Source organism: Tardiphaga sp. 839_C3_N1_4, assembly GCF_051811045.1.
GTDB lineage: Bacteria > Pseudomonadota > Alphaproteobacteria > Rhizobiales > Xanthobacteraceae > Tardiphaga.
Window position 1 is genome coordinate 3,286,515 of the sequence record NZ_JBPWQD010000001.1, and the last position, 55,311, is coordinate 3,341,825.

At 60.6% G+C, this 55,311-nt stretch carries 59 protein-coding genes (2 of these 59 running past the window's edge); 24 read left to right on the forward strand and 35 right to left on the reverse strand.

Annotation, left to right across the window (positions count from 1 at the left end; genetic code table 11):
* Positions 1-202: the final stretch of a flavodoxin-dependent (E)-4-hydroxy-3-methylbut-2-enyl-diphosphate synthase gene (ispG, locus tag AB8A38_RS15775; RefSeq protein WP_315840487.1), read on the forward strand. Its footprint begins 1,082 nt before the window's first position; only the last 202 of its 1,284 coding nucleotides appear in the window; its start codon lies off the left edge, out of view; it ends in the stop codon at positions 200-202.
* Between the two features lie 20 nt (positions 203-222).
* On the opposite strand, the gene AB8A38_RS15780 is transcribed toward ispG, so the two are convergent.
* Complete coding sequence (locus tag AB8A38_RS15780; RefSeq protein ID WP_439086591.1) at positions 223-528, reverse strand: type II toxin-antitoxin system RelE/ParE family toxin; 306 nt, start codon at positions 526-528, stop codon at positions 223-225.
* Positions 528-755, reverse strand: coding sequence for a hypothetical protein (locus tag AB8A38_RS15785; RefSeq protein WP_315840485.1), 228 nt, complete (start codon positions 753-755; stop codon positions 528-530). The genes AB8A38_RS15780 and AB8A38_RS15785 overlap by 1 nt, the downstream gene beginning before the upstream one ends.
* 188 nt (positions 756-943) lie before the next feature.
* On the opposite strand from AB8A38_RS15785, the gene AB8A38_RS15790 reads away from it, so the two are divergent.
* Positions 944-1,333, forward strand: coding sequence for a hypothetical protein (locus AB8A38_RS15790; protein ID WP_439086592.1), 390 nt, complete (start codon positions 944-946; stop codon positions 1,331-1,333).
* A 6-nt stretch (positions 1,334-1,339) separates the two neighbouring features.
* On the opposite strand, the gene AB8A38_RS15795 is transcribed toward AB8A38_RS15790, so the two are convergent.
* The 3 genes from AB8A38_RS15795 to AB8A38_RS15805 all read right to left on the reverse strand — a co-directional run bounded on the left by AB8A38_RS15795 (position 1,340) and on the right by AB8A38_RS15805 (position 4,655).
* Entirely contained in the window at positions 1,340-2,944 is a 1,605-nt protein-coding gene (locus AB8A38_RS15795; protein WP_439086593.1) for a Na+/H+ antiporter, read from the reverse strand.
* A gap of 72 nt (positions 2,945-3,016) precedes the next feature.
* Positions 3,017-3,715, reverse strand: coding sequence for a DUF1345 domain-containing protein (locus AB8A38_RS15800; protein WP_315840482.1), 699 nt, complete (start codon positions 3,713-3,715; stop codon positions 3,017-3,019).
* A gap of 13 nt (positions 3,716-3,728) precedes the next feature.
* Positions 3,729-4,655, reverse strand: coding sequence for a polyprenyl synthetase family protein (locus AB8A38_RS15805; RefSeq protein ID WP_089262697.1), 927 nt, complete (start codon positions 4,653-4,655; stop codon positions 3,729-3,731).
* 168 nt (positions 4,656-4,823) lie between these two features.
* Between AB8A38_RS15805 and mtgA the strand changes: the two genes are divergently transcribed.
* From mtgA to AB8A38_RS15820, 3 genes are all read left to right on the forward strand, one after another.
* Positions 4,824-5,489 carry a monofunctional biosynthetic peptidoglycan transglycosylase gene (mtgA, locus tag AB8A38_RS15810; protein WP_439086594.1) on the forward strand — a complete coding sequence of 222 codons (666 nt, stop codon included), beginning with the start codon at positions 4,824-4,826 and terminating at the stop codon, positions 5,487-5,489.
* A 233-nt stretch (positions 5,490-5,722) separates the two neighbouring features.
* Entirely contained in the window at positions 5,723-5,908 is a 186-nt protein-coding gene (rpmF, locus tag AB8A38_RS15815) for a 50S ribosomal protein L32 (RefSeq protein ID WP_068732923.1), read from the forward strand.
* Positions 5,909-6,165: 257 nt separating this feature from the next.
* A complete protein-coding gene (locus AB8A38_RS15820; protein ID WP_439086595.1) occupies positions 6,166-6,840 on the forward strand; it encodes a hypothetical protein in 675 nt (224 codons plus the stop codon).
* A 3-nt stretch (positions 6,841-6,843) separates the two neighbouring features.
* Here AB8A38_RS15820 and AB8A38_RS15825 read toward each other — a convergent pair whose 3' ends face one another.
* Complete coding sequence (locus AB8A38_RS15825; protein WP_439086596.1) at positions 6,844-7,170, reverse strand: hypothetical protein; 327 nt, start codon at positions 7,168-7,170, stop codon at positions 6,844-6,846.
* A gap of 231 nt (positions 7,171-7,401) precedes the next feature.
* On the opposite strand from AB8A38_RS15825, the gene AB8A38_RS15830 reads away from it, so the two are divergent.
* From AB8A38_RS15830 to AB8A38_RS15845, 4 genes are all read left to right on the forward strand, one after another.
* Entirely contained in the window at positions 7,402-9,132 is a 1,731-nt protein-coding gene (locus tag AB8A38_RS15830; RefSeq protein WP_439086597.1) for an EAL domain-containing protein, read from the forward strand.
* A gap of 238 nt (positions 9,133-9,370) precedes the next feature.
* On the forward strand, positions 9,371-9,736 hold the full coding sequence (locus AB8A38_RS15835) for a DUF1304 domain-containing protein (RefSeq protein ID WP_439086598.1): 366 nt from the start codon (positions 9,371-9,373) through the stop codon (positions 9,734-9,736).
* Between the two features lie 324 nt (positions 9,737-10,060).
* Complete coding sequence (locus AB8A38_RS15840) at positions 10,061-12,055, forward strand: methyl-accepting chemotaxis protein (protein WP_439086600.1); 1,995 nt, start codon at positions 10,061-10,063, stop codon at positions 12,053-12,055.
* Positions 12,056-12,495: 440 nt separating this feature from the next.
* Positions 12,496-13,698 carry an ABC transporter substrate-binding protein gene (locus AB8A38_RS15845; RefSeq protein WP_439088532.1) on the forward strand — a complete coding sequence of 401 codons (1,203 nt, stop codon included), beginning with the start codon at positions 12,496-12,498 and terminating at the stop codon, positions 13,696-13,698.
* 180 nt (positions 13,699-13,878) lie between these two features.
* On the opposite strand, the gene AB8A38_RS15850 is transcribed toward AB8A38_RS15845, so the two are convergent.
* Positions 13,879-14,241, reverse strand: a complete 363-nt coding sequence (locus AB8A38_RS15850; RefSeq protein ID WP_439086601.1) for a hypothetical protein — start codon at positions 14,239-14,241, stop codon at positions 13,879-13,881.
* Between the two features lie 215 nt (positions 14,242-14,456).
* On the opposite strand from AB8A38_RS15850, the gene AB8A38_RS15855 reads away from it, so the two are divergent.
* Positions 14,457-15,206, forward strand: a complete 750-nt coding sequence (locus tag AB8A38_RS15855; RefSeq protein WP_439086602.1) for a DUF5131 family protein — start codon at positions 14,457-14,459, stop codon at positions 15,204-15,206.
* On the opposite strand, the gene tcmP is transcribed toward AB8A38_RS15855, so the two are convergent.
* Together tcmP and AB8A38_RS15865 are read right to left on the reverse strand one after the other, a co-directional pair.
* The gene (gene tcmP / locus AB8A38_RS15860) at positions 15,162-16,058 is read right to left on the reverse strand and encodes a three-Cys-motif partner protein TcmP (protein WP_439086603.1); all 897 of its coding nucleotides are present in this window, start codon (positions 16,056-16,058) and stop codon (positions 15,162-15,164) included. The genes AB8A38_RS15855 and tcmP overlap by 45 nt on opposite strands.
* A 613-nt stretch (positions 16,059-16,671) precedes the next feature.
* Entirely contained in the window at positions 16,672-17,799 is a 1,128-nt protein-coding gene (locus tag AB8A38_RS15865; protein WP_439086604.1) for a sensor histidine kinase, read from the reverse strand.
* A 173-nt stretch (positions 17,800-17,972) separates the two neighbouring features.
* On the opposite strand from AB8A38_RS15865, the gene AB8A38_RS15870 reads away from it, so the two are divergent.
* Positions 17,973-20,246 (forward strand): transglycosylase domain-containing protein, encoded by a 2,274-nt coding sequence (locus AB8A38_RS15870; RefSeq protein WP_439086605.1) that lies wholly within the window; start codon positions 17,973-17,975, stop codon positions 20,244-20,246.
* Between the two features lie 125 nt (positions 20,247-20,371).
* Here the strand turns inward: AB8A38_RS15870 and AB8A38_RS15875 are convergent, their stop codons facing one another.
* From AB8A38_RS15875 to AB8A38_RS15890, 4 genes are all read right to left on the reverse strand, one after another.
* Positions 20,372-21,208: a M48 family metallopeptidase gene (locus AB8A38_RS15875; protein ID WP_439086606.1), complete on the reverse strand. Its 837-nt coding sequence runs from the start codon at positions 21,206-21,208 to the stop codon at positions 20,372-20,374.
* 290 nt (positions 21,209-21,498) lie between these two features.
* On the reverse strand, positions 21,499-22,824 hold the full coding sequence (locus AB8A38_RS15880; RefSeq protein ID WP_439086607.1) for a polyhydroxyalkanoate depolymerase: 1,326 nt from the start codon (positions 22,822-22,824) through the stop codon (positions 21,499-21,501).
* A gap of 136 nt (positions 22,825-22,960) precedes the next feature.
* Entirely contained in the window at positions 22,961-23,776 is an 816-nt protein-coding gene (locus AB8A38_RS15885; RefSeq protein ID WP_089262723.1) for an ABC transporter permease, read from the reverse strand.
* On the reverse strand, positions 23,773-24,567 hold the full coding sequence (locus AB8A38_RS15890) for an ABC transporter ATP-binding protein (protein ID WP_439086608.1): 795 nt from the start codon (positions 24,565-24,567) through the stop codon (positions 23,773-23,775). The genes AB8A38_RS15885 and AB8A38_RS15890 overlap by 4 nt, the downstream gene beginning before the upstream one ends.
* A 109-nt stretch (positions 24,568-24,676) precedes the next feature.
* On the opposite strand from AB8A38_RS15890, the gene AB8A38_RS15895 reads away from it, so the two are divergent.
* The gene (locus tag AB8A38_RS15895) at positions 24,677-25,993 is read left to right on the forward strand and encodes an ActS/PrrB/RegB family redox-sensitive histidine kinase (RefSeq protein ID WP_089262725.1); all 1,317 of its coding nucleotides are present in this window, start codon (positions 24,677-24,679) and stop codon (positions 25,991-25,993) included.
* Positions 25,994-26,213: 220 nt separating this feature from the next.
* Positions 26,214-27,437: an LON peptidase substrate-binding domain-containing protein gene (locus tag AB8A38_RS15900; RefSeq protein ID WP_439086609.1), complete on the forward strand. Its 1,224-nt coding sequence runs from the start codon at positions 26,214-26,216 to the stop codon at positions 27,435-27,437.
* A gap of 88 nt (positions 27,438-27,525) precedes the next feature.
* On the opposite strand, the gene AB8A38_RS15905 is transcribed toward AB8A38_RS15900, so the two are convergent.
* Both AB8A38_RS15905 and AB8A38_RS15910 read right to left on the reverse strand, forming a co-directional pair.
* Entirely contained in the window at positions 27,526-28,764 is a 1,239-nt protein-coding gene (locus tag AB8A38_RS15905; RefSeq protein ID WP_439086611.1) for an MFS transporter, read from the reverse strand.
* A 114-nt stretch (positions 28,765-28,878) separates the two neighbouring features.
* Positions 28,879-29,559, reverse strand: a complete 681-nt coding sequence (locus tag AB8A38_RS15910) for a DUF938 domain-containing protein (RefSeq protein WP_439086612.1) — start codon at positions 29,557-29,559, stop codon at positions 28,879-28,881.
* A gap of 145 nt (positions 29,560-29,704) precedes the next feature.
* Between AB8A38_RS15910 and AB8A38_RS15915 the strand changes: the two genes are divergently transcribed.
* Both AB8A38_RS15915 and AB8A38_RS15920 read left to right on the forward strand, forming a co-directional pair.
* The gene (locus AB8A38_RS15915) at positions 29,705-30,745 is read left to right on the forward strand and encodes an MBL fold metallo-hydrolase (RefSeq protein ID WP_439086613.1); all 1,041 of its coding nucleotides are present in this window, start codon (positions 29,705-29,707) and stop codon (positions 30,743-30,745) included.
* A gap of 48 nt (positions 30,746-30,793) precedes the next feature.
* Positions 30,794-31,624, forward strand: a complete 831-nt coding sequence (locus tag AB8A38_RS15920) for a class II aldolase/adducin family protein (RefSeq protein WP_439086614.1) — start codon at positions 30,794-30,796, stop codon at positions 31,622-31,624.
* Positions 31,625-31,634: 10 nt separating this feature from the next.
* Here the strand turns inward: AB8A38_RS15920 and AB8A38_RS15925 are convergent, their stop codons facing one another.
* A complete protein-coding gene (locus tag AB8A38_RS15925) occupies positions 31,635-32,690 on the reverse strand; it encodes a HoxN/HupN/NixA family nickel/cobalt transporter (protein ID WP_439086615.1) in 1,056 nt (351 codons plus the stop codon).
* 219 nt (positions 32,691-32,909) lie between these two features.
* On the opposite strand from AB8A38_RS15925, the gene AB8A38_RS15930 reads away from it, so the two are divergent.
* Complete coding sequence (locus AB8A38_RS15930) at positions 32,910-33,146, forward strand: hypothetical protein (protein ID WP_068732887.1); 237 nt, start codon at positions 32,910-32,912, stop codon at positions 33,144-33,146.
* On the forward strand, positions 33,146-33,400 hold the full coding sequence (locus AB8A38_RS15935; RefSeq protein ID WP_315840460.1) for a hypothetical protein: 255 nt from the start codon (positions 33,146-33,148) through the stop codon (positions 33,398-33,400). The genes AB8A38_RS15930 and AB8A38_RS15935 overlap by 1 nt, the downstream gene beginning before the upstream one ends.
* Before the next feature lie 37 nt (positions 33,401-33,437).
* On the opposite strand, the gene AB8A38_RS15940 is transcribed toward AB8A38_RS15935, so the two are convergent.
* The gene (locus AB8A38_RS15940) at positions 33,438-33,686 is read right to left on the reverse strand and encodes a hypothetical protein (protein ID WP_439086616.1); all 249 of its coding nucleotides are present in this window, start codon (positions 33,684-33,686) and stop codon (positions 33,438-33,440) included.
* A 161-nt stretch (positions 33,687-33,847) separates the two neighbouring features.
* Between AB8A38_RS15940 and AB8A38_RS15945 the strand changes: the two genes are divergently transcribed.
* On the forward strand, positions 33,848-33,997 hold the full coding sequence (locus AB8A38_RS15945; RefSeq protein ID WP_176454452.1) for a hypothetical protein: 150 nt from the start codon (positions 33,848-33,850) through the stop codon (positions 33,995-33,997).
* A gap of 76 nt (positions 33,998-34,073) precedes the next feature.
* Here AB8A38_RS15945 and AB8A38_RS15950 read toward each other — a convergent pair whose 3' ends face one another.
* The 4 genes from AB8A38_RS15950 to AB8A38_RS15965 form a co-directional block, all read right to left on the reverse strand.
* The gene (locus AB8A38_RS15950) at positions 34,074-35,000 is read right to left on the reverse strand and encodes a dihydrodipicolinate synthase family protein (RefSeq protein WP_068733701.1); all 927 of its coding nucleotides are present in this window, start codon (positions 34,998-35,000) and stop codon (positions 34,074-34,076) included.
* Between the two features lie 70 nt (positions 35,001-35,070).
* Positions 35,071-36,054, reverse strand: coding sequence for a TRAP transporter substrate-binding protein (locus AB8A38_RS15955; RefSeq protein ID WP_089262741.1), 984 nt, complete (start codon positions 36,052-36,054; stop codon positions 35,071-35,073).
* A 28-nt stretch (positions 36,055-36,082) separates the two neighbouring features.
* Positions 36,083-37,348: a TRAP transporter large permease gene (locus AB8A38_RS15960; RefSeq protein WP_093759765.1), complete on the reverse strand. Its 1,266-nt coding sequence runs from the start codon at positions 37,346-37,348 to the stop codon at positions 36,083-36,085.
* A 1-nt stretch (position 37,349) separates the two neighbouring features.
* The gene (locus AB8A38_RS15965) at positions 37,350-37,973 is read right to left on the reverse strand and encodes a TRAP transporter small permease (RefSeq protein ID WP_439086617.1); all 624 of its coding nucleotides are present in this window, start codon (positions 37,971-37,973) and stop codon (positions 37,350-37,352) included.
* A 170-nt stretch (positions 37,974-38,143) separates the two neighbouring features.
* Between AB8A38_RS15965 and AB8A38_RS15970 the strand changes: the two genes are divergently transcribed.
* A complete protein-coding gene (locus AB8A38_RS15970; RefSeq protein WP_089262746.1) occupies positions 38,144-38,821 on the forward strand; it encodes a GntR family transcriptional regulator in 678 nt (225 codons plus the stop codon).
* 30 nt (positions 38,822-38,851) lie between these two features.
* Here AB8A38_RS15970 and AB8A38_RS15975 read toward each other — a convergent pair whose 3' ends face one another.
* Positions 38,852-40,030 carry a M20 aminoacylase family protein gene (locus tag AB8A38_RS15975; RefSeq protein WP_439086618.1) on the reverse strand — a complete coding sequence of 393 codons (1,179 nt, stop codon included), beginning with the start codon at positions 40,028-40,030 and terminating at the stop codon, positions 38,852-38,854.
* A gap of 525 nt (positions 40,031-40,555) precedes the next feature.
* Here AB8A38_RS15975 and AB8A38_RS15980 point away from each other — a divergent pair.
* Positions 40,556-41,026, forward strand: a complete 471-nt coding sequence (locus tag AB8A38_RS15980; protein WP_089262750.1) for an aminoacyl-tRNA deacylase — start codon at positions 40,556-40,558, stop codon at positions 41,024-41,026.
* A gap of 92 nt (positions 41,027-41,118) precedes the next feature.
* Here AB8A38_RS15980 and AB8A38_RS15985 read toward each other — a convergent pair whose 3' ends face one another.
* Positions 41,119-41,919: an AMP nucleosidase gene (locus AB8A38_RS15985; protein WP_089262752.1), complete on the reverse strand. Its 801-nt coding sequence runs from the start codon at positions 41,917-41,919 to the stop codon at positions 41,119-41,121.
* 324 nt (positions 41,920-42,243) lie between these two features.
* On the opposite strand from AB8A38_RS15985, the gene AB8A38_RS15990 reads away from it, so the two are divergent.
* From AB8A38_RS15990 to AB8A38_RS16000, 3 genes are all read left to right on the forward strand, one after another.
* A complete protein-coding gene (locus AB8A38_RS15990; protein WP_315840456.1) occupies positions 42,244-42,663 on the forward strand; it encodes a CBS domain-containing protein in 420 nt (139 codons plus the stop codon).
* 332 nt (positions 42,664-42,995) lie between these two features.
* Positions 42,996-44,399: an NfeD family protein gene (locus tag AB8A38_RS15995; protein ID WP_439088533.1), complete on the forward strand. Its 1,404-nt coding sequence runs from the start codon at positions 42,996-42,998 to the stop codon at positions 44,397-44,399.
* Positions 44,396-45,160, forward strand: coding sequence for a slipin family protein (locus tag AB8A38_RS16000; protein WP_315840455.1), 765 nt, complete (start codon positions 44,396-44,398; stop codon positions 45,158-45,160). The genes AB8A38_RS15995 and AB8A38_RS16000 overlap by 4 nt, the downstream gene beginning before the upstream one ends.
* Positions 45,161-45,264: 104 nt before the next feature.
* Here the strand turns inward: AB8A38_RS16000 and AB8A38_RS16005 are convergent, their stop codons facing one another.
* The 7 genes from AB8A38_RS16005 to AB8A38_RS16035 all read right to left on the reverse strand — a co-directional run bounded on the left by AB8A38_RS16005 (position 45,265) and on the right by AB8A38_RS16035 (position 50,438).
* Positions 45,265-45,468, reverse strand: a complete 204-nt coding sequence (locus tag AB8A38_RS16005; protein WP_089262760.1) for a hypothetical protein — start codon at positions 45,466-45,468, stop codon at positions 45,265-45,267.
* A 135-nt stretch (positions 45,469-45,603) separates the two neighbouring features.
* Complete coding sequence (locus AB8A38_RS16010; RefSeq protein WP_439086619.1) at positions 45,604-45,897, reverse strand: GYD domain-containing protein; 294 nt, start codon at positions 45,895-45,897, stop codon at positions 45,604-45,606.
* Positions 45,898-45,933: 36 nt separating this feature from the next.
* Positions 45,934-46,299 (reverse strand): cytochrome C oxidase subunit IV family protein, encoded by a 366-nt coding sequence (locus AB8A38_RS16015; protein ID WP_315840454.1) that lies wholly within the window; start codon positions 46,297-46,299, stop codon positions 45,934-45,936.
* Positions 46,300-46,308: 9 nt separating this feature from the next.
* Complete coding sequence (locus AB8A38_RS16020) at positions 46,309-47,031, reverse strand: heme-copper oxidase subunit III family protein (protein WP_439086620.1); 723 nt, start codon at positions 47,029-47,031, stop codon at positions 46,309-46,311.
* 16 nt (positions 47,032-47,047) lie between these two features.
* The gene (locus tag AB8A38_RS16025) at positions 47,048-47,752 is read right to left on the reverse strand and encodes a cytochrome c oxidase subunit 3 (protein WP_439086621.1); all 705 of its coding nucleotides are present in this window, start codon (positions 47,750-47,752) and stop codon (positions 47,048-47,050) included.
* Positions 47,749-49,524, reverse strand: a complete 1,776-nt coding sequence (locus AB8A38_RS16030; protein WP_439086622.1) for a cbb3-type cytochrome c oxidase subunit I — start codon at positions 49,522-49,524, stop codon at positions 47,749-47,751. The genes AB8A38_RS16025 and AB8A38_RS16030 overlap by 4 nt, the downstream gene beginning before the upstream one ends.
* A gap of 80 nt (positions 49,525-49,604) precedes the next feature.
* Positions 49,605-50,438: a cytochrome c oxidase subunit II gene (locus AB8A38_RS16035; RefSeq protein WP_439086623.1), complete on the reverse strand. Its 834-nt coding sequence runs from the start codon at positions 50,436-50,438 to the stop codon at positions 49,605-49,607.
* Between the two features lie 600 nt (positions 50,439-51,038).
* Here AB8A38_RS16035 and AB8A38_RS16040 point away from each other — a divergent pair.
* Positions 51,039-51,950 (forward strand): DUF2189 domain-containing protein, encoded by a 912-nt coding sequence (locus AB8A38_RS16040; RefSeq protein ID WP_439088534.1) that lies wholly within the window; start codon positions 51,039-51,041, stop codon positions 51,948-51,950.
* Between the two features lie 146 nt (positions 51,951-52,096).
* Here the strand turns inward: AB8A38_RS16040 and AB8A38_RS16045 are convergent, their stop codons facing one another.
* The 5 genes from AB8A38_RS16045 to AB8A38_RS16065 form a co-directional block, all read right to left on the reverse strand.
* Complete coding sequence (locus tag AB8A38_RS16045; RefSeq protein ID WP_439086624.1) at positions 52,097-52,969, reverse strand: amidohydrolase family protein; 873 nt, start codon at positions 52,967-52,969, stop codon at positions 52,097-52,099.
* A gap of 11 nt (positions 52,970-52,980) precedes the next feature.
* Complete coding sequence (locus AB8A38_RS16050; protein WP_068732845.1) at positions 52,981-53,373, reverse strand: RidA family protein; 393 nt, start codon at positions 53,371-53,373, stop codon at positions 52,981-52,983.
* A 22-nt stretch (positions 53,374-53,395) separates the two neighbouring features.
* A complete protein-coding gene (gene hpaH / locus AB8A38_RS16055) occupies positions 53,396-54,205 on the reverse strand; it encodes a 2-oxo-hept-4-ene-1,7-dioate hydratase (RefSeq protein ID WP_439088535.1) in 810 nt (269 codons plus the stop codon).
* Entirely contained in the window at positions 54,202-55,062 is an 861-nt protein-coding gene (locus AB8A38_RS16060; RefSeq protein WP_439086625.1) for a fumarylacetoacetate hydrolase family protein, read from the reverse strand. Before AB8A38_RS16060 ends, hpaH begins: the two co-directional genes overlap by 4 nt.
* Before the next feature lie 89 nt (positions 55,063-55,151).
* Positions 55,152-55,311, reverse strand: the 3' end of a protein-coding gene (locus AB8A38_RS16065) for a flavin reductase family protein (protein WP_439086626.1). Its footprint extends 449 nt past the window's final position; only the last 160 of its 609 coding nucleotides appear in the window; the start codon falls outside the window, past its right edge; the stop codon is at positions 55,152-55,154.

A 55,311-nucleotide genomic window follows, 5' to 3' on the forward strand; every position in this document is an offset into this window, starting at 1 on the left:
ATCCAAGCACGCCAATATCGGCATCTCGCTGCCCGGCACAGGCGAAAGCCCGGCCGCACCAGTGTTTGTCGACGGCGAGAAATTCCGCACCCTGCGCGGCCCGAGCATCGCTGCCGACTTCAAGGCCCTGGTGATCGACTATATCGACCAGCGCTACGGCGCCAACGCCAAGGCGCCGGAAGTCGTGAGCGCGGCGGAGTAATTCAAGCAGCTACTCCAAAATCAGCCGGCGACCGGGTCATCCGTCGCCGGCTTTTTTCGTGCCGTATGACGGACATGAAGGATCACGACTTCATCCAAGCCTTCGTCAACTGCATAGAAGATCGAAAACGGATAGCGCACGATCGGCAGCATACGGGTCTCGTCTTCGCTCGTAGCCACACCTGTGAACGGGAATTGTTCGAGTTGTGTGCAAACTCGCTCGATACGAGCCACAATTGCGCGTGCAGCCGCCTCATTGCGCTCGGATATATAAAGGAAAATCTCTTCGAGTTCGATCACGGCGGTCTTAGACCACCTGACTTTCATCAGCGAAAGCGATTGAAGAGAGCAGCAACTTCTTCTTCGCTAGCCAACTGGCCAGCTCGCATTTCAGCAAGACCGCGGAGCACGGCAGCCCGCTCTTCGTCATCCAATTGGTAGACACCGACGTGCTTTGCCTCGATCTCATTGAACGACGTCAAAAACTCTTCCTGCGCCTCTTCCGGCCAGGTGGCGACTTGTTCAAGGATGAGTTCGATATCCTGACGGGTCATCGATTATGTTTAGCACATTTTTGCTGCCATGGCGATAATTTCAATCTATAGTTTTATTTTAGGATACAGCACGCGAAGAGGCAGTCTTGCGTCTCGGCAATCGCTTATTCGGATTGGCACCCGGGCCGAACGCTACGGTCGCCGGCGCCTTTTTCATTCTTGTCTCCTCAGCCTCTTGCAACGCTCAGATGGTTGGCCTGCCCGGCCGCTTCACGCGGCCTGACATCGCGCCATCACAGCAGACGCCGCCGGCAGCGCCCCCTCAGGTGCCGAAGCGGACCGGTAACGCTGCAGCTCACTGGAGACCACTCTTCAAAGCCCAGGTGGAGCGATGCTGGAAAAAGCCCGGTGGCGGCGGCAAGGAGCCGATCGAGGCGATCTTTGTGATCAAGCTGAATCGCGATGGCATGATCGATGAGGCGCGCCCGATATCGATCACCTCGACCACACCCTATAGCAAGGCGTATCAGATGAGTTGCATGCGTGCGCTCGAGAACTGCCAGCCCTACAGGCTTCCCGATGCCTATTACGACGGGTGGCGCTTCTTCGAGCCGGTCTTCACCGAGCGCATCCGCTGAGCGACGCTACAGCGGAATCCGCCGAAACTCGCGATTGGTCAGCCCCGCTTCTTCCAGATCCAGATCGCGCTCGATTCTCCTTCGGCTTTCGTCGGTGATCTTGCCGTCGCGGAGTTGCGCATGAATGAATTTGCGCTCGGCCTTGATGAGTTCGCGCACAAGATCGATACCGACCGCCGAGACGTCGACGTCGGGATCGAGCTCGCCCGGCAGCTGGTTCGAGCGGTTCTCATGGCGCGCGCGCAGCAGCTTCACGACTTCGTCGGACAGCTCACGATCGTCGGTCATGGCATCGAGCCGCGCCAGGGCTGCCGCCAGCGCCTCGCGGCGCGTCGCGAGTTCAGCCTCGTGCTCGGCGATATATTCCTCGCGGCCGATTTTGGTCACGCCGAGCCACTTCACCACGATGGGCAGGCACAGGCCGAATCCCACCAGCGTGATGAGAATGATGTTGAACGAGACGAACAGGATCAGGTCGCGCGACGGAAAAACGTCGTTTGAGACCAACGTGAACGGCAGCGCCAGCGCCGCGGCGAGCGACACCGCGCCGCGCACACCGGTGAAGGCGACGACAAAGGTCCATTGCCAGTTCGGCGCCGGATCGCGTTTGCGCAGGTCCGCGCTGAGCCAACGTGGCACATAAATCGCCGCATAGACCCAGACGAACCGCGCCACGATGATCACGACGGTGACCAACGCCGTGGCCAGCATGATGTCAGCAAACGGGAAGGCTTTCGATTTCTCGATCAGCGCCCGCATCTGAAAGCCGGTCAGCAGGAACAGCAGGCCTTCGACCAGATAGATGACCAAATCCCAGAAGAAGATGCCCTGCAGACGCGTCGCCGCCGAGATCAGCAGCGGGCCGTTCCATGAGATGTAGAGACCGCAGGCTACGGTGGCGATGATGCCGGAGCCGCCGAAATGTTCGGGGATCAGATAGGCAACATAGGGCGTCAGCAGCGACAGCGTGATTTCGACCTGCGGATCGCGCGCGCGGTGACGCATGCGCAGGCTGAGCCAGCCGATGGCGAGGCCGAAGACGAGCTCGCAGGCGAGGATGGCGACGAAGGTACCGGCCGCCTTTGGCAGCGAGAATGCCCCGGTGGTGATCGCCACCACCGCGAAGCGATACAGGATCAGCGTCGTCGCATCATTAGCGAGACCCTCGCCTTCCAGAACGACCAGAATTCTGCGCGGCAGACCGATCTTTCGCGCAATCGCCAGCGGCGCGACCACGTCCGGCGGCGCGACGATGGCGCCGAGCAGGAAGCCGACCGACCACGGCAGGCCTATCAGATAATGCGTGGCGGTGGCGACGAGGCACGCGGTAAAGATCACGCAGCCGACCGCAAGCAGCGTGATGATGCGCAGATTGGCGCGGAATTCGCGCCAGCTCATGGCGACGCTGGCCGAATAGATCAGCGGCGGCAGCACGCCGAGCAGCACCACTTCGGGCGGCAGTTCGAGCGCGGGCATGCCCGGCACGAAGGCCAGCGCGATGCCGGCCAGCAGCAGCAGGATCGCCGGGGCGATGCTGATGCGCTTGGCCAGCCATGCCGTGCCTGCGAGCGCAGCGATCAGAACCAGAAAGATCGGAAATTTGGTTTCCACGCGGGCGATATCCTCTACACGCCTAATTTGCCCGGCACGGCGACAAGGTCAATGCGGGCGCGTGCTGAAGTATCAGATCGCGCTTGCCGCGATATTGACCATCAGCGCGACCAGCGCCGTGTTGAAGATGAAGGAGACGATGCCGTGGGCCGTAGCGGTACGGCGGATGGACTTCACGGTGATGCCGACATCAGACACCTGCGCGGTCATGCCGATGACGAAGGAGAAATACACGAAGTCCCAATAGTCGGGCTGTTCCTTCGTGTCGTCATCGCCAGACGGAAATGCCAACCCGCCGGGTTTAGCGCCGCGATAGAACTGATGGGCATAATGCAGCGAGAAGGTCGTGTGTACGGCGGCCCAGGACGAGGCGATGGTGACGATCGCCAGCGTCAATTCCCACGCCGTGCGATGGCCCTCGCCAAGTTCGAACACGATGGCCGCGATGCTGGCGAAGGCGCCTAAGGCTGCCACCAGCAGGATGATGAAACTGCCATCGTCCTGCAGGGCGGCGTTGCGGCGGATGTGTTTCTGGCCGCCACTGCGCAACATCATGCCGTAGACCAGCATGAGATAGAACGCGATGAACACGTCCCAGCCGATCAGGAGACGGGTCACCAGCCGCATCGACGATGGCAGCACGAAGAACGCGACAATGCCGATCAGGAGCGCAAGGAATGTGCGCGGGCGACCGTAAACGACGCGGATCGGCGCCGGCATCTTGCGAAAACGGACAAGGAGCTCGTCGAGATCCTTGCCCGCCTCCGACATGATCAGATCTTCCTTAGTTCTTGCGCTCGGCCACGAAGCGCGCGGCGGCGCGGAGCACGTCGCCCTTGGCGCCGAAGATCGACAGCGATGCGTCGGCGGTGGCGATCAGATCGGCGACACGCTTCTTGGCACCCTCGACGCCGAGCTGGGTGACGAACGTCGTCTTGTTGAGCGCAGCATCGGCACCGGCGGGCTTGCCGAGCGCCGCGGCGTCGCCTTCGACATCCAGCAGATCGTCGGCAATCTGGAAGGCTTCGCCGAGCGCGCGGCCGTAATCGTCGAGCGCCTTGTATTCCTTCTGCGTGGCCTGGCCGAGCAGCGCGCCGGCGATGACGCCGTAACGCAGCAGCGCACCGGTCTTCATCTGCTGAACACGCGCAACGTCCACCGGACCTTTGTCCCCGAAGCGACCTTCGCCGGCGAGATCGAGCATCTGGCCGCCGACCATGCCACCGAGACCGGCGCAGCGCGCGAGGGCTCGGGTCAGCAGCAGGCGCACCGTCGCATCCGAATGGATTTCATCGCGGGTGACAATGTCGAAGGCCAGCGTCAGCAGCGCATCACCGGCGAGGATTGCGGTGGCGTCGTCGGTGGCCTTGTGCAGGGTCGGACGTCCGCGGCGCAGGTCACTATTGTCCATCGCCGGCAGGTCGTCATGGATCAGCGAATAGCAGTGGATGCATTCGAGGGCGGCGCCAACCAGCAGCGCCTGCTCGCGATGCACGCCGAATACCGCCGCGCTCTCGACCACCAGGAACGGACGCAGCCGCTTGCCGCCGCCGAGCGAGGAGTAACGCATCGCATCCATCAGCCGCTTCGGCCGGGCGATTTCATCGGGTAGCACGCCATCGGCGAGCACTTTGGTCAGTACGGCTTCGGTATCGTCCGCGGTCTGGTCCAGGCGCGAGGCAAAATCTTTGGTGGAAGCACCGGTCGACATTAAGAATAGCTCCAGAACAATTTGGCCGGACAATCCTCTATGGCAAAGGCCACGTCAATTGCGCCTGCGGCGTCCCGCCGCGATTGGTCGCGGCAAGCTTAACCGGCTTGAAAAGAGCGGGGAAAGCCCGCTTTATCAGCGGCATAGCTCCGACCAGGAACGCTCCTCTTGCGCCTCATCCGCCGCCTCATCCTGATCGGAATCCTGCTCCTTGCGCTGCCCTATCTGCTGACGCCGCTTTATGCCGTCGGCCGGCCGATTTCGGCGCTGATGGCCTGGCGCTGGATCACCGGTTCCCCCGTGCAGCGGACCTGGGTCGATCTCAAGACCATGTCGCCGGCCCTGCCGCGCAGCGTGGTCGCGTCCGAAGACGCCAGATTCTGCAGCCATCGCGGCATCGACTGGGATTCCCTGCAAAACGCCATCGAGGACGCCCAGGACGGCGAAGTTTCCGGCGGCGGTTCCACCATCACTCAGCAGGTGGCGAAAAACCTGTTCCTGTGGTCGGGCCGCAGCGTGATCCGCAAGGGCCTCGAAATCCCGCTGGCCATGTGGGTCGATCTGGTCCTGTCCAAGCAGCGGATCCTGGAAATCTACCTGAATATCGCCGAAATGGGCCCATCCGGGCAGTTTGGCGCCCAGGCCAGCGCCGAATATGCCTTCAATCGCCCGGCCTCGAGCCTGTCGGCCCGGGAAGCCGCGCTTCTGGCGGCGATCCTGCCCAATCCGGTCACCCGCAGCGCCCGGACACCTGGACCGGGGGTGCGGCGGCTTGCGGCAACCTATATGGCCCGGGCGCAGGCCGCGGAGTTGCAGCGGTGCTGGGGCAGCTAGGCTCGTCATTCCGGGGCGGGCGCGGCGCCAGCCGCGAACGAACCCGGAATGACGAAATGGGGCAGGTTTCCCGCGTATTCGCCCTAAAATTCTCGGACGCCCGCCCTAGCCATGTCGTCGTCATTCCGTTATAAGCCGGCCCTTATCAGCGATTTTGCCCGCGCGATCCGTGCTGGCCGCCTGTCACCGGGCGCCGATCGAAACCATCTGCCAAAGAATCAAGGATCTTTCCTATGGCCGTTCCGAGAAGAAAAACATCGCCGTCGCGGCGTGGCATGCGTCGTTCGGCTGACGCGCTCAAGACCCCGACCTATGTCGAGGACAAGGACTCCGGCGAACTGCGCCGTCCGCACCACCTCGACCTGAAGACCGGCATGTACAAGGGTCGTCAGGTTCTGAAGGTGAAGAAAGAATCCTGACCACTGGATGGAGGGCAGCGCCACATCAGGTGGCGCCGCCTTCGCTCGTCCACGTAAGGTCTGGGTCAGGCGGGTCGAAGCGCCAGCGGGCAAGTCGAGAAAGCTGTTCAGACAACAATTCTGAACTGGTCTTCCGCCCGAATTCGCTCCAACTCTGGAGCTAATGCGTTGTCCCGGTGATGCGCGCGCGTCACCTTGGTGATGTCCTGCATCGCCCACATACGTTCTGGTTCTCTCGCTCGCAAAGAAGGCCTTCGATGGCGTCGATCGGTTTCCCGCTGCTGCTGATTCCGGTGGCGATCTGCAACATCATCGCCTTCCTGATGCCCGACCTCGCGCTGTCGGGCCCAATCCCCCTCTTCCCGATCACGCTGATGTCCAAGGACATCTGGATGGTGACGCTCAACGACCTGCTCGTTGCGCTCAGCATTCTCTTGCTGTGGCTCGAAGTGATGCGCGCCGCGCGCCCGGCGCCGAAATATTTCACCGACCATTTCCTGTCGCTGCTGGTGTTCGGCGCTGCTGCTGCCGAATTCGTGATGCTGCCGAAATTCGGCAATGCGACCTTCTTCCTGATCACCCTGACGGCGATGGTGGATTTCCTCGCCGGCATCTCGCTCCGCGCCCGGCGTCCGCGCCGCGTCGCCGCGCCGGTCTATGCACCGGAGCCAGTGCGCGCCGAGCCAGCCCCGCGCTACGAGCCGGCACCGGTCGCGCCGACTCCTGCTCCCGTTCCGGCCGCGACGTCGGTCGCCGAAGCGGTGCTAACCGATCGTCCGGAGCCCAAGATCGAGAAGCTCGAACGGATCGAGCCGAAGCTTGAAGCGACCCCGGTCCCGCCGGAAGTCGTCGCGCATACGTCGCCGCAGATCACGTCACCGGATTTGCAGCCGGGTGGCGTGGCATCGCCTGACAACAAGCCGAAGAGCTGAGTTTCAGATCACTCGCTGCGTCCGATCGCTCGCCGATCCCGCAACATACATATTTGCCATCGCCCGATAAGCCGCCTCGACATCGGCGACAGCTGCACGACGTAGTTCGCGGGTTTGCGGCGCCTGCTCGGCTGTCGCAATCAGATGCGCAATGAAGGATGCATCGGGCCGTGCTACGCGCGACGACACCGGCGCGCTGGGTTGAACCGGCTCAAGCCGCGTCAGCGCGACAGCCTCCACGATGACCGACTCTTTTTCGACCACGAAATCGCCCGCGCGCCGCATCGGATGCGGCGTCGTGGCGTAAGCTCGGGTCGCGGAAATCGACATCGTTAACAGTGCTCGCGTCTCAATTCGGGACGAGGGTTGCCCCTCCACCCTCTGCGTCGCAAGGGTCGTGCCGCGGCTCTCCACAACGTAAATCCGGGCCTGATCAGGTCTGCGAAGGCCTGCCCGGCTACACTTTCTTAAGTCTTTAGGAACTTTGACTAACGATTGTGGCGATCTGAGCCGTATTGTCGGGGGGCGAATCACCCGACGGCGTCCCAAAACGAGGCGACTTTGACATCCGCTGTTTCCCAGAGCGCCGATTCTTCCTCGCAGGCAGGTCGCGTTTCCGAGCCGCAGGCAGCAGAGATTCTGGCCGCGCTCGGCCAGGCCGCCTTCATCTGGGACATCGCCAGCGACCGGATCACCTGGACCGACCAGGCCGCCGCCATCTTCACCGACATTTCCACCGCGACCATCGCCAGCGGCGCCGAGCTGGCGACTCTCATTGAGCCGCAGCGCGGCATTCGCACCGAGGCACTGGCCAAGGCACTCGCTTCCGGCGGCGGCACCTACCGGATCGAATACGGACTACGCGCCTCGACCGCTGCCGCCGTGCTGTGGATCGAGGAGAGCGGCAATTGCCGCGCCGACGCCGCGGGTAAGGCCGTACGCGTCGAGGGCGTCGTCCGCATCAACAGCGAACGCCATGCCCGCGACGAGCAACTGCTGAAACTGGCGCAGCACGATCCCGTCACCGGCGAACTCAATCGTGCGCATCTTCTGGCGTCACTCGCCGAAGCCATCGAGGAAGCCACCCGCTTCCGCTCGTCCTTTGCCTTCATGCTGATCGGCATCGATCATCTGGCCCGGATCAACGACGCCTTCGGCTTCGATATCGCGGATGAAGTGATCATCGAGATCGCCAGGCGGATTCGCGCGCGGCTACGCGGCGGCGACGTGATGGGCCGCTTCTCCGGCAACAAGTTCGGCCTGATCCTGAAGAACTGCACTGTTGACGATGCCACGATCGCCGCCGAGCGCTTTCTGGTCGGCATCCGCGACGACGTCATCCCGACGCAGTCCGGCCCGGTCTCGGTGACCGCCACCATCGGCGCCGTCAGCGTTCCCCGCTATGCGCAGAACGTCAACGAAGCCGTCAACCGCGCGCAGGAAACCCTGAACGGCGCCAAGCGCCGCCGCCACGGCAGCTTTGCCCTGTGGCGACCGAATGTGGAGCGCGATGCGCAGCGCCGCGTCAATATCCGCGTCACCGACGAGATCGTGACTGCGCTGAACGAGCGCCGCATCGTCACAGCCTTCGAACCCGTGATGCATGCCGACAGCCGTACCCCCGCTTTCTATGAGGCGCTGGTGCGCATGAAGCAGGATGACGGGCAGTTGCTGCTGGCGCCGGACATCGTCCCGGTCGCCGAGAAGCTCGGGCTGATCCGGCTTGTCGATCACCGCGTGCTCGAACTTGTCGTCGCCGAGCTGGCCGCCGCGCCGGATGTGCAGCTCTCGCTGAACATCTCGCCGGACACGACGATGGATCCGGACTGGTGGACCTCCATCGAGTCGATGATGCGTGCGCATCCCGGCGTCGCGCAGCGGCTGATCGTCGAGATCACCGAGACCGTGGCCATCCAGGACATCGACGACGTCCGCGGCTTCGTCACGCGGCTGAAGAATTTCGGCAGCCGCATCGCCATCGACGATTTCGGCGCCGGCTACACCTCGTTCCGCAATTTGCGCAAGCTCGGCGTGGACATCGTCAAGATCGACGGCGCCTTCGTGCAGAACATCGCGCATTCCGCCGACGACCGCGCATTCGTGCAGACCCTGATCGATCTGTGCCACCGGCTCGGCATCAAGACCGTCGCCGAATGGGTGCAGGACGAGGAGTCCGGCCTGCTGCTGCGCGACTGGGGCTGCGACTACATTCAGGGTCGCCTCACCGGCCTCGCGTCATCCGCGCGTCCGTGGCTGGACCCGGCATCGCTGCCGAAGCCGGCGGTGGGGTGACGCACGCGGCGGCGCGCAAAGCGCATGCGCGCCCGGCCCCACACTGTCATTCCGGGGCGCTTTCTCAGCGAAGCTGAGAATGCAAACCTCAGCCACTCCAATGGGAGTGGCGGGGAATCTCGGTATAGTATGAACACATCGGGTTTCCCCGCCATTCCAATCGGAATGGCTGAGGTTCGCGACCGCCAAGAGGCGTTCGCGCCCCGGAATGACAGTTGGGTACTAACGGGGGGCTCTCATGAACTTCATCGGCAATCTTCTCACCGCGCTGGTCGCGGCGCTGCACATCTATTTTCTCGTGCTGGAAATGTTTCTCTGGCAGAAGCCGCAGGGCCTGAAGACCTTCAAAAACACGCCGGAGAAGGCCGAGATCACCGCGATGCTCGCGGCCAATCAGGGCCTCTATAACGGTTTCCTTGCCGCGGGGCTCATCTGGGGCCTGCTGCATTCCGCGCCCGCCTTCGCGTTTCAGATCAAGGCATTCTTCCTGCTCTGCGTCATCGTCGCCGGTGCCTATGGCGCAGCAACGGTGAGCAAGCGCATCCTTTATGTACAGGCCGCGCCGGCGGCGCTGGCGCTGATCGTGTTGTGGCTGGCGACGTAATCCACCCATTCATTGTCGTCCCGATGAAAGCCGGGACGACAATGAGAGTTACGCCTCGCGATGCTTTTGCTGATTTAGCCAACTAAATTCGGCGACATCTTTTCATAAAAAACATCGGCAGTTGCTGCATCATCGCGCTGACATCTCGTGCGCGCGTTGCGTTGCGCATGCTGCATTTCATTGTGACATGCGAATGTCAGAGTCGGCGCGACTCTCGTAACCATCCTGCGCGCGTTTTGTAAAAGCGATGCAGAGCTGAGCTATCTAGATCGTCGTTAGGTGCACCGCGCGATGCGGTCACGGCATCAACGAGGATGAGTTCTCTTGTTCAAATTCTCTCTGCGCGCTCCAGCGATCCGACACTATTTTCCGCGCATCAGATTTGGCCTGCGTATCCAGATCGCATTGATCGGCATCATGGCTGTCGTGCTCACCGGCACGATCTGCCTCATCGGCCTCGCCTATGAGGCAGACGCGCAGCGCCAGTCGGATGAAGCCGTCAAGCTGCGCCAGCATGTCGTGGGTCTGTCGGCGAACTATCTGGAAGCCGGACAGGTCGCCAATGAATTTCTGCGCAAGCATGATGAGAAGCTGATCGCTGTCCATGGCGAGATCGTCACCACAGCACTGGCGAATCTGTCGGCGATAGACACCATCGTCGACAAGCGCCCCGAGGGCGATGCGCTGAAACAGGGCTCGGCCCTACGCGCGGGTCTCAATGTCTATCAGACCCGCTTCAACAACATCGCCTCGATCCAGAAATCGCTGGGGCTCAACGAGACGCTGGGCCTGCAGGGCCGGCTGCGCGCTGCGGTTCACGACGCCGAAACGCGGCTGGCACAGTTCGACCAGATCCGCCTGGCCAATCTGATGCTGATGATGCGGCGGCATGAGAAGGACTTCATGCTGCGCGGCGAGGAAAAATATGGCGACCAGTTCGACAAAAGGCGCGACGAATTTTCCGACGCGCTGAAGGCGGCCACGCTGCCCGACGCAGCGCGCGATGAACTCGCCGCGCTGATCAAGGCCTATGGCGAGAGTTTTCTCGCCTATTCGGTGACGCAGACCACGTTGAATGACGAAGTCGCCGACTTCGCGATGGTGTTTCAGCGCAACCGGCCGGCGCTGGATGGCCTCGTAGCCGCGGCCCAGGCCGAATACAACGCCGCCGAAGTGCGTGCCGCACAAACGCGCCAGATCCTGACCTGGACCATCGCGCTGGCGACGATCCTGATCGGCCTCGCCGCCGTGTATTTCGGCCAGCGCATCGCGCGTGCGATCGCAGATATGACGCAGGCGATGCAGACGCTGGCCTCGGGCGATTTCGCCGTGGTGCTGCCCGGCCTCGGCCGCGCCGACGAGATCGGCGACATGGCGCAGGCGGTCGAGACCTTCAAGCTGCGCGCGCAGCAGAAGGCGGCGGATGAGCTCGACGCCAAGCTGCGCGAGGAGCACAGCACCGCCGAAGCGCGCAAGGCCGACATGAACCGGCTCGCCGGCGACTTCGAAAGCGCGGTCGGCCGCATCGTCGAGACGGTGTCGTCGGCCTCGGCCGATCTGGAAACCGCGGCGGGCACGCTGACCTCGACCGCAGCGCGCTCGCAGCAACTGACCGAGGTGGTCGCGGCAGCTTCCGATGAAGCCTCCGCCAATGTGCAGTCGGTGGCCTCCGCCACTGAGCAGATGTCGTCATCGGTCAACGAGATCGGCCGTCAGGTGCAGGCCTCGGCTGTGATTGCTGGCGAAGCGGTCGCGCAGGCCGAAACCACCAACCGCCAGATCGGCGACTTGCTGAGCGCGGCCGACAAGATCGGCGAGGTGGTCCAGCTCATCAGCGCCATCGCGCGCCAGACCAACCTCCTCGCGCTCAACGCCACCATCGAGGCGGCGCGCGCCGGCACCGCCGGCCGCGGCTTCTCGGTGGTCGCCGCCGAGGTCAAGGCACTGGCCGAACAGACCGCGAGCGCCACCGGCGAGATCGGCCAGCAGGTGTCAGGCATTCAGCAGGCGACGAAGAACTCGGTGGCGGCCATCAAGGGCATTGGCAGCACCATCGGCCGGATGTCCGAGATCGCCTCGACCATCGCCGCAGCCGTGGAGCAACAGGGCGCCGCCACCGCGGAGATCGCCCGCAAGGTGCAGCGCGCTGCGCAAGGCACCTCCGATGTCAGTGCCAATATCGCCGACGTCAAACGCGGCGCCAGCGACACGGGTCTGGCCTCCTCCCATGTGTTCTCGGCCGCCCGCTCGCTGTCCGGCGACAGCGCCCGGCTGAAAGCGGATGTGGCGAGCTTCCTGGCGTCGGTGCGGAGTGCGTGAGGGGCGGCGTTGTCTACATAACATTGGCAAATGGAGTTAGCCGCCGGGAGCGCCGGGGCGCTCCTTCTCCCCGCATGCGGGGAGAATGGTGGGATGAGGGGCATGGCACGCGGCCGGCGACAAACGCTCGCCCTCGGATCGCACTGATCGTCCGAACCGCGCCTACCCAATTTGCATCAAGATCGACGCTCCGCCCCTCACCCGCCGCGAAGACGCGGCGACCTCTCCCCGCAAAGCGAAGCTTCGCTTCGCCGGGAGCGGAAAGAGGTCAAGGAAAGTGCCTATCTCCTCGCCTTGCCAACCTCAAATCCTTGCCTCACACTCCCGGATAACGACGGCGCCCGCACGGGAACGACTGTCGAGTGACATATCATCAGGGAGGCAACGACATGAGAACTACGCTTCTTCATCGCTTCGCCACATCGGCCAAATTCGTCGGGATGGCGGCGATTGCGCTCACGGCCACATCCGCCGCGATCAATCCGGCATCCGCGCAGAAGAGATACGATCCCGGCGCCACCGATACCGAGATCAAGATCGGCCAGACCGTGCCGTTCTCAGGCCCCGCCTCGGCCTATTCGTCGATCGCGAAAACCCAGCTCGCTTATTTCAAGATGGTCAACGACCAGGGCGGCGTCAACGGCCGCAAGATCAACCTGATCCAGTATGACGACGCTTATTCGCCGCCGAAGGCCGTCGAGCAGGTACGCAAGCTCGTCGAATCCGATGAGGTCCTGCTGACCTTCCAGATCATCGGCACGCCGTCCAATGCGGGCGTGCAGAAATATCTGAACCAGAAGCAGGTGCCGCAATTGTTCGCCGCCACCGGCGCCACGCGCTTCACCGATCCGAAGAACTTCCCCTGGACCATGGGCTACAATCCCAACTACCAGACCGAAGGCCGGATCTACGCCAAATACATCCTGAAGAACCATCCGACCGCCAAGATCGCCATCCTCTGGCAGAACGACGATCTCGGCCGCGACTATCTCACCGGCATGAAGGCCGGGCTCGGCGACAAGGCCGCATCGATGATCGTGTCGGAAGCGTCCTATGAACTGGCCGACCCGACCATCGACTCGCAGATCGTCAAGCTGAAGTCATCCGGCGCCGACCTGCTGTTCAACGCCTCGACGCCGAAATTTGCCGCGCAGGCGATCAAGAAGGTCGCGGATCTCGGCTGGAAGCCGATCCACATCGTCGACATCAATGCCACATCGGTGGGCGCGGTGCTGGTGCCTGCGGGGCTCGACAATTCCAAGGGTCTCATCTCGACCAATTACGGCAAGGACCCGCTGGACCCGCAGTGGAAGGACGACGAGGGCATGAAGCGCTACATGGCCTTCATGGACAAATATTATCCCGACGGCGACAAGAACTCGAACTTCAACACCTATGGCTACGGCAATGCCCAGCTCATGGTGGAAGTGCTGAAGCGCTGCGGCGACGACCTCACCCGCGCCAATGTGATGAAGCAGGCCAGCAGCATTTCGGGCTTCAAGACCGATCTCGGCCTGCCCGGCATGAGCCTCTCCACCTCGCCCACCGACTATCGCGTCAACAAACAGCTGCAGATGCAGCGCTTCAACGGCGAGCGCTGGGAACTGTTCGGCCCGATCATCGAGGATGACTCGGCGGGTTAGGCTGCACGCGACAAAGCCACGCGCGGAATCATCGGCGCGTGGCTTTGAACTTAATTGCCATCAACCAAAACTCCGTCATGCCCGGGCTTGTCCCGGGCATCCACGTCTTGCTTGAAGTGACAACGAAGGAAGGCGTGGATGGCCGGAACAAGCCCGGCCATGACGAGAGCCTGGTCGTGATTAAGCCGTCTTCGCAAACATCGTCAGCACGCCGTCGGCGATATTGATCGCCACCACCTGCGCCGAACTCATGCCCTTTTCCTTGAGCGCATTGGCGGCCGCCGGCGAGGCGTCGATCGAGGCGCGCAGCGCCTGCATATCCTCGGCGCTGGATTTCGACACGACCTCCTCGACCTGCGCCTTCACCGCCTCCGGCAATTGCTTGATGTCCACCACCTGGATGCTGGAAATCTTGGCGCTGGTCCGCTCGCCGGATTTGGCCGGTGCACTTTCAGCCTGGGTCGCCGCTCCCTGTGCGAGCACGAAACCCGGCGTGCCGAGCGAGAGAAGGGCCGCGATGGCCGTCGCTGTGATGATGCGCATGGTCGTTCCTTTCCGGTTGGGAAGGAGCGAAGTAGTAGCGGGGAAGTGTGCGGAAGGTCTGGAGCAGGTGTGGTAGTTTGGTGAGATCAATGCGGCGATGGTGTGAGAGACATCGCGAGCGTAGATTTTCACCGAGTCTATTGAGTAGGCTTGGAAGACTGAGTAACTAAATCTAACCACTTTCTTGAGATTCTATAGGAACTTGAGAGGCTCCTATGGCTGACACATCGATCGAGTGGACCGACGCAACGTGGAATCCGGTCGCCGGATGTACCGTGCTGACAGCTGGATGTACAAACTGCTACGCAATGCGGATGGCCGCCAGACTCGATGCGATGGGCGCAGAAAAATACAAAGGGCTCACTCGCAAGAGTGGAGGCAGAGCGGTTTGGACCGGGAAAATTCGTCTCGATGAAAAATCACTCGATGCGCCGCGATCATGGTCGAAGCCGCGCAAGGTCTTTGTGAATTCTATGTCCGACCTGTTTCACGACGATGTGCCGGTCGAGTTTATCCGTCGTGTCTGGAATGTGATGCAAGACACACCGCGCCACACCTATCAGATTTTGACAAAGCGCCCGGAGCGGATGGCGAAGATTCTCAACCATCCTGGCTTTTCCGAACTTCCGAATGTGTGGCTTGGCACAAGCGTCGAAGATGGCCGCGTTCTCAATCGCCTGGATGCGATTAGAGCCGTGCCGGCTGCAGTCCGGTTTGTATCTCTAGAACCACTCATTGGATCTGTTGCCGCGGGCGACCTACGAGGAATTCATTGGGTGATCGTTGGCGGGGAGAGCGGCCCGCGCTCACGCGAGATGAAGCTCGAATGGGTAGATGAGATCGAAGCTATGTGCCGACGATCAGGAGCAGCATTCTTCTTTAAGCAGTGGGGCGGAAAGAACAAGAAAGCGGCTGGCCGCCTACTTCGTGGTCGAACTTTTGATGAGATGCCGCTTCGGGTCTAAAAGATGACTCCCGATATTCGTTGCTAAGCCAATTGCTTTTGGCGTCTTGTTTGAGATGCAGAGAAAAAGTGAGAACATCTGTGGCCCTTTACGAACGGGCAATGCCAGCGGCTTGAGAACTTTGCTAAATATGGTGCTGAGCCTCTTCTGAACATAAGCTTCAAGTCCGCGAGGGTCCAAGTCCCTTCGCCGTTCGGGAATGGCACCCAGCAGGTCGGCCGCCTCAACAGGATATAGCTCTGACTCCCACGCTGCAGAGCCGAACATACGCGTAAGCGCAGCACGCTTAGATTCATCGATATCCGGTAGGCGACGCGTTGCCTGTCTAAATAGGCCTGCTAGTGGGAACAAGAACCAAACGTCTATTGCTTCTGTTGAGGCAAGTGCTTCTAGCGTGGACCATTCGACCTCCATTCCGTATGGATCAAGGAAGACCACAGCTCGCTTGTCATCCCATCTGTTGTTGTCGACTAGTTGTCGCAGTGCTGTATTGGCATCTTCTTCCGCGACCACAATCTTCCGCTGAAGATTGTGCGCAGCTAGATCGTTTAGTGCAGCCACGTAATTTTTATTTTTTTCGATAAACACGAGAAAATCGAAAAGTGGGCGCGTATCGATGGCAATTTGAGCCGAGCCGCGCCGGCGCTCAACCACCTCGTCGGCTGGTGCCTCAACGAGAGAGGCTCCCTTTCGCTCCGTTCGCACTGTTCGACTGCCTGTCCCAGCGAAGGCGTCGATGTACCAAAGGTTCTTAAAGTGAGGCCTTAGAGCGGTCGTGAATGCACGTAGATATCCTTCAATGATGGATAGCTTGAGTTCGGTGTGCTGACCTCCAAACTCGTGATCGACCATCTACAAGCCCCACTCGGAGGCCTCCCCAGACCCTCAAATTAGAATGCCTCAACCACTACGCGAGAACAAGATTGAACTAACTTTTTAGCTGTCATCAGTTGACACCTTTATAAGCCAGACTATATTCCTTTCCGTCCTACTCACGAGGGGCGCTTCTCGAGGGCGCTTTCGAAGTGGAGTTTGGATGCGGCGCCTGCGGACGTGCCTCGCAAGCACGGACTCGGGAGGTCGGGGGTCACCGTCCGGGCCCACTACGGGGCTCTGCCGGAAACGGCTGGACGCGGTGCGGGTGAAGGCAGGCGAAAGCCTGTCCGGAACAGAGGACTTATTAGTCCTGCCCAGTACCCGGAAGCGCGGTCCCTCGAACAGAAAAGCCGCGATGGCGCGCCGAAAGGCGATGCAAGGGCCTTCGCAAGGCTGGAGCGAAACGCGAGAGTGTTGAAGTTGCGCCTTTCGGCGCGTCATCCCCCTCACCTTTCGAGGGGGAAAACCGGTCCACCCGCTTTGCGCCAAAGGCGCGATACGGACGGCGCGTGGGCGCAGCAATTTTCCGGCGAAGGAGGTGGCTGTTTGAAAATGTGGAAGCAACAGACGTTGCGACGCGGTGAACGCGTCACACTTTCGACGTCACCGTAAAGCGGCTGCCGCCCGCGCTGCTGTCGATGCTGAGTTCGGCATCGAGACGACGCACCAGGGCGGTGACGACGCGCATGCCGACGCTGCTGCCTTTGGCTGCGTCGAAACCCGCGGGCAGACCGTGTCCCTGATCGGCCACGCAGAGCGACCAGCCGCCCGGCGTGGGATTGAAGCTGACATCGACAGGCCCGCTTCTGGCGCCATAGGCATGTTTGAAGCTGTTGGTGACGAGCTCCGCCACGATGAGGCCCATTGCGCTGGCGAGATCGGACCGCATCATGAGATCGGCCGCCGTGACATTGACCGCCGTGATGCTGGCGGGCGCAGTTTCCTGCAGGCTGCTGCAGATGCGCCGGAGAAAGGCGGCGATCTCGATATCTTCGAGGCTGCCACCGAGATGCAGCTCCTTGTGAACCGATGCGATCGCCAGCACGCGGTTGCGGGCCGATTCCAGATTGTCGCGAACGTCGTCATTGGCGGCGCTGCGCATCTGCAGGCTGAGCACCGACTGCACGAGCTGCAGCGAGTTCATCACGCGATGATCACCTTCGCGGGCGAGAATGCGGTTCTCCTCGACGATCAATTCGGCCTTGAGCCGGCCGGCGCGCTCGACCGCGACCAGCTTGCGCAGTTCGAGCGCCTTCATGACCTGATCGGCCATCAGGCGAAGAAAGGCCTTCTGGGTCTCGTCGAGCTCGCGCGGCTTGTAATCGAGCACGCAGACGGTGCCGAGCGGCAGTCCGTCGGAGGTCTGCAGGAGCGCGCCGGCATAAAAGCGCAGGTGCGGATCGCCGGTGACCAGCGGATTGTCGGTGAAACGGCGGTCCAGCGTGGTGTCCGGCACGATGAACAGGCCGGGCTGCAGGATGGCGTGGGCGCAGAGGGAACTGTCGATGGGCGTCTCGCGCACGCCGAGGCCGACCTCGGCCTTAAACCACTGGCGTCCGTCGTCGATCAGATTGATCACCGAAATCGGAGCGTCGCAGATCGCCGAGACAACCTTCACGACATCGTCAAACTCCGCTTCACGCGGCGTATCGAGAATGTCGTAGCTGCGAAGGGCAGCAAGCCGCCTGTCTTCCGCCTGGTGCAATTGTGCCTTCACGGAAGCGTCCTGAAATCCAAAAACGAGTATGCAAATGACCGTGCGCCAAAAGCGTTGTGCTGTCGAGCAGACGCGCCGGATGGAACCTCGTTTCCCTTACGTTAACTTCTGCGTAACCGCCCCTTAAACCGCGGAGGCTAGGCTCGCGGTATCGGGTGGCGTGGTGTTTGCGTATGGCGTGGGGCAAGAAAAAGAGCGGGCGCAAGGAGCCGACCTTCGGGCTCGGCGCGGCGCTGTCCGATCTGCGCCTCACGGCGGATGATCGCGTGCCCGGCGGCGGCGATGATCGGCCGAAGAAAACGCCCAAGCAGGCGCCGAAGCGCGAGTCCAATAATGGCGGCGGCGACAAGCCGCGCAAATCCCGAACATCCAGCAAGGCGCGCAGCTCGGGCGGTTTCGGCAAGGGCATCAAGCGGCTGTTCTACTGGGGCGCGGTGCTGGGCCTGTGGGCGGCGATCGCCATTGTCGGCGTCGTGATCTATGTCGGCGCGCATCTGCCGCCGATCCAGTCGCTGGAAATTCCCAAGCGCCCGCCGACGATCCAGATCGTCGGCATGGACGGCACGGTGCTGGCAACGCGCGGCGAACAGGCCGGCGCCAATGTGTCGCTGAAGGATCTGCCGCCCTATCTGCCGAAGGCCTTCATCGCCATTGAAGACCGGCGGTTCTATTCGCATTACGGCGTCGATCCGATCGGCATCGCGCGCGCAGCGGCGACCAACCTGATGCATCGCGGCGTGTCGCAGGGCGGCTCGACGCTGACGCAGCAGCTCGCCAAGAACCTGTTCCTGACGCAGGAGCGCACCATGGCGCGCAAGCTGCAGGAAGTGGAGCTGGCGTTCTGGCTGGAGCGCAAGCACAGCAAGGCCGAGATCCTGGAACTCTATCTCAACCGGGTCTATTTCGGCTCCGGCGCTTACGGCGTCGAAGCCGCGGCGCAGAAATATTTCGGCAAGCCGGCGAAGAACGTCACCGTCGCGGAAGCGGCGATGCTGGCGGGGCTCGTAAAGTCGCCGTCGCGGCTGGCGCCGAACCGCAATCCGGAAGGCGCCGAGGCGCGCGCCAAGGTGGTGCTGGCGGCGATGCAGGACGCCGAATTCATCACCGCGGCGCAGGCCAAGGGCGCGACCGGCGTGCCGCAATACAACGTCAAGCCGGTCGGCGCCGGCACGGTGAATTATGTCGCCGATTGGATCGGCGAAGTGCTGGACGATCTGGTAGGCCAGGTCGACGAGAGCATCATTGTCGAGACCACCATCGATCCCAAGCTACAGACGGTGGCCGAAGCCGCCATCATCGACGAACTGGCCGCCAAGAGCGTGAAGTTCAACGTGACGCAGGGCGCGCTGGTGGCGATGACGCCGGACGGTTCGGTCCGCGCCATGGTCGGCGGCAGAAATTACTCCGAGAGCCAGTTCAACCGCGCGGTGACCGCGAAGCGCCAACCGGGATCGAGCTTCAAGCCGTTCGTCTATCTCACCGCCATCGAGGCGGGGCTGACGCCGGAGACGATCCGCACCGATGCACCGATCGACATCAAGGGCTGGAAGCCGGAGAATTACACCCACGAATATTTCGGCTCGGTGACGCTGACCCAGGCGCTGTCGATGTCGCTGAACACGGTGGCTGTGCGGCTCGGCCTCGAGGTCGGCCCGCAGAATGTCGTGCGCACCGCGCATCGCATGGGCATCGCGTCGAAGCTGGAAGCCAATGCCTCGATCTCGCTCGGCACCTCCGAAGTGTCGATGACCGAACTGGTCGGCGCCTATGCGCCCTTCGCCAATGGCGGCCTCGCCGTGTCGCCCCATGTGGTGAATCGGATTCGCACGGTGGAAGGCAAGAAGACGTTGTATACGCGCCCGGCGGAGACGGCGAGCCAGGTGATCGACGCCCGCGCCGTGGCTGCCATGAACACCATGATGCAGCAGACCATCCTCTCCGGCAGCGCCAAGAAGGCCGAACTGCCTGGCTGGTACGCTGCCGGCAAGACCGGCACCAGCCAGGATTTCCGCGACGCCTGGTTCATCGGCTACACCTCGCAGCTCGTCACCGGCGTCTGGCTCGGCAATGACGACAACTCGCCGACCAAGAAGGCGACCGGCGGCGGATTGCCCGTGGAGATCTGGTCGCGCTTCATGAAGACGGCGCATCAGGGCCTGCAGCCGCAGCCCGTGCCGGGATTGGCGCCGTCGAATTCGTTCAGCACCAATCCGATCGGCCAGGCGCTGTCGAGCCTGCTGCCCGGATCGAGCGCACCGTCGCCATCAGCGCCACCGGAACGCGGCTATGTGCCGAGCGCGCCTGTCTATAATGGCTATCGCCCGCAGCCGCCGGCGCCGACCCAGACCAACTACCCCGCCGCGCGCCAGCAGCCGCAGCAAAACGTGCGGCCGGAAGCCGCGAGCGGATTGGATGGCTGGCTGACGGAGCGGTTGTTCGGAAGATAGAGGCGGCGTTCGGGCCTCTCCACGTCATTGCGAGGAGCGAAGCGACGCGGCAATCCAAAAGTAACGAGCGCAGGAAGACTGGATTGCTTCGCTGCGCTCGCAATGACGGTCGAGAGTGAGAGTGCCTACTCCTGTACGCCGAAACGATGCAGGTCGTTGCCATGGGTATCGAGCCAGGCCTTGGCGCGTTCGGTCGCCGGGCAGATACGCCCGACCACGCGCCAGAACTTCACCGAGTGGTTCATCTCAACGAGATGCCCGACTTCATGGGCCGCGAGATAGTCCAGCACGAAGGGCGGCGCGAGGATCAGACGCCATGAGAACGACAGCGAGCCCTCGGTGGTGCACGACCCCCAGCGGCTCGACTGATCGCGGATCGAGATCCGCTTCACCTTGACGTTCAGCTGCGCCGCATAGCGGTTCGATGCCTTGACGAGATCGGCCTTGGCTTCGCGCTTGAGGAAATCGTGGATACGTCGGTCGATATGCTCGACATCGCCGGCGACGCAGATGATCTTCTCGCCGCTGTCGCGGGTCTCGGTCCACACCGTCCCCCGCCCCGCACGGTGCACGATTCTATGCGGAGTTCCCCGCAGCGGAACCGTTGTGCCGTGTTCGAATGGTGCTGCCTTCGGCAAACGACCGAGACGCGCGGCGATCCAGGCGCCATGACGCTGTGCGAAGTCCTTTGCATCGGCCAATGACCCACGCGGCGGCATGGTCAGGATGGCTTCACGCTCGCTCGGATGAATGCGCAGCGTATAACGCGTCGCACGGCGGTGCCTGCGCAGGCGTATGGCGAAGATCTGGGAGCCGTGTTTGACGGCAAGCGTGTCTGGTTCGGTGGGGCGGCGATAGAGAAGTGCGCGGAAGGCCATGTCAGTAGTCCCGGTCGTCAGTAGATCGACCGGATTCTGCCATAACCGCCGCCACGGGAATTGCTCGGCGCAAAAACAAATCATTTGCCCAATATACGGGGTCAAAAGGCGATTTGTCCCCTACCGGATGGGGTCCGAAACAGGAATCTGGATTCAAAAGAACGTTGAATTTCGGAATCTAGGAGTGAATCGCGCACCGCTGCTAGGAATAGGCGGAAAATCCGGTTTCCATGCCTATTTTCAAGGGCTTAGAAAGCCCGCCGCCACAACTCACAAGCGATGATCGCGCACTTCTACGATGTTGTTTTCGATTCATCGATGGTGATCGCGCACATGCGATGACCTGCATCGTCACCGCATGTGCGTGTGTTGAATCACTCAGCAGCAGCGGCGCGATGTCGTGCGCTTGCTGCGCTCAGCATGAAGTCAGACACGCGCGGCACGATTTCAGATTTGAATCGCGATCCATTGAACACGCCGTAGTGTCCAACGCCCTTCTGAACGTAATGCACACGACGCTCATCGGGGATCGAACTGCACAACATATGCGTCGCTTCGGTCTGACCGAGGCCCGAGATGTCGTCGTTCTCGCCTTCGACGGTCATCAGCGCAACGTTGACGACCTTCGACGGATCAACAGGCTTGCCGCGATGGGTCATCTCGCCCTTCGGCAACGCGTGTTTGACGAACACGGTATCGACCGTTTGCAGGTAATACTCTGCTGTCAGATCCATCACCGCCAGATATTCGTCGTAGAAGTCGCGATGCTTGTCGACGAGATCGCCATCGCCCTTCACCAGATTCTGGAACAGCTTCTTGTGCGCGTCCATGTGGCGGTCGAGATTCATGCTGATGAAGCCGTTCAGCTGCAGGAATCCCGGATAAACGTCGCGCATCACGCCCGGATGCGGAAACGGCACCTTGGTGATGACGTTATTGCGGAACCAGTCCATGCCCTTCTCCGCAGCGAGATTGTTCACGGCGGTCGGATTGCGGCGCGTATCGATCGGGCCGCCCATCAGCGTCATCGATAGTGGCACATAGGGATCGTTGTCGGCTTCCATCACGGAGACGGCGGCGAGCACCGGCACCGCGGGCTGACAGACAGCGAGCACATGGACGTTGCCACCGAGCACGTGGAACATCTCGATCACATAGTCGATGTAGTCTTCGAGATCGAAGCGGCCCGCGGCCAGCGGCACCTGGCGCGCATCCGACCAGTCGGTGATGTAGACCTCATGGGTCGGCAGGAAGGCTTCGACGGTACCGCGCAGCAATGTCGCGTAGTGACCGGACATCGGCGCCACGATCAACACACGTGGCTGCGGTGCGCGCAGCGGACGCGGATGCTTGCGATCGAAATACAACAGACGGCAGAACGGCTTTTCCCAGACCGAGCGGATCTCGATCGGCGTGCGTACGCCGTTCACTTCAGTATCGTGGAGACCCCATTCCGGCTTGCCGTAGCGACGTGTGGTGCGTTCGAACAATTCGCAGCCCGCCGTCACCGACTTGCCGAACTCGGTCCGCGAGAACGGGTTCAGCGGATTCTGAAACAGCATCCTGGTAGCGTCTGTCATCGCGCGCGCCGGATTGAGCGACGCGTAGGCCATCTCATACATCCAGTACATCGGGGTGGTCAGAGCCGGGCTCGTCTCGGACGGCAGGGCTGGCGGCCTGCCAAATTCACCTATCGGCATCTGTCCTCACTCGTTTAGCATCCGCTTTTGCGCTGCAGTATATACTGGTGTCTGCGTAAGAAAGCGTCAATGCGCCGCACGCATGGCTTTCAGGCCATTGGGGGTAAAAACGGCGGTTATCCCTTGATAAATGGTCTTATTCGCCGCCGGAGATCAGCGTTCCGGCGCGCCTAGCGCTGTTCAAAAGCCCAAGAAATATCGCGAATGAAACAATAAACAGCACGACGTTGATCGCCAGCGCAGTCAACATCAGGTCGGCGCGGAAGGTGTGATCGAACAGCAGCGCCCGCATGCCCTCGAACACATAGGTCGGCGGCAAGGCCCACGCGACATATTGCAGCCACGCCGGCAGCACCGAGACTGGATAGTAGACGCAGGCCAGCGGCATCAGCCCGAACATCAGCGTCCAGACGATGCTCTCGGCGCCGAGGCCGTTGCGCAGCACCAGACCCGACACGAAGATACCGAGCGACCAGCTGGTGAAGATCAGGTTGCAGAAGAACGCGATCAGCGGCAGGCCGAGCGCGAACAGATTGAATTTGAAGAACATTGCGAGAATCACCATCGGGATGATGCCGATGGCGAGGCGGATCAGGCTCATGATCATCAGCGAGATCAGAAACTCGATCGGCTTCAGCGGACTCATCATCAGGTTACCGAGATTGCGGGCCCACATTTCCTCAAGGAAGGAGATGGAGAAGCCAAGCTGGCCGCGAAACAGGATATCCCACAGGATCACCGCGCCGATCAGCGTGCCACCGGCCTGGGCGAAGAACCCGGCATTCTGCGAGATGTAATTCTGCAGGAAGCCCCAGGTGATGATCTGCAGCGCCGGCCAATAGACCAGCTCCAACATCCGCGGCCACGACGACACCAGCAGATACCAGTAGCGCAGCACCATCGCATTGATGCGATGCATGGCGATGCCGTGTGACCGCTCTACAAGGCTCATGGCGCCTGCTCCCGGTCGCGACCGCGCGCGACGTCGAGGAACACGTCTTCCAGCGTCGTACGGTTATAGCGCAGCAGAATCTGCTCCGGGGTGTCGTCGTCCTCGATGCGGCCCTTCTTCATGATGATGACGCGGTCGCATAGCCGCTCGACTTCCAGCATGTTGTGCGACGCCAGAAGGATCGTGGCGTTGTGGTTGCTACGATAGGTCTCGATATGTCGCCTGATCCAGTCGGCCGTATCCGGGTCGAGCGAGGCCGTCGGCTCATCGAGCAGCAACAATTCCGGCTCGTTGATCAGCGCCTTGGCAAGCGCAACACGGGTTTTCTGGCCTGCGGAGAGCTTGCCGCTGGCGCGGTCGAGAAAATCGGTGAGGTCGAGATCTTCAGCCAGTTGCGCGATGCGGCCCTTGAGATCCGGCACGGCATAGAGTTTTCCGAACACGGTGAGGTTTTGCCGGACCGTGAGCCGCATCGGCATATCGACGTAGGGGCTTTCGAAATTCATCCGACCGAGTACTTCGGCTGATTGCGCCGGCATCGCGCAGCCGAGCACCGAGACCTTTCCCGAGGTCGGCAGTGTCAGCCCCATGATCATGGCGATGGTGGTGGTCTTGCCAGCGCCATTGCCGCCCAGGAGGCCGGTGATACTGCCGCGCGCGATCTTGAACGAGATGTCGTCCACGGCGCAGTTGGTCTTGTAGAATTTGACGAGATGAGCGACGTCGATCGCCGCCGCAGCATTGCGATCAACCGTCGCCGCATGACCTGACTTGGTGTCTTCAATCGTCATTGCTGCCGTTCCATGCGGCATTGTGGCGGCGAAGGCAAGCTTGGGCGCTTCAAGTGGCCGCAGCCCGCATGGGTTTGTGGTCATCGCCTGACACGTCTAATGTCCTGATATGACCGATATTTCCGCCTCCGACTTTCGCCAGCCGCGCCGTTATGTTCGTCTCGACACGATTCTGCGGTTGCGCTGGCTCGCTGCGCTCGGCCAGTTGGCGGCGATCTTCGTCGTGGTGCAGGGGCTCGAATATGACGTCGCCATTATTCCCTGCGTGACGATCATCGGCCTGTCGGCAACCCTCAATCTCGTGCTGCAGACGCTGTTCAATCCGGTCCACCGGCTGGAACCGCTCTTCGCAGCCGCCCTGCTCGCGCTCAATATCATCGAGCTCGCGGGCCTGCTCTACTGCACCGGCGGATTGCAGAATCCGTTCTCGTTCCTGTTTCTGGCACCGGTGCTAATCTCGGCGACGGCATTGCCGACGCGGTTCACCATCGCGCTCGGCGTTCTCGCGGCGGCCTCTGCCACCGTGCTGGCCTTCTTTCATTTGCCGCTACCGTGGGACTCCGCAGAACCGCTGGTGCTGCCGCAAATCTATCTGCTCGGCGTTTGGTTCTCGATCCTGACTGCCATCGGTGTGACCAGCCTCTATGCGTTTCAGGTCACTGAGGAAGCCCGCAAGCTTTCGGATGCGCTTGCCGCCACCGAACTGGTGCTGACGCGCGAGCAGCATTTGACCCAGATCGACGGTCTCGCCGCCGCTGCCGCGCATGAATTGGGAACGCCGCTCTCGACCATCTTCCTGATCTCCCGGGAGCTTGAGAAGAACATTCACAACAACCCGGAACTCGCCGACGACCTGAAGACCGTCCGCGAACAAGCGCAGCGCTGCCGCGAGATTCTGTCCAAGATCACGCAGCTGAATTCGAGCGGCGCGCCATTCGACCGCATGCCGCTCTCGCAGCTGATCGAGGAGGCCGTGGCGCCGCATCGCGACTTTGGCATTGCCATCAAGATACGTATCGCCGTCGCCAACGCCCCCGAACCGGCCGGCATGCGCAATCCGGCGATCCTCTACGGCGTCGGCAACATTCTGGAGAATGCGGTCGATTTCGCGCGGGAGCAGGTCGAGGTGAACGCCTGGTGGAATGCGGAAAGTATCGTGATCTCGATCTCGGACGATGGCCCGGGCATTCCGCCGGACCTGCTGAAGCGAATCGGCGAGCCCTATCTGTCGCGCCGGCGCCCCGCCGAGGAGGGCGAACATCGCGGCCTCGGCCTCGGCGTATTCATTGCGCGCACGCTGCTGGAGCGCACCGGCGCCAGAGTCACTTTCAGCAATCGTGTCTTTCCGGATCACGGCGCGGTGGTGCAAATCTCATGGCCGCGCGACGCCTTCGAGACTGCGGACCAATTGGCCGATGTGGACTGATACAAGTCTCACTACCGCGTGAAGGCAGCCGACAGCTGCACTCATTGACAGCTCGACGCGTTTGAGCCAATTTTATCTTGGTTGATACGACCTGCCGGTTGCGCCCTGAACGGGACGGTGAACGTATCACTTCCTTTGCCGACATCCTTTGTCCGAGCGACCGGGTCAGCAACGCAACCACCTGATGCCTCCTGGTTCGCTCATGCAAAGGACGAAACAGATGCGCGATTTTCGCGATGCAAAGGCTATGGCGCAGACCCTGCGCGAAAACCTCACAACCAAAGCCATCACGATCAGTCACAGCGAAAGCCTGGAGTTGATATCGAGAATATTGGGTGTCGCTGACTGGAATACCTTGTCGGCGATGCTGCAGATCGGTCGAACTTCGCGGGAAACGCCGACTATCAAGCTTCAAAGCGGAATATCAAGCTACCCGGCCATTCCGCTGAGAGATCTCGTTCCATTCCCGACAACGACCTATCCGCTTTTTGTCGGACGCGAGAAAACGATACTCGCTTTGAAAGATGCCTTCGAGCGGCAACGGGAGGTCGTGCTTGCTATTCAAAAGAACGAAACTGTTGACGAACCTGGCTTCGAGGACATCTACGACATTGGCGTTCTCGCCCAGCTGCTTGAAATTCAAAGGCTTGATGACGGCACGCTCAGGGTTCTGGCACAGGGACGTCAACGGGTCATAATTCAACGCTTCGTAGGCGAGACCGGCTCGTATAGAGCCGATGTTACAGGCGTGAGTGAGGGTCCTATTCCTGATGAGCCCGAACTGATCCGTCAGGCAGTCAAACGGTTCGAGAGCTACGTTTCGGCTCACGACATGCGCGTACCACCGATTTGGCCGCCGCTTGAGCGAACCCTCGACCCCGGACGGGTTGCCGACGTCATCGCCTCGCATATCGTCCTGCCGATCAGCGAAAAGGAGAGGCTGCTGGCGACCCTCGACCCAGGGAAGAGGCTGAAAAGCGCCGATGCACTTATCGACCTGTCGACGCTGCCGCTTTCGCCCGCGCTTCACGCGACGCGGCGACGCGCAATCGACTATGCCGACCAGAGAGGCCATCAATATGCAACATTGGAGCACCTGTTACTTGCACTGGTCGATGACACCGATGCCACGGCGGTGCTGCAGGATTGCAATGCCGATTTCGGCACGTTGAAAGCCGACCTGATCCGCTACCTCGACAAGGAACTGAAAAATCTGATGATCGAGACCGGCAAGAATGGCCAGCCGACGGCAGCATTTGTGCGTGTGTCCCAGCGCGCTGCGATTCACGCGCAGGAGCTTGGCTGGCCTGAAGTGAAAGGGTCAAACACCCTACTGGCCATCTTTCCCGAAACAAGAAGTCCGGCTGTCCGCCTGCTGAGCGGACAAGGCATCACCCAGAAACTGGTGGCTGCTTCGATCACCGGAAACACAGGATCGGTCTGACGACGTCCGGACGTCCCAGAGTGTCGTTCACAAATGCCGGCTTGGGCGATGGTGATCGCCAGGCCGGCAAGTGTGTGATGCACCTTGGTTAGACCGCCGGATCGGGAAAGGCCGCGGCCTGCTGCGACGCCCGGCGCTTGATGAAACCGGCCATGACCAGCGCCACGAGCCCGAGAACGACCGGCGGGAAGACCACAGCATTGACCGTGGACCAGCCATAATTCGCCAGCAACTGGCCGGAGGAGAACGAGCCAACCGCCATCAGGCCGAACACCAGAAAGTCGTTGAAGGCCTGCACCTTGTTGCGCTCCTGCGGCCGATGGGTCTCCAGCACCAGTGCGGAGGCGCCGATGAAGCCGAAATTCCAGCCGAGGCCGAGCACGACGAGACAGACCCAGAAATGCATGGCGCTGATTCCGGCGATGCCGATCACTGCAGCGATCGCCTCCAGCGCCAGTCCTGCGGCCACGACCTTCGATGCGCCGAAGCGCGCGATCAGCGATCCCGTGAAGAAGCTCGGCCCATACATCGCCACGATGTGCCACTGCAGGCCGAAATTGGAATCGCTCAGCGTCAGCCCACAAAGCTTCATCGCCAGCGGTGCCGAGGTCATCACGAGATTCATCATTGAATACGACACCACGCCGCAAATTGCAGCCGCGATGAAGCGCGGCTGCCGCACGATCTCCAGCAGCGGCCTGCCACCATGCGTGTCCGCGGGCGCGGGCCTCGGCGCATCCACCGTGGAGAGCAAGGCCATCGCGATCAGGGCGACTACCGCCTGCGCCGCGAAACTCGCAGCAAACAGATAGGGCGACCAGATATCCATGGTCCATTGCACGAGCTGCGGACCGAGCACGCCGGCGAACACGCCACCTGCCATCACCCAGGAGACGGCTTTCGGACGATAGGACGGGCTGGCGCCATCGGCCGCGGCGAAGCGATAGGACTGCGCGACAGCGCCGTAGAAGCCGCCGAAGAATGTCGCGCAGCAGAACAGTGCGAATGATGCTTTCAGGATCGCGATGGCGCCGAGCAGCCCGCAGATCGCACCGGCGCCACTGCCGATGATGAAGGCGACGCGGCGACCATAGGCGCGGGAGATCATGCCGACCGGTAGCGTTCCGCAGGCAAGGCCGACGACATAGACCGAGATCGGCACCGTCGCGAGCGACACGCTCGGCGCCAGCGTCGCCCCGACAATGGCACCGGTGGCGAAGATGACAGCCGAATTGGCGCCGCCAAGCGCCTGCGCTGCCGCCAGCCTGATCACGTTGGAGCGTGCGCGCGCGTCATCGTGTATCTCTGGGGTAGCCGCGTCGATCATGGGGAAATCCGCCCGGATGTGGCCCGGTTCGTCCCGGGGCCTTCGTTCAGCGCAACTATGACGACAGCCCTGCGGCAGATCAACACACGCGAGCGCGCACGCACCATGCGCTGATCAGTCGGGCGACCGATCGAAGATCAGAATCAGATTATTGGCCGGCATCTCGATGATCTCTGCCAGCCCGAGGCCGACGCCCTGTGCAACGCGCTCGAGCTCCTCGACATCGCGCACGCCCCATTCAGGATTACCGTCGCGCAGGCTGGTGTCGAACACGGCATTGCTCACGGCCGTATGTTTGCCGCCGCGCTTGAACGGGCCATAGATAAAGAGACGTCCATCCGGCCGCAGATATCTTGCTGCGCCCGCGATCAAACCTTCGGCGACGGGCCAAGGCGCGATGTGGACGACATTGGCGCAGAACACCGCGAGCAGAGCATCCGGGCCGTTGCCGTTCTCCATCTCCGGGCACCATGCGGGATCCAAGAGATCGATCCGCAGCGGCGGCCTGACATTGGTCAATTGCGCATGGGTGCGCCAGGCGGCGATGCTTTTCAGATGGGCGTCGTTGAGATCGCTCGGCCACCAGGTGATGTCGGGCGTTTGTCCAGCGAAGTGAATGACGTGCTGGCCGGTGCCGCTGCCGACTTCCACGACATCGCCGCAAGCCTGCTGCAGGAAAGTCGCAAGAACCCGCCAGATCGCCTCGTGGTTGCGATGGAAAGCTGCGGCATCGAGCCGGCCATCATCTTCCACGCGGCGGCCATTCCGACCGAATTCGACCACATATTCCGCCATCAGGACCTCACTGCTGTGGGCAGTATCCCGAACTTGCCTTCACGAACAAGAGAAGAAAGAGGTCATCCAAACGCCGCCAAATGGGTTAATATTCTGACGAATACCCGATCTGAAGAAGGATCGACCACGCAGAATTGGTGCGCCCATGATCTTCCGTCAGTTGTTCGACAGTGTGTCCGGCACATATAGCTACCTGCTTGCCAGCCGCCACGGCGGCGAGGCGCTGATCCTCGATCCTGTTCTGGAAAAGGTCGATCGCTATTGCCAGTTGCTGCGCGAGCTCGACCTGAAGCTTGTGAAGGCGGTCGATACGCATCTCCATGCGGACCACGTCACCGGCCTCGCCGAACTGCGCGATCGCACCCATTGCGTCACCATCATGGGCGATCAGAGCAAGGCGGACGTCGTCGCCATGCGTGTCAGCGACGGCGACAAGGTGACGATCGAGGGCCTCGAGCTCGACGTGATGTATACGCCCGGCCACACCGATGACTCCTACAGCTATCTAATGGGCGACCGCGTCTTCACCGGCGACACGCTGCTGATCCGCGGCACCGGCCGCACGGATTTCCAGAACGGCAGCGCGCGGGCGCAGTATGATTCACTGTTCAACCGCCTGCTCAAGCTGCCCGACGAGACGATGGTATTCCCTGCGCACGACTACAAGGGCGACACCGTCAGCACCATCGGCGAAGAGAAGCGCTACAATCCGCGGCTGCAGGTGAAGTCCGTGGAGGACTACATCGAGCTAATGGGCAAGCTCAACCTGCCAAATCCGAAACTGATGGATGTGGTGATCCCGGCCAATATGAAGGTCGGGCTGAAGCCAGACGCGCTGAAGAAGCAAGGCCTGGCGCTGTCTCCGCGGGAGGCTATTGCTCATCTTGGCGATCCCGCCATCCTGCTGGTTGATCTGCGCGAGAGTAGCGAACGCGCCAAGCACGGCGTGCTCGCCGGTGCGCTGCATGCGCCCTACCCGTCGATATCGGATAGCCTCAAGCCCGGCGGCATGTTGCGCGAGGTCGCCACTGCCACCAAGCGCCGCATCGTGTTCTTCTGCGCCTTCGGCGAACGTTCGGCCATGGCGGTGAATGCCGCGAAGGATGCAGGGATCGACAATGCCGCGCATCTGGACGGCGGCATCGATGCGTGGAAGAAAGCTGGCGGCCCGGTGTTGGCCGCATGATATAGCGAGCAAGGCGGACCAACCCGCCACTCGACAGGGGGGATGACAATGGTGTCGACACGATCGGCTGCGCCAATGCTGCTGGCAATGGTGTTCTCACTCTCCTTGCAACCGGCCTCCGCACAAATCGCAGCACAGCCCCCCGCACCAACATCTGCCGGCTCCGTCGATCCGGCGTTGATGCAGGACCTCGTGGTGGCGAACCGCGTCCTCACCGACCTCAATGTGATCGATGGTTTCGGCCATGTCAGCATGCGCCACCCGACCGACCCCAACCGCTATCTGATGGGTCGCTCCGTGGCCCCGGCCCTGGTCACCACCGACGACATCATGGAATACGACCTCGATTCCAATCCCGTCGACGCGAAGGGACGCGCCAGCTTTCTCGAACGCTTCATCCACGGCGAAATCTACAAGGCCCGGCCCGACGTCAAAGCTGTCGTCCATACGCATTCGCCGGGAATTATTCCCTTCAGCGTCAGCAGCACACCGCTGCGGCCGGTGTTTCACCTTGGCGCCTTTCTTTTCCCTGAAGCGCCGGTGTTCGAGATTCGCGACAGCGCCGGCATGAGCAACATGCTGGTCAGCAACGCGCAGTTGGGCAAGGCGCTGGCCAGTACGCTCGGCGACCGCAGTGTCGCGCTGATGCGGGGCCATGGCAGCGTCGTCGTGGCGGGCACGATTCCGATGGCAGTGTTTCGCGCCCATTACAGCAACGTCAATGCGCAGCTGCAGTCGCAGGCGCTCGCGCTTGGCGGATCCGTGAGCTATCTGCTGGGCGAGGAAAGCCAGAAAACGCTGGCTGTGATCGACCAGATCCATGGCCGGGCCTGGGATCTGTGGAAGCGCGCAGCGCTGGAAAAGATGACGCCCAAATAGCGACGCCGCATCAGGCCTCGTGAACCCGTACCTCGATGTCGTCGTAGCCTTTGACGCGATAGACGATCACCGAGATCATCCAGCTCAGGATGAAAATCGCGATGATGAGATAGCCGAGCGCGCCGAAATTCTCGTTCAGCGCCTCAATGCCGTCCCAGAAGCTGCCCGACAGGTCGAGCTTGCGGCCGATCAGACCGAGCGCCTCGACACCGCCGATCACCAGCGCCACGATCACCGACACCAGCGTGATGATCATGTTGTAATACAGCTTGCGGATCGGCTTCACGAAAGCCCAGCCATAGGCACGCACCATCAGCACCGAGTCCGTCGCGTCGACCAGCGACATTCCCGCGGTGAACAGTGCGGGAAACACGAGAATCGACCACATCGACATGCCATCGGCGCTTTGCGAGGCGGAGATACCCAGAAGCGCGATTTCGGTCGCGGTGTCGAAGCCGAGGCCGAACAGGATGCCGAGCGGATACATGTGCCAGCTCTTCGAGATCACGGCGAAGACCGAACACAGCATGCGGCCGATGACGCCGCGCTGCGAAAGCAAAACATTGAGATCTTCATCGATGAAACGCTCACCGCGCTTCACCGCCTTGAACAGCCGATACACCGATACGAGAATGAAGATATTGGCCACTGCCACGATCAGCAGGAAGAAGGCCGAAACGCTGGTGCCGATAAGGCCACCGATTTCCTTGAAGTTCGCAAATTTGTCCTGCAGCGCCGACACTGCCAGCGCCACGAAGACGGATGCCACGACCACTACGGTGGAATGGCCGAGCGAGAAGAACAGGCCCACCGACAGCGGCCGCTTGCCGGACTGCATGAGCTTGCGCGTCACATTGTCGATGGCCGCAATGTGGTCGGCGTCAACGGCGTGGCGCAGGCCGAAGGTGTAGGCGAGCAGCGCGGTGCCCAGCAGAACCGGCTGGTCGCGGAAGGCGATCAGGGCCCATATCCAGGCCAGCACATTGGCCGGGATCAGAATGGCGTAGATAGCGATAATGCGGCCGCGCAGGTTGTCGGCGCCATCGTTGAATAGTGTGCGGATCATGGAGATTCTTGCAGTCCGGATTACCACCGGATTGTCTCAGGAAGGCCTGACGGACGCAACCTGGCCTCATTCGCGTCGAATTCGCCGCATTTCCGGCACAAAGCGATTAACTGCAGCGGCCAGTTAGGTGGCAGCAGGGGTGCCGCTTCCTATATCTACGTGATAAGAATGACACAGAGTTCGCTGCGCGCCAATCGCGCGGCCCAACCCGAGGCGTTGATGGACACCGAACAGGAACAGAAGACACCCGCAGAACTGAAGGAAATCCGGCTCGCCCGCAAGGCGGCGCAGGAAGCTGAAGGCGTGAAGGCGATGGCCGACATTGCGGCCGCCGATGTCGCTATCCGCAAGCGGACCGAGGAACTGCGCGCGCTTCGCCTTGCCAGGGAAGCCGAAGAACTGGCCAACCCGCCCGAACCCAAACCGAAAGCTACCAGAAAAAAGAAAACGAGCTGATGCCAACTGACGACAAAGCGACGAAATCCGAACGCGACGCCGCGGCCAAAGCGGTACTCGACAACATGGCCCGACTGAAGGCCATGCGCCTTGCCCGCGAAGCGGTATCGCCCCCCGCGCCGGCCAAGAAGAAGACCGCAACGAAATCGGGCAAGACGTCTTCGAGCAAGACATCGTCAAGCAAATCGACGGAAAAAGCACAGGCCCTGGCAGCGTGGCTCGCCGATCAGCGCAGCGGCGGCCGCAGGACCTGACTATCGCAGGACCTGCTTTCGCAGGGTCTGATCTATCTCAGGCCGCACTCGGCGCAGGCCATTCGATCATGGTACGGGTCTTGGTCGCAGAATCGTAGACCTGGATCTGAAGCATCTGAAACTGGTTCTTCAGCTTCATGCCGGCTTCTTCCGCGGCTTCGACCGTATCGTGATGGGATTTGAAATGGCCATCCACCACCAGTGAATAACCTTCAGTCGGCGCCCTGTCGGCGCGAACGAATTTGCGCGCCTGCGGTTCGTCGAGCTCTAACTTCGGTTTTTTCATCGTCACTCCAGAACAAGATTCGCCCGATTTCAAAGCGGGCAGGATTCGCCCCCGTTTACACGGTCATGCGGAAAAACACAGGGCAATTGCGGGATTACGACAATATCTGCTTCAATCACGGTCAGAATGAGGTCAACACAAGCAATCCGGCGGGGAAAATGATGAGCGGACGAGTGGGCGGAGCCCGCGACGACAAACCGGCCAAGGACGACAAGCAAAAACCCGTCCCCGCGCCGCCGCGGCCTGACGACGACGAGGAAGACGGCGATATCGCCACACCGAAACGCGATCGCGACGACGAAGATGTCTAGCTGTGCGAAGGCATCGCTACATAAGACATCGGCGCCACGACTGACGCGCCGATAAATTTCAGATAGCGACGAGTCGTTAAGCTGCCTTGAGGCCGACATCCGGCAGCATCGGACGGTGACGCAGCGCCTTGGTCATGATTCCCTCCACTTCCGCTTTTTCATGCGGCAGCAGCGCCAGACGTGGTGGCCGGGTCAGTGCGGTACCGCGGCCCATGATGTTTTCGCACAGCTTGATGCACTGGACGAGATCCGGGCGCGCATCGAGATGCAGCAGCGGCATGAACCACTCATAGATCGCCATCGCCTCTTGGAGTCGTCCGGCCTTGGCCAGACGGAACAGCGTCTCGCCCTCGCGCGGGAACGCATTGGACATGCCGGACACCCAGCCGACGGCGCCCATCGCCACGCTCTCAACGATCACGTCGTCGAGGCCGGCGAACAACACGAAGCGGTCGCCGACCATATTGCGCGTGTCGATGAAGCGGCGTGTATCGCCTGACGAATCCTTGAAGCAGACGACCGTGTCGACATCGGCCAGCGTAGCGAGAATGTCGGGGGTGACATCGTTCTTGTAGATCGGCGGGTTGTTGTAGAGCATCACCGGCAGATCGGTGGCGGTGGCGACCGAACGAAAGTGCGCGGCAGTCTCGTGCGGCTTGGACGAGTAGACCAAAGCGGGCATCACCATGATGCCATCGATGCCGACGCGTGCGGCTTCCTTCGCGGTATCCACGGCAAAGGCCGTGGTGAATTCGGCGATACCGCAGAGCACGGGCACGCGGCCCTTCGCGACCGACTTGGCCGCTTCCATGATCGCGATCTTTTCCTTGCGCTCCAGCGAGGTGTTCTCGCCGACGGAGCCGCAGATGATCAGGCCGGACACACCGTCGCGGATCAGGCCGTCCATGACCTTCGCGGTGGCGTCGATGTCGAGCGACAGATCGTCATGGAATTGGGTAGTGACTGCGGGGAAGACACCTTCCCAGGAAATACGGGGACTCATGGCAAAACTCCGTGTGATGCCGGCGCGCATAGCGCGCCGGTTGATGAGGACGATGGGGTGGCATTGAGGATCAGATCGTCGCGCCGACCTTGCGCAGCTCGGCGAGCACAGGCGCTTTGGGCAGCCAGATCTTGTCGAATTCGGCGATGACGGCTTCGGTATCCTTGACGGCCACCTGACGCACCGGCACCGACGTGCCCTTGAAATTCTCGATCAGTGCCGGCTCGCCAGCAGCCAATTCGTCGATCTGCGCATCAAGCGTCGACTTCACCGCCTTGGTGATCAGCTCCTTGTCGGCGGCGGGCAGCGACTGCCAGACGCGGCCGGACACGACCGCGGCCATCGGCATGAAGACGGCATTCATCTGCAGGATCGACTTCGACACCTTGTCGAAGCGCTGGTTCCAGGAGAATTCCAGATCGGCTTCAAGACCATCGACCTGGCCGTTCGACATGGCGTCGAACACCTGCGGCGTCGGAATCGGCGTCGGTGCGGCGCCGAGCGATGAGTAGAAGTCGCGATAGACCGGCGTCGGATTGATACGCAGCTTCATGCCCTTGATGTCGGCGAGCGTGTTGAGATCCCTGACCGCGAAAACCGCGCGCATGCCGGTGATGCCCCAGCCGAGGCCGATGGTGCCGGTTTCCGCAGGAAGCACGTCGAACAGTTTGACTGCCGCCGGATGACGCACGAATTTCGCCACGGCTGGCGTGGAGCGCACGATATAGGGCGCGTTGATCGCCGCGATATGCGGCACGCGCGAACCGAGTTCGGCAGCCTGAATAAAGCCCATATCGAGCGCGCCGGTCTGCAACTGCTGCATCATCGCTGCTTCGTTGCCGAGCTGGCCGGAGTGAAACACCGTCATGGTGAGACGGCCCTTGGTCTCTTCCTTGAGTTGATCGGCGAGCTTCAGCGCAGCCTTGTTCCAGGAATGGCCGTTCGGCGTGATCAGGCCGAGACGCAGCTCCTTGGCCTGCGCCAATGCGAGCGACGGCGCAAACACCGAAGCAGCTGCCGATGCGGCGAGGAAGCGACGACGTGAGATGGTCATGACAGAGGCTCCTTGATGGGTATGGGGCTTACTTGATGAGGGCGAGAGACAGATACGGATAGAGGGAGAGCAGCACCAACAGGATGCAGGAGATGAAGAAGAACGGCAGCGTCACCATGAACATCTTGCCGGGCTTGGCGCCTGTGACGGCGGCGGCGACGAAGAAACAGAGTCCGACCGGCGGCGACAGCAATCCGAGCACGAGATTGATCACGACGACCACGCCGAAGTGACGCGGGTCGATGTGGTAGATCTCGGTCGCCACCGGCAGCAGGATCGGCACGGTCATGATCAGGCCGGGCACGCCGTCGATCACCGTGCCGATGACCAGCAGGATGACATTGCAGATCAGCATGAAGCTGATCGGATCCTTGGCAACAGTCTGGATCCAGGCGGCGGTCTCCTGCGGCACCTTGCCGAAGATCAAGACCCAGGAAAACACGGCGGCCGCAGCCACAAGAAACAGCACGATCGCCGAATAGATACCGGAGCGCAGCATCATCTGCGGTAGCTGCGACCACTCGAATTCCTTGGTCCAGTATTTGCCAACAACAGCAGCAGCGACTGCGCCGACCGCAGCCGATTCTGTCGCATTCGCAAGGCCGCCAAGGATGGAGCCGACGATGACGATGGGAATCAAAAGTGTCGGCGAGGTGCGCAGGATGGTCATCACACGCTGTTTCGGCGTCTGATAGTCCGCACGCGGATAGTTGTAGACGTAGCCCATCAGCGCGATGACGACACAGAACATCACTGTGAGGATGACACCGGGAATGATGCCCGCGATCAACATGTCGCTGACCGACACCTGCGCCAGCACGCTGTAGACCACGAACATTACCGACGGCGGAATGATCGGGCCGAGCATGCCGCCGTAGGCGGTGAGACCGGCAGCGAAGGTCTTGTCGTAGCCTTTCTTTTCCATTTCCGGGACCATGATCTGCGCCATGATCGCGACCTGTGCGGTCGCCGAGCCGAGAATGGAGGAGATGAACATATTGGCGAGAATGTTGACGTAAGCCAGTCCGCCCTTCAGTGAGCCGACAAAGGCCATCGCCATGTCGACGATGCGCTTGGTGATGCCGCCGCCATTCATAATCTCGCCGATCAGGATAAACAGCGGGATCGCGATCAGACCGTAGCTGTCGACGCCGCCGAACAGTTGCAGCGGATAGGACTGGAACAGCACCGGATTGCCGGACGCCATGATGTAGACGAAGCCGGCGAGGCAAAGGCAAAGACCGATCGGCACGCCGACCAGCATGATCACCGTGAATGCGGCGAAAGTGATCATATCAGTTCACCCCGTCGAGTTCGGAGAGCTGGAAGCCTTTCGGCCGCACCTTGGCGACGAGGCCGAGGTCCTCGAGCAGATTCGCAATGCCATGGATGGTGATCGACACCGCGAAAATGGGCAGCGTCAGATAGAGGACCCATGTCGGCCAGTTCAGCGTCTGGGTGCGCTCGGTGTAGAGAAAATTGAAGGTCTGGCCCGCGAACTTCTTCGCGTCGAAGCCTGCTTGCGCAAGGCCGATCGGGTCCATCCAGAGCATGCAGGTGACGATCAGGCCGACACCGAACACGATCACCGTGCTCGTGGCGATAATCTTGAAGATCTGCTGACTTCTGGCCGACAGACGTTCGGTCATCATCGTGACCGCAAAGTCGAGCCGCAGGCGGGTCATCGCGGAGGCGCCGATGAAGGTCAGCCAGACCACCGAATACACCGCCGACTCATCGATCCAGTAGATCGGGAAGTGCGAATAGCGGGTGACGACATTCACCAGGATCAGCGCCGTCAGCAGATACATCAGGCCCATCAGAGCCAGCCGCTCGAAGGCCAGCAGCCCGGCGGACGCCACCAGGATGACCCGGCGGGCCCCGATGGCCGGGGCCGTCGACATCGTCTGGTCACTCATAAACTGCCCCCGCTGTCACGATTGTGATATGATTTTTGGATCGTATAATTTATACAATTTCCCTGTCAAACGCTGATTTGCACAAATTCGGGCCTTGAGGAGTTTTTGTGCGGCAGCGAAGACGGAGAGATCAATCCGGCCGAAATCCAGAGAAAAGGCTCGATAAATCAATGAGCGCGCCGCTAAAGCACCGCACCCTGTCGGCCATGATCGCGGATCAACTCCGCCAGGCCATCCTCGACGGCACCCACCCGGCCGGCGCGCAGTTGCGCCAGGACGCCTTGGGCGAGGCCTATGGCGTCAGCCGGATTCCGGTGCGGGAAGCCCTGTTTCAGCTTGAGGCCGAAGGGCTGGTGAAGATCGTCCCGCAGAAGGGCGCTATCGTCTCGGAACTGTCGCTCGACGAAATCAACGACGTGTTCGATCTCCGGGTCATCCTCGAGCCACGGATGCTGGCGCAGTCCGCGCCGCATTTTGTCGACAACGACTTCGCTGCACTCGACGACATCCAGCACCGCTTCGAGAAGGCGATTGCCGCCGGCAATATCAGCGAATGGGGACAGCTCAACGCCGATTTCCACATGGCGATGTATGTCCGGGCGCGGCAGCCGCGCACACAGACGATCGTGATGGCGCTGCTGCAAACCAGCGACCGCTACACGCGCATGCAACTCTCGACCACCACCGCGATGGGCATCGCTGAGAAAGAACACGCCGAACTCATCGCGCTGTGCCGCAGCCAGAAGATCGATGACGCCTGCCGTTTCCTTGAACGTCACATCGAGTCGGTGCGCGCAGACCTTTTGCGCGTCATCGGCCGCACCATTCCGAAGAGCGGCGCGGCGTAGACACGCCGCTCAGATCGCGTTGATCGCGGTCTATGCGAGCTCTTGCTCCACCAGCCCGGCGAGATAGCTCGCGCCGATCGGTAAGAGATCGTCGTTGAAATCGTAGCCGGGATTGTGAACGGGCACGCCGCCCTTGTCGGCGGTGCGCTGCCCGAACATCAGATAGGCACCACGGTTGCGTTCGAGCATGAACGCGAAATCTTCACCGGCAAGAATTGGATTGCCTTCGCGCAGCACCTCGGTAACGCCCGGCACCGCCGCCGCGGCTTCTGCCGCGCGCACCGTCTCGTCGGCCGTGTTGATGGTGGCCGGATAGGCGTGGCGATACTCGATCTCCACCGTGCCGCCGCAGGCCTGCGCGGTCAGCGTCACCGCGCGCATGAACAATTCCTCGACGCGTTCGCGCACCTCGGGCTTCAGCGTACGTACCGAGCCGCGCAACTCCACCGTCTCGGGCAGAACGATGTCCGAGGTACCGCCATGGATCTGGCCGATGCTGATGATGGCGGATTCCAGCGCATCGATCTGGCGCGACGGAATCGCGTTCAGCGCATTCACCACCTGCGCTGCCATGGCCACCGTATCGATACCCTGATGCGGATGCGCACCGTGCGAGGAACGGCCACGCAGCGTCACCTTGAAATAATCGATCGCCGCCAGCGCCGTGCCGGTCAACGCCTTGACGGTGCCGAGCGGCATGTCCGGGCTGTTATGGATCGCATAGATGGAATCGCAGGGGAAACGCTCGAACAACCCGTCGTCCATCATCGCCTTGGCGCCAGCGAGCCCTTCCTCGGCCGGCTGAAAGATCAGATGCACCGTGCCGGCGAAATTGCGCGTCTCGGCAAGATATTTCGCAGCGCCAAGCAACATCGTGGTGTGACCGTCATGGCCGCAGGCATGCATGCGGCCGGCATTCTGCGAGCGGTGGGCAAAACCGTTGCCCTCCTCCATCGGCAGCGCGTCCATATCAGCGCGCAAGCCAATGGCCCGGTTGCTACCCGCCGCCTGATGACGGCCACGGATTACGCCGACGACGCCGGTGCCGCCGAGGCCACGATGCACCTCGATACCCCACTCCGACAGCCGCTCCGCCACCAGCGCACTGGTGCGCTCCTCCTCAAAGCCAATCTCCGGATGCGCATGGAAATCCCTGCGCCATACGGTCATTTCCGGGTGCAATTGGTCGAGACGTTCGCGCGGGGTCATATGCTCTCACCTTTGGACTTGTCCTGCGCATAGGCTAGCCCGACGACCATGCCCTCGCAACCAACCGGCCGCACACACTGCGCGCGCCACACACTTCGGCGCTGAACCCGGGGTGACATTAAGCGGAGATGCGCGTCACCACATGACATCGTGGTCGATCGGCCTGTCTGTGAATGCTGTGCGTTCTGGAAAATGGCACGCCATTCAGAATAAAACTTCGCCCCCCTATGTTTTTGAAATGGATATGTAATTTCGATTGATACCTCATGCGATCCCCGCATGCGCACAAATGGACAGCAGCCCCCGGTTTGGGGAAGAACCATTGCGGCGCTCGCGCAGTCACCACCGACAGCGCGGGCATTCTGATTTATCTCGCGAGAGAGTTGGTCACCGATAACGAATTGCAGCTGTCGGATGGGAGGCCTATGCTGAGCCTACAACCACGCAGCCGCCCATCGCACGGCGAGAGTCTGCAGACAAAGACCTTACGATGGATGGCTTGCATTTTGCCCCGGAGGTCACGCCATGACCATTGCTCCCACCCTGCAAAAATACCTGGCCGCTGAAAACATCCAATACGAGGTGATCCCGCACGAACTCCGCATGACGTCGTCCGGCACGGCTGAGGCATGCCACATCTCGGGCGATCGCCTCGCCAAGGGCATCGTGTTGCGGCGCGACGGCGAATATATACTGGCCGTCTTGCCCGCATCGCATCACCTCCGCCTGTCGGACCTGAGAACATCACTCGGCGACAATGTCCACATGGCCGATGAAACCGAGATCCATCAGCTGTTCCGCGACTGCGCACACGGTGCAGTTCCTGCCGTCGGTAAATGCTACGGGCTGGATATCATCGTCGACGACAGCATCCAGGCGCAGCCGGAGGTCTATCTGGAAGCTGGCGATCACGAGACGCTGCTTCATATGGGTCACGCGCAGTTTGCGCGCCTGATGGCCAACGCCCAGCACGGCCGCTTTAGCGCGCATGACTGAGGATTAGTCCGACGATCCGCGGCGGCCGTCGCAGACCCAAATGGAAAGATCGTACCGCTGCTTAATTGTCGATGCAGCGGTGCGACGCCTCTTTACGTCTCATGCCCTGCATCGAAATCGTCTTCGAAACGCAAATGCTTGACGCTGCGGCCGCGGCGCCGCACAAGCTTCAGGGCCTCCACTCCGATCCTGATATGCCTTTCGACATAGTTCGCGGTCACCTCCTGATCCGACGCTTCGGTCTTCACACCCTCGGGAATCATTGGCTGATCGGACACGAGAAGCAGTGCGCCAGTCGAAATGTGATTGGCAAATCCCGCAGCAAAGATTGTTGCGGTCTCCATGTCGATCGCCATGCTCCGTGTACGACGCAATATATCCCTGAAGCGATCATCATGTTCCCAGACACGACGATTGGTCGTGTACACGGTGCCGGTCCAATAGTCGTGACCGAGATCGCGGATCATGGTCGACACCGCGCGTTGCAACTGGAACGCGGGCAGCGCAGGAACCTCCGGGGGCAAGTAATCATTTGAGGTGCCTTCGCCCCGAATAGCCGCAATCGGTAGAACCAAATCGCCAATTTTATTTTTGCGTTTCAACCCACCGCATTTGCCGAGAAACAACACGGCTTTCGGCGCGATGGCACTTAACAGATCCATCACGGTCGCAGCATTCGGGCTTCCCATGCCGAAGTTAATCAGAGTGATACCATCGGCAGTCGCATTGGGCATCGGTCGATCTGCGCCCTTTACCAAACTGCCATACGCCGTGGCGAACCATTCGACGTAGTTGTCGAAGTTGGTCAAGAGAACATACTCTCCGAACTCAGCAAGCGGCGTGCCGGTGTAACGCGGCAACCAGTTTTCTACGATATCCTTTTTCTCTTTCATTCCCAATGATCTCGTCCGGAGGTGTGCAACACCGCCGCCTGCCAAACTAGTGGATAGGACCGCTCCCTGTCCAATGAGACACGTTTGGATTATTTGGGTTCCATTTCCACTTGCAACCGTGGATGGTCCCGGCCTTGCGTCGAATGCGCGCTGTTCAGGAGCGTGGATTGAAACAGCGGCCGCGTTTGTCCGGTCTGATCGCGCAGGCATGATTTTTCTTCTGCGACCTCGCACGTAATTGATTGTATAGTTGGAGGACATGGAGGGAGGCGAGACATACTGCATTGCATCAATTCACCTGAACTCTAGGAATGGAGGTTCGCCATGAAAGTCAAAGAGGTGATGCACAAAGGTGTCGATTGGGTTAGCCCCGACACTCCTGTCACCGAGCTCGCGAAATTGATGCGGGGGCATGACATTGGCTGCGTTCCGGTTGGCGAGGACGACCGCCTGATCGGGATGGTGACCGACCGCGACATTGTCTGCAAAGGGCTCGCGAGGAACAGCTTCGATGCCGGCCGCGCGACGGCACGCGATGTGATGACCGAAGGTATCCATTGTTGCCGGGAGGACGATGACCTCGCAAAGGCAGTACATCACATGGAGAAACTGCGGGTCCGCAGGCTACCGGTGATCAACAAGAGTAAACGGATGGTCGGTATCGTCAGTCTGGGCGACGTCAGCCATTCTGCGTCAGGTGATTTGTTGTCCGAGTGCGTCAAGAGCGTTTCGGCCCATCACTGAAACACGGCCAGCGCTCCTCTTGCGATCCGGCGGAGGGGCGCGGGCCGTCGGCATGATCGTCGAACAGTTCGATGACAGAACTTTGCTCATCGAGCCGCGATGAAGAAGGCCGTGCCTACGCGGTCACGCCATTATATTCGGAGGCGAAGCAAGGGCGTGGATCGAAACCGCGAACTTCTTATGTCATTGAGACTGCCTGATAATATCGACGATTCTTCTCGTCTTGCGCAGCCCTCACATTGGTTTCGACAGCGAGCGGCGGCTCGCCAATCCCCGTCGTATTGAGATTCTGCCAGGACCCCCCACATCATCTTGATAAGGGAGGCCAGGCTGTGCAGACCGTACAGGCCACTCTTACGGCGACAATTGCGATTGTCGCTCTGGCTGTCTCCCCCACCACGCCTGTCTCGGCGGAGGGGAGTGGAAAACTTGTGCTGACGATCGCAATCGACGGAGTGATCGGACCGGCAACCGCCAGCTACGTGAAAGACGCTCTCGCCAAGGCAAGCGAACAGCGCGCCGAAGCTGTCATTCTGCGCCTGAATACGCCGGGCGGTCTCGTCACCAGCATGCGTGAGACTATCGCCGACGTGCTGGCATCGCCCGTTCCTGTCATAGGTTATGTTGCTCCGCCCGGGGCACACGCCGCCAGCGCCGGCACTTATCTCCTCTATGCAACGCATATCGCCGCAATGGCGTCGGGCACCAATCTGGGCGCCGCGACGCCCGTGCAAATGGGCAGTCCGGTGCCAGGCCTGCCGGGCAGCACCCCTGACAAAGACGGCAAGGACAAGAAAGATAGCGCCCAGCAAACGGAGCCGAAGGATGCAATGATGGCGAAGGCGACGAACGACGCTGTCGCCTTTATCCGCAGCTTGGCCGAGTTGCGAGGACGTAACGCCGATTGGGCCGAGAAGGCTGTCCGGGAGGCAGCTAGTCTTTCCGCCAGTGTTGCGTTGCAAGCGAATGTTATCGACCTCATTGCGCGCGACCCGGTCGAACTGCTCAGACAGGTCGATGGTCGCGTCGTGGAGCTTCCCGGTGGCGACAGACGGCATCTGGCGACAACGGATGCGACGATCGAGACGATCGACTCCGGATGGATCGCGCAATTTCTGTCTGTGATCACCAACCCCAACGTCGCCTTCATTCTTCTGCTGGTTGGCATCTACGGCCTGATTTTTGAATTCACGTCTCTTGGCGCCGTCGCGCCCGGCGTGGTTGGTACGATCTGTCTGCTTCTGGGCCTCTATGCCTTCAACCTGCTGCCAATCAACTATGCCGGCCTTGGGCTGATGATGTTGGGGATCGCGCTTCTGATTATCGAGGCCTTCAACCCGACCGTGGTTCTTGGCCTCGGCGGAGCCATTGCCCTGGTTCTTGGTGGGTTGATGTTGTTCAGGATCGAAGTGCCCGGATACCGGCTGTCATGGACGCTCGTCAGCATCGTGACGGCAATGTTCATCGGACTGCTTCTCATTGTGCTCGGCTCGCTCCGGCGCGCCCGCAAAGCTCCGGCACGAATCGGCGCGCAGGCCATGCGCGGCCTGCCCGCCGAAGTTCTCGACTGGAATGACATCGAAGGTCACGTCTTCACGCAGGGTGAGCGCTGGCGAGCCCGCGGCATGGAAACATTCAAGCCCGGAGAGACGGTCGAGATCGCCAGCATCACGGATCTGACGCTGATGGTGCGTCGCCGGCCGGCACTCAGCGCCGACGAGGGAGGTGTACGATGATGCTCGATTACATAGCCTATTCGCTGCTCGCGATCATCGTGATCGCCTTTCTCTCCTCCGCCATTCGCATACTGCGAGAATACGAGCGCGGCATCGTCTTCACACTCGGACGCTTCACCGGCGTGAAAGGTCCGGGCCTCATCATCCTGATTCCGTTCGTGCAGCAGATGGTGAAGGCCGATCTCAGGGTGATGGTGCAGGATGTGCCGCCGCAGGACGTCATTTCCCGCGATAACGTTTCCGTCAAGGTGAACGCCGTTCTCTATTTCCGCATCGTCGACCCGGAACGTGCTATCATCAAGGTCGGAAATTACATGGTCGCAACCAGCCAGTTAGCGCAGACCACGCTGCGCTCGGTGCTCGGCAAGCATGAGCTGGATGAAATGCTCGCAGAGCGCGACAAACTCAACGCCGACATTCAGGAGATCCTCGATCAGCAAACCGACGCGTGGGGCATCAAGGTCACCAACATCGAGATCAAGGATATCGACCTCAATGAAAACATGGTGCGTGCCATCGCCAAGCAGGCCGAGGCGGAGCGGCTGCGGCGGGCGAAAGTGATCAATGCGATAGGCGAGCAGCAAGCCGCCGAGAAGCTCGTCGAGGCCGGCCGGATCCTTGCTCAGGAGCCGCAGGCGATGCAGCTGCGCTATTTTGCGGCGTTGCACGACATTGCAGGCGAGCGATCATCGACTGTGGTCTTTCCGTTGCCGATGGATCTGCTCAGCCATATGACGCCGCGGCCACGCGAAACATCGTGACTTCCTTCTTGTGCTTCAGCGCCAACTGAAGCTGTCGGCTTGAGTTTGCTATGACCACCCGAACGAACCATGACTTGCACCGGCTTGCTCATCCCAACCTATCGTCAATGAGTATCCTCGGCGCGCTCGTCGACGGGCACATGTGACGGGTGTCGTGCGTCGCCGCGCCGGTTTTGTGGGCGCACATACATCGTCATCGCTTCCGGGAGCTCCGCCTTGACTTTCAGAGCGGCGACAAGCGCGTCCTCGGCGTCCACGACAACATGGCCCGCCTTGCCCTTTAACTTGAATCCAACGGTAAATTGCATCTGCGCACTACCTCGTCTTCACTGCAATTGTGTCCCGCCTACTTTCCGCCAGCGGGCGCCATCTCGACCTTCTTTCCCGTCGACATGTCATTTGACCGGCGCGTGGCATCTCGCGGACGTGCCTCCGGTCCGCAATCAGCCTAGCGACTTGATGATCTCCCGGTAAGCCGTTTCGGGAAACGCTTTCAATGTGTGCGTTCGAATGTTTCCCAGCATACCCAGCTGCAAGTTGAAGCGCGCGGCGACGGCATCGTCCGGCGCTTCGTAAACCGCGACGATGTCATAGTCGCCCATGGTCAGAAAAAACGATTTGAACTCTCCGTCCATGTCCTTGAGAGCTTTCTTCGCCAGGTCGAGACGACGTGGCGAGTCCTTGAAGTGCTGGATACCTTGATCAGTCCAGTTTGCAAGCATGATATATGTGGTCATGGAAGTCCTCCTTGCGCACGAGACCCCCGCTCATCTTCACGCCCCAGTCTTGAAGAAAATGATCCGACTCAACAGCGTGTAGTCCGATTCAAACACCATGATCCCGACAAAAACCAGCAACACCAATGGCGGGAGCAGGATGGCATAAGCCAAAGCCAGACGCTCCCACGCCATGTGCATGAAGACCGCAACAATCAAGCCCGCCTTCAACATCATGAACAGCACGATGAGAGACCACCTCAGATACCCCTGCAGGTTGAAGTAGTCGACGAGGTAAGAGCATGTACTCAGAACAAAAAGCCATCCCCAGACCACGAGATAAAGCTTGATCGGATGCTGATGTCCCTCGGCATGGGCCGCGGGGGATGTAGGGGGCGTTGCATGTAGCGTGACTTCAGCCATGTTTTTCCCTCACCAAAGATAGAAAAAGGCAAAGATAAACACCCATACCAAATCGACGAAATGCCAATACAGGCCGGTGATTTCGACGATCTCGTAGTTTCCCTTCCTGCTTGTGAAAAATCCCCGATGTCCGGTCTCGAAATCTCCGCGCCAGACCTTTCGCGCAATGATAATCAGGAAAATCACGCCAATCGTTACGTGCGTGCCGTGGAATCCTGTAATCATGAAAAAGCATGAGCCGAATTGCTCCGCCCCCCACGGATTTTCCCAGGGCCTCACCCCCTCCATGATCAGCTTGGTCCACTCGAAAGCCTGCATTCCGACAAATGTCGCACCGAACGCAGCTGTCACCAGCATCAGCATCGCCGTTTTGCGGCGATCGTGGCGGTAGCCGAAATTGACGGCCATAGCCATTGTCCCGCTGCTGCTGATCAGCACGAAGGTCATGATGGCAATCAGAATGAGCGGGATGTGTTGTCCTGCAATCGTCAGAGCGAAGACTTCACTCGGGTTTGGCCAGGGCACCGTCGTGGACATGCGCGCCGTCATGTACGACAGCAGGAAGCAACCGAAGATGAAGGTATCGCTGAGGAGAAAGATCCACATCATGGCCTTTCCCCAGGATACATTCTTGAATGCCCGTTGGTCCGAGGACCAGTCGGCGACAATACCTTGCCAGCCTGCGGTCGTCGTTCGGCGCTTTTCGATGTTTGCCAGCACAGTCTCTGCCATCGCATCGATGCCTTTCCTATGTCAGCAACTGGCGACAGATGGTGACGAATTCGTCCGCCCAGCCTGTCAGCAGAGCGAGCAGGATCAACCAGACCAGGAGTAGGAAGTGCCAATACATCGTGCACAATTCCACACTCAAACGCAGTTGCGGGATTTCAACACCGCGCCATGCCTTGACGATGGTTCTGCCCAAAGCCACGAGACCGCCGAGCAAGTGCAGTCCATGGACCGCGGTGATCAGATAGAAGAAGGCGTTGGCTGGATTGGCCGCCAGAAAGTAGCCCCCGATGTTGAGCTGGTGCCACACCAGCAACTGACCTATCAGGAACACAACGGCGGAAACGCCGCTTGCAAGCAGGCCGGTCAGCACATTTTCGCTGTCGTCGCGATCTACGGAAACATGCGCCCATTGCAGCGCGCCACTGCTCACGATCAGAACACCGGTGTTGAACCACAGCAACCCGGGCACGGGCAGCGACCGCCAGTCGATCAATTGCATACGCATGGAGTAAGCGCTGACGAAGAGCGCAAATAACGACCCGACGACCGCGAGAAACACACCCAAACCTATTTTCGCCGCCGGCAACGACATCGAACTTCCGCCGGGAAAATCGCCAACCGCCCCCTCCTCTAGCCAGGGCTTGGCCGCAAGCCGTTGCTGCGAGAGCCACCATCCCGCAATGGCCGCTATTCCAGCCATGAACAGGACGATGGCCGTCATGGATGCGCTCCCTTCGGCGTCAAACTGGCCGGCGGTTCATTCTGGGGGATGAAATCCCGTGCTGCGCCGGGCACGCTATAGTCATAAGCCCAGCGATAGACGACCGGGAGTTCCTTGCCCCAGTTGCCATGTGCCGGCGGCGTCTGCGGCGTTTGCCACTCGAGCGTGGTCGCGTTCCACGGATTGCCGCCAGCGTCCTCGCCCTTGGACAGGCTCCGGATCATGTTGAACACAAATACGAGCTGGGCAAAGCCGACGATGAGCGCAGCGATACTCATGAATGCATTCAGGTCATGGGCAGACGCCGGGACGAATGCCGTCCCGCCGATGTCGTGATAACGGCGCGGCACACCCAGCAGCCCGAGATAGTGCATGGGGAAGAAGATCGCGTAAGCTCCAAGGAACGTGACCCAGAAATGGAAGCGCCCCAGTGTCTCGTTCATCATCCGTCCCGTCACTTTCGGATACCAGTGATAGATCGCGCCAAACACGACCATGATCGGCGCAACACCCATGACCATGTGAAAATGGGCGACCACGAACATGGTATCGGACAACGGAACGTCCACGACGACGTTGCCGAGGAACAGGCCAGTCAGGCCGCCATTGACGAACGTGATGATGAATGCCAGCGCAAATAGCATCGGAATGGTGAGGTGAATGTCGCCACGCCACAGGGTCAGGATCCAGTTGTAAACCTTGATCGCCGTGGGGATCGCGATGATGAGGGTCGTTGTTGCGAAGAAAAATCCGAACTTCGGATTCATGCCACTGACATACATGTGGTGCGCCCACACCACGAAGCTCATCGCTCCGATTCCGACAATCGCCCACACCATCATGCGATAACCGAAAATATTCTTTCGCGCATGAGTGCTGATTAGGTCAGAGACAATGCCAAAAGCAGGTAAAGCAACGATATAGACTTCGGGGTGGCCGAAAAACCAGAACAGGTGCTGGAACAGCAGCGGACTGCCACCGCCGTACTTCCCCAGCTGACCCATCTCCACGAGCGTTGGCATGAAGAAGCTGGTGCCAAGAAGCCGATCGAACAGCATCATCACTGAGGCAACGAACAAGGCTGGAAATGCAAGCAATGCCATTACGGTTGCTGTGAAGATTCCCCACACCGTCAGAGGCAGCCGCATCAGCGTCATTCCGCGCGTGCGACCCTGCAGCACCGTCACGACATAATTCAGGCCGCCCATGGTGAAGCCGATAATGAACAGGATCAGCGACACCAGCATCATGATGATGCCTGCTTCCTGTCCTGGGCTTCCGGACAGAATGGCCTGCGGCGGATACAGCGTCCATCCAGCGCCAGTTGGCCCACCCGGTACAAAGAAGGTCGCAACCAGCACCAGCACGGCAAGCAGATAAATCCAGTAGCTCAGCATGTTCGCGTAAGGGAACACCATGTCGCGAGCACCGACCATCAGCGGGATCAGGTAGTTCCCGAAGCCTCCGAGAAACAGCGCTGTGAGAAGATAGATCACCATGATCATCCCATGCATGGTGATGAATTGGAGATACTGGCTCGGATCGATAAACGAAAACGTTCCGGGGAAACCGAGCTGAAGCCGCATCAGCCACGACAGCACCAGCGCGACCATACCGATGGCCATTGCCGTAATCGCATACTGGACCGCAATGATCTTGGCATCTTGCGAGAAGACATATCGCGTCCACCAACTTCTTGGGTGATAGAGATCGACCTCACCCACTTCGGCCGGCGGAATTCCTGCGAGTACGTCAGACGGGACATCAACCATTAAAATGTCCTCCCGGATCTATCCTCTGATCGTCGCTCATCGTAAGTGTTACAACGTGCAACGCCGCCGCGCCGGTCCTGCTATTTGCCGCGGGTCTTGTAAGTCGCCTTCGTGATGGGTCGGCGGCCAGATAACGCTGCGAATGTCTGCTGCTTCTCCAGCCATGCATGATATTCAATCTCTTCCTGGACGATAACGTTACTCCGCATTTGCGCATGCGCGATGCCGCACAATTCCGCGCAAAGAACCTCGAATGTTCCTGTGCGCGTAGGAGTAAACCAGAAGTATGTGACCGAGCCCGGCACCATATCCATCTTCGCCCGGAACTCAGGCACGTAGAAATCGTGCAGAACGTCAATTGAACGGAGCAATACCTTGACCGGCTTCCCGATCGGGAGATGCAAATCGTCGTTCTCGACCACGACGTCGTCCTGACCGTTAGGATCGTTTGGATTCAAGCCTAGTGGATTCTCGGCACTGACGTTGCGGGCATCGACCGTCCCGAGCCGGCCGTCTTTTCCGGGCAGCCGGTAGCTCCAGCGCCACTGCTGGCCCATGACCTCGATCTCTGTTGCATCAGACGGCACCGTCACAAACTGATGCCAGACAACCAATCCGGGCGCCAACATCGCTCCGACACCGATCGCAGTCCCTATGGTGAGCCACCATTCCAGCCTTTTGTTTTCGGGCTCATAGGCCGCTTGTCTTCCTTCCTTGTGATGAAAACGAAAGATGCAATAGGCGATGAATGCGACGATCGCGAAGAAGACCGCCCCGGTGATCCAGAACGTCATGGTGATCGTGTCGTCGATATAACTCCAGTTCGATGCGATCGGCGTCCACCACCATGGGCTTAGGAGGTGAAACAGCACCGAAGCGACTGCGACCAACAGCAGTATGAATGCTACAGCCATCCCTTGTTCATCCTTGCCTCTAGAGGCTGCGGACAAGACTTAGAAAAGGGCGCAGTTCACGTCTGCATCGATGGCTGATTTCGAGCTCGCCATCACAATGCTGGCCGCCTTGCCCTCTAACCGGTCGCAACATCGAATTCGAAAAGTTGCGATCGCTGGTGTCGTCGAACTACGGGCACTTGCCACTACAGGATGTTCCCCGGCAGGCTTGATTGTCAATAGACCGGCTTATTCCTCACAACGACGATAGCACCACGATCGAACCGTTGAGCAATGGCACGCGCAACGGATTCCCATATCGCATTGCAATACACGGCGCCGTGCGTCCGCATGACAGACAAAGTGATGCGTCAATTGCCATCAGCCACGCGGTGAAACGTAAACCTTACAAAGGAAGAATTCACCGAACAGTGCGTGCTATTCTTTCCGGATTGCGCTAAACTTGCTGCACAGGTTGCGACAGGTTTTGCTCGGCAAAGCTCTCTTCGTTGAACTTGGCCGTCTTCCAGAACCAGTCGCGATTTCTGCGCACGAAGGCGAAGACTCGTCATTTGAAAATGACTCGATCTCGCCGGTGCGAACGCATGGGAGATCGTGACCATGGCTACTCCGTATTCTGACAAGATCTCGCAGACAGTAACAGGCGCTTCCGATAGCGTCGCCGCCCCCGTCATTCGCAAGATCGGCTTGTCCGATCTGCATGATGCGTTGCGGCTGGGCTGGGAGGACTTCAAGGCGGTTCCGAGTCACGCCATTATTCTGTGCATCATCTATCCTGTTCTCGGGCTTGTGCTGGCCAGAATGACGCTTGGCTATTCGGTGTTACCGCTGCTTTTCCCCCTAGCCGCCGGTTTTGCGTTGATTGGTCCTTTTGCAGCCCTCGGTCTCTATGAACTCAGCCGCCGCCGCGAACGCGGCGAAGAGGCGTCGGCATGGCATGCGCTCGGCGTGCTGCGCTCGCCGTCCTTTGGAGCCATGCTTGGCCTCGGCACGCTCCTGCTCATTCTGTTCGTGGTCTGGGTGACCACTGCGAATGCGATTTACGTCTCCAAGTTCGGCAATGCCCCTGCGGCTAGCATTCCCGATTTCGCATCGCGCATCTTCACAACCACAGAGGGCCACCAACTGATCGTCCAGGGCTGCGGCGTCGGACTATTGTTCGCTATCATGGCCCTGTGCGTTAGCGTCGTGGCGTTTCCGCTCATGCTCGACCGACATGCGAGTGTGACAGATGCAGTTCAGACCTCGCTGCGGGTCGTGATGAAAAATCCTGTGACCATGGCGGCATGGGGTCTGATTGTTGCCGCACTGCTGGTGGCCGGTTCGCTGCCGCTATTCGTCGGTCTCGCCGTCGTTCTGCCCCTACTCGGTCATGCCACCTGGCATCTTTATCGCAAGGTGCTGGAACCAGACCCGAATCCTCGGCAGGATCCTCCTCGCCCGCCGAAAGGACGGCGCTATGCGGCCGACTTTCCGGTCTCTCTCTTCCCGTGGGGCCGTGATAAGCCGTAGGTCGAAACAAACGACCGGGACGTTCGTGCCGGCTTCACAATCGGTCGAGCCACCCCGCGCGGATGAAATCCAGTCCGGATGAGGGGCGATCCCGGATACCTGCCGGAAGCGGACTCCGCTCCCGGCAGGATGTCCGCCATCATCTATTAGGTGAACCCAAACAGCTTTGCCGGATTCGTGACCAGTATCTTTTCCAGCAAGGCATCGTCCGGCGCGTAGCGATAGAGCAATTCAAGCAGGTCGGCGTCGTTCGGCGGCTGGACGACCGATACGGGGTGCGGCCAGTCGCTTGCCCAGACGCAGCGATCGGGCGCGGCTTCGAGATAGGCTTGCGCGATGGGAACGACGTCATCCCAAGGCGGCCCTTTCTTGGACGTCTTTTCGCCGAGCGAGAGCATCACCCAGAAATTGCCCTTCGACAGCAGATCGAGAACCGCACGCAGATTCGGATCGTTCTTGCCGAGCGTTGGATCCGGGCGGCCCATGTGATCGATGAGGACCGGCACCTTGAGAGACGCGATCTTGTCGAGATTGGCGACGATGCCGTCCTTCTCCGGCTGGAATTTAGCGTACCAGCCGAGTTCGGAAATACGTGCGATGGCGCGCTCGTAGTCGCTGTCCGAAAGTACGGCACCGAGCTCTTTGCGGAAGCTAAACCGCGCCCCGCCGACGCCGGCGTCGTTCAGCTTGGCGAGATACGCATCGTCCCGCTCGGCGAAAACCAGTGCATTCGCGCACGCCTTGTAGTTCGGTCCCATCGCCGCCAGCCCATCCAGAACCACCGAATGATCGGCACCATATGTCGTCGTCTGCACGATGATGCCGCGCTCGATACCAAGCGCCTTGTGTACCCGAAGCGCTGCCTCCCAAGTCGCCGTCGGCATCTGATAGGCCGCGCCGGGCCGGACGGGATAGCGCTCCACCGGACCGAGCACGTGGAACTGACTGTCGATGCTCTTCGGCGGCGGCTTGCGGGATGGCGTGCGCGGGTTTGGATCAAATGGAAGATAGTCGGGCATCTGTCGCTCCTTTAATCGATCACCGCAGTGAAATCACACTGCACCAGGGCGCCGCCCTCCATCTCCATGGAGAGCGCATGACGGGCGGGACGGGAATGTTCGTCCGGAAACATCTTGAGCCACTCGACATTGACCGGCCCACGATTGCTGCGATCCTTGAGCCAGACCGTCATCTTGATGATGTCGTCGGTACTGCCGCCGCCGGCTTCCACGATCGCCTTCATATGCGCGAACATGTTGGCGCACTGGCTTTCGAGATCGGGCGGCATCTCGCTTGTTTTGGGATCGCGGCCGAGGATGACGCCGGACATCAGCAGATTGTTGATGCGGCAGGCGTTGGGGATGGGATTTGCGTGCTTGAATTCGCCGATATGAACGCTGCGGCGGCGCCTGGAAGATGTCATGGCTGCAGTCTCCGGATAACGGTCAAATGAATTGGCACGACACCGAGCCATACGGCCCGTAATCGGCATGTATCGTATCGCCGCGGCTGACCTCGATCGGGCGCGTGAAGGATCCGGCGAGCACCACCTCGCCTGCAGCGAGATATTCGTCATGCGGCGCGAGGCGATTGGCGAGCCACGCGATGCCGTTTGCCGGATGGTTCAGCACGCCGGCGGCGACGCCGGTCTCCTCGATCTGGCCATTCCGGAACATCAGCGCGCTGACCCAGCGCAAATCGACATCCAGCGGACGGAATGGACGACCGCCAACCACAAGCGCGGCGTTCGCTGCGTTGTCGGAGATCGTGTCCACCACCGTACGGGGCTTCTTGGTTTGCGGATGCACGCGGTGCATGCGCGTTTCCAGGATTTCAAGCGCCGGTGTGACGTAGTCTGTCGCGTTCAGTACATCGAAGATCGTACAATCCGGCCCGCGCAGATCGGTCTTGAGCACGAAGGCCAGTTCGACCTCAACGCGCGGCGCGAAGAACCGTTCATAAGGAATGGTGCCGGCATCCTGATAGAACATGTCGGCGAACAGCACGCCGTAATCCGGCTCGGAGATGCTGACCGCATTCTGCATCGCCTTCGAGGTCAGGCCGATCTTGTGGCCTTTGATCACCCGCCCGCGTTCGAGCTGCAGCGCCGTCCAGGTCCGCTGGATCGCATAGGCATCCTCGATGGTGAGATCGGGATAGTCGGCGGTGAACATGGTGATGAGCGTCTTGGTCCGCTCCGCCTCGTCGAGGCGACGCGCCAGCGTATCGATGACCGTCTGATCAAGCACCGTTATTTCTCCTCTGCGACCACGTTGCGAAGAACGCCGATCTGCCTGGACTCGACCTCGACGACATCGCCTGGCTTGAGCCAACGCGGCGGCGTGAAGCGAGCGCCGGCACCGGTCGGCGTTCCGGTCGCGATCATGTCGCCGGGCTTCAAGGTGGCGAAGGTCGAGAGATAGGAAATCAGATAGTCGAAGGTGAACATCAGCCGCTCTGTCGAGTCGTTCTGACGCTCCTCCCCGTTCACCCGCGTGACGATATCGTGCGTCCCCTGCGGATCGCATTCGTCGGCCGTGACGATCCACGGCCCGACGCTGCCGGAGCGATCGAAATTCTTGCCCTGGGTGACGTTGAACTTTCCGTGATGCAGCCAGTCCCGCACCGAGCCTTCGTTGCAGAGAGTCATGCCGAAGATGTGCGACCACGCATTCTCGCGCGCGATATGACGACCTTCCTTGCCGATGACAATTACGAGCTCGCCTTCGTAGTCGAGCTGCTCGGAGATCTTCGGCTTTTCGATCGGCTGATCGGAGCCGACCACCGACGATGGGTTGCGGACGAACAGGCTCGGATATTTCGGCAGATCCGAGCTGTCTTTGTATTCAGCATTGCGGTCCTTATAGTTGACCCCGATGCACCACAGCTTCTCCGGCGCCGGGATCGGCGGCAGCGAGACCAGATCCGACAATCGATGATCGGGCTTGCGGCCCGCGCTCACCTGCTTCGCCTTCGCCAGCCCGTTGCCGGCGATCAGGCTGCGCAGATCGGGAAACTCCGATCCGAGCAATGCGCCGAGATCGATGACGCCGTCATCGACCACCACGCCGTAGTGGCTGCTTCCGCCGGTCAAATAGCTGCATAGTTTCATGAGGGCTCCTGAACAATTCACTAGATCGATTGACGCCGGATCGCGGTGCTGAACCGGCTGATCGAGTTGCGCCCGCGGCGTTGTTCCAATTACTTCGATGTCTGAAATACGGACTTCAACGTGAAGATCTCACCTAGCCGCGCGTAACGCGGACCGGCAATACGGGCGATCGGATCAAGACTCTCGGTTTCAATCTTATCGTTGGCGAAAAGACTGTCCTTGATATGAAATGCGACTACTTCGCCGACG

Excerpts from the sequence above, each read along its gene's own strand:
- AB8A38_RS16050 (WP_068732845.1), bottom strand. The coding sequence starts at position 53,373 with ATGACATCTTCCAGGCGCCGCCGCAGCGTTCATATCGGCGAATTCAAG.
- AB8A38_RS15905 (WP_439086611.1), bottom strand. The coding sequence starts at position 28,764 with ATGATCGACGCGGCTACCCCAGAGATACACGATGACGCGCGCGCACGC.
- AB8A38_RS15970 (WP_089262746.1), top strand. The coding sequence starts at position 38,144 with ATGAGCGCGCCGCTAAAGCACCGCACCCTGTCGGCCATGATCGCGGAT.
- AB8A38_RS15850 (WP_439086601.1), bottom strand. The coding sequence starts at position 14,241 with ATGCGCATCATCACAGCGACGGCCATCGCGGCCCTTCTCTCGCTCGGC.
- AB8A38_RS15785 (WP_315840485.1), bottom strand. The coding sequence starts at position 755 with ATGACCCGTCAGGATATCGAACTCATCCTTGAACAAGTCGCCACCTGG.
- AB8A38_RS15980 (WP_089262750.1), top strand. The coding sequence starts at position 40,556 with ATGACCATTGCTCCCACCCTGCAAAAATACCTGGCCGCTGAAAACATC.
- AB8A38_RS15985 (WP_089262752.1), bottom strand. The coding sequence starts at position 41,919 with ATGAAAGAGAAAAAGGATATCGTAGAAAACTGGTTGCCGCGTTACACC.
- tcmP (WP_439086603.1), bottom strand. The coding sequence starts at position 16,058 with ATGGTCGATCACGAGTTTGGAGGTCAGCACACCGAACTCAAGCTATCC.
- AB8A38_RS15870 (WP_439086605.1), top strand. The coding sequence starts at position 17,973 with ATGGCGTGGGGCAAGAAAAAGAGCGGGCGCAAGGAGCCGACCTTCGGG.
- AB8A38_RS15945 (WP_176454452.1), top strand. The coding sequence starts at position 33,848 with ATGAGCGGACGAGTGGGCGGAGCCCGCGACGACAAACCGGCCAAGGAC.
- AB8A38_RS16030 (WP_439086622.1), bottom strand. The coding sequence starts at position 49,524 with ATGGTTGATGTCCCGTCTGACGTACTCGCAGGAATTCCGCCGGCCGAA.
- AB8A38_RS15895 (WP_089262725.1), top strand. The coding sequence starts at position 24,677 with ATGACCGATATTTCCGCCTCCGACTTTCGCCAGCCGCGCCGTTATGTT.
- AB8A38_RS16005 (WP_089262760.1), bottom strand. The coding sequence starts at position 45,468 with ATGCAATTTACCGTTGGATTCAAGTTAAAGGGCAAGGCGGGCCATGTT.
- AB8A38_RS15965 (WP_439086617.1), bottom strand. The coding sequence starts at position 37,973 with ATGAGTGACCAGACGATGTCGACGGCCCCGGCCATCGGGGCCCGCCGG.
- AB8A38_RS15930 (WP_068732887.1), top strand. The coding sequence starts at position 32,910 with ATGGACACCGAACAGGAACAGAAGACACCCGCAGAACTGAAGGAAATC.
- AB8A38_RS16040 (WP_439088534.1), top strand. The coding sequence starts at position 51,039 with ATGGCTACTCCGTATTCTGACAAGATCTCGCAGACAGTAACAGGCGCT.
- AB8A38_RS15940 (WP_439086616.1), bottom strand. The coding sequence starts at position 33,686 with ATGAAAAAACCGAAGTTAGAGCTCGACGAACCGCAGGCGCGCAAATTC.
- AB8A38_RS15790 (WP_439086592.1), top strand. The coding sequence starts at position 944 with ATGGTTGGCCTGCCCGGCCGCTTCACGCGGCCTGACATCGCGCCATCA.
- AB8A38_RS15845 (WP_439088532.1), top strand. The coding sequence starts at position 12,496 with ATGGCGGCGATTGCGCTCACGGCCACATCCGCCGCGATCAATCCGGCA.
- AB8A38_RS15855 (WP_439086602.1), top strand. The coding sequence starts at position 14,457 with ATGGCTGACACATCGATCGAGTGGACCGACGCAACGTGGAATCCGGTC.
- AB8A38_RS16025 (WP_439086621.1), bottom strand. The coding sequence starts at position 47,752 with ATGACGGCCATCGTCCTGTTCATGGCTGGAATAGCGGCCATTGCGGGA.
- AB8A38_RS15990 (WP_315840456.1), top strand. The coding sequence starts at position 42,244 with ATGAAAGTCAAAGAGGTGATGCACAAAGGTGTCGATTGGGTTAGCCCC.
- AB8A38_RS15935 (WP_315840460.1), top strand. The coding sequence starts at position 33,146 with ATGCCAACTGACGACAAAGCGACGAAATCCGAACGCGACGCCGCGGCC.
- AB8A38_RS15900 (WP_439086609.1), top strand. The coding sequence starts at position 26,214 with ATGCGCGATTTTCGCGATGCAAAGGCTATGGCGCAGACCCTGCGCGAA.
- AB8A38_RS15915 (WP_439086613.1), top strand. The coding sequence starts at position 29,705 with ATGATCTTCCGTCAGTTGTTCGACAGTGTGTCCGGCACATATAGCTAC.
- AB8A38_RS15805 (WP_089262697.1), bottom strand. The coding sequence starts at position 4,655 with ATGTCGACCGGTGCTTCCACCAAAGATTTTGCCTCGCGCCTGGACCAG.
- AB8A38_RS15885 (WP_089262723.1), bottom strand. The coding sequence starts at position 23,776 with ATGAGCCTTGTAGAGCGGTCACACGGCATCGCCATGCATCGCATCAAT.
- AB8A38_RS15875 (WP_439086606.1), bottom strand. The coding sequence starts at position 21,208 with ATGATTTGTTTTTGCGCCGAGCAATTCCCGTGGCGGCGGTTATGGCAG.
- AB8A38_RS16020 (WP_439086620.1), bottom strand. The coding sequence starts at position 47,031 with ATGGCAGAGACTGTGCTGGCAAACATCGAAAAGCGCCGAACGACGACC.
- AB8A38_RS15950 (WP_068733701.1), bottom strand. The coding sequence starts at position 35,000 with ATGAGTCCCCGTATTTCCTGGGAAGGTGTCTTCCCCGCAGTCACTACC.
- AB8A38_RS15820 (WP_439086595.1), top strand. The coding sequence starts at position 6,166 with ATGGCGTCGATCGGTTTCCCGCTGCTGCTGATTCCGGTGGCGATCTGC.
- AB8A38_RS16010 (WP_439086619.1), bottom strand. The coding sequence starts at position 45,897 with ATGACCACATATATCATGCTTGCAAACTGGACTGATCAAGGTATCCAG.
- AB8A38_RS16035 (WP_439086623.1), bottom strand. The coding sequence starts at position 50,438 with ATGGCTGTAGCATTCATACTGCTGTTGGTCGCAGTCGCTTCGGTGCTG.
- AB8A38_RS15955 (WP_089262741.1), bottom strand. The coding sequence starts at position 36,054 with ATGACCATCTCACGTCGTCGCTTCCTCGCCGCATCGGCAGCTGCTTCG.
- AB8A38_RS16060 (WP_439086625.1), bottom strand. The coding sequence starts at position 55,062 with ATGAAACTATGCAGCTATTTGACCGGCGGAAGCAGCCACTACGGCGTG.
- AB8A38_RS15975 (WP_439086618.1), bottom strand. The coding sequence starts at position 40,030 with ATGACCCCGCGCGAACGTCTCGACCAATTGCACCCGGAAATGACCGTA.
- AB8A38_RS15800 (WP_315840482.1), bottom strand. The coding sequence starts at position 3,715 with ATGTCGGAGGCGGGCAAGGATCTCGACGAGCTCCTTGTCCGTTTTCGC.
- AB8A38_RS15960 (WP_093759765.1), bottom strand. The coding sequence starts at position 37,348 with ATGATCACTTTCGCCGCATTCACGGTGATCATGCTGGTCGGCGTGCCG.
- AB8A38_RS15825 (WP_439086596.1), bottom strand. The coding sequence starts at position 7,170 with ATGTCGATTTCCGCGACCCGAGCTTACGCCACGACGCCGCATCCGATG.
- AB8A38_RS15925 (WP_439086615.1), bottom strand. The coding sequence starts at position 32,690 with ATGATCCGCACACTATTCAACGATGGCGCCGACAACCTGCGCGGCCGC.
- rpmF (WP_068732923.1), top strand. The coding sequence starts at position 5,723 with ATGGCCGTTCCGAGAAGAAAAACATCGCCGTCGCGGCGTGGCATGCGT.
- AB8A38_RS15835 (WP_439086598.1), top strand. The coding sequence starts at position 9,371 with ATGAACTTCATCGGCAATCTTCTCACCGCGCTGGTCGCGGCGCTGCAC.
- AB8A38_RS15780 (WP_439086591.1), bottom strand. The coding sequence starts at position 528 with ATGAAAGTCAGGTGGTCTAAGACCGCCGTGATCGAACTCGAAGAGATT.
- AB8A38_RS15920 (WP_439086614.1), top strand. The coding sequence starts at position 30,794 with ATGGTGTCGACACGATCGGCTGCGCCAATGCTGCTGGCAATGGTGTTC.
- AB8A38_RS15890 (WP_439086608.1), bottom strand. The coding sequence starts at position 24,567 with ATGACGATTGAAGACACCAAGTCAGGTCATGCGGCGACGGTTGATCGC.
- AB8A38_RS15880 (WP_439086607.1), bottom strand. The coding sequence starts at position 22,824 with ATGCCGATAGGTGAATTTGGCAGGCCGCCAGCCCTGCCGTCCGAGACG.
- AB8A38_RS15910 (WP_439086612.1), bottom strand. The coding sequence starts at position 29,559 with ATGGCGGAATATGTGGTCGAATTCGGTCGGAATGGCCGCCGCGTGGAA.
- AB8A38_RS16015 (WP_315840454.1), bottom strand. The coding sequence starts at position 46,299 with ATGGCTGAAGTCACGCTACATGCAACGCCCCCTACATCCCCCGCGGCC.
- AB8A38_RS16045 (WP_439086624.1), bottom strand. The coding sequence starts at position 52,969 with ATGCCCGACTATCTTCCATTTGATCCAAACCCGCGCACGCCATCCCGC.
- AB8A38_RS16000 (WP_315840455.1), top strand. The coding sequence starts at position 44,396 with ATGATGCTCGATTACATAGCCTATTCGCTGCTCGCGATCATCGTGATC.